Below are 57,671 nucleotides of genomic sequence, written 5' to 3'. Positions count from 1 at the left end.
TAAAGGAAATTGTAGATATGGGGATTAAAGCAGTACTTCTATTTGGGGTACCTGATCACAAAGATGCCCATGGTAGCGAGGCCTATCACGAAAATGGTATCGTACAAAGAGCTATTCGTGAAATCAAAAGAGTAAATAAAGAGCTGTTGGTAATCACAGATGTATGTATGTGCCAATATACAGATCATGGCCACTGCGGGATCATTGAAGATGCCTATGTAAACAATGATAAATCAGCAGAATATATCGCAAAGATTGCTCTTTCCCACGCTAAGGCGGGTGCTGATATGGTAGCACCATCAGACATGATGGATGGAAGAATTGGTGCGATCCGAGAGCTGTTGGATACAAATCATTATTCAGAGGTTTCCATTATGGCCTATAGTGCCAAATATGCTTCGGCTTTTTATGGGCCATTTCGAGCGGCAGCTAATTCAACACCCCAATTTGGAGACCGGAAAACCTATCAGATGGATCCTGGAAATAGTGATGAAGCATTGAGGGAAGTGGAGTTAGATATAGCCGAGGGTGCAGATCTGGTGATGGTCAAGCCTGCATTGGCTTATCTAGACATTGTTAGAAGAATTAAAGACACCTTTAATATACCGATTGTGGCTTATAATGTAAGTGGAGAATATGCCATGATTAAAGCAGCCGCTGAAAAAGGATGGGTGGATGAAAAGGCGATCGTATTGGAAAAGCTTACCTCTATCAAACGGGCTGGTGCAGATTTGATCATTACATACCACAGCAAAGATGCAGCAAAGTGGTTAAGGGGGTAAATAAATGAACTTGTTAAAATCGAAAGCCTTATTTGAAGAGGCAAAGCAATTTATCCCTGGAGGAGTAAATAGCCCTGTTAGAGCTTTCCGTTCTGTTTCGGTAAATCCCCCATTTATAGAGCGAGGCCAAGGCAGCAAGCTTTATGATGTGGATGGAAATACATATATTGACTATGTAGGATCTTGGGGACCATTGATTTTAGGACATACCCACCCTCAAGTGGTTGAAGCGCTAAAGATGGCCATTGAAAGAGGTACCAGTTATGGTGCGCCTACAGAGCTAGAGACAGAAGTGGCAAAGATTGTCTGTGAAGCAGTGCCTTCCGTAGAAATGGTACGAATGGTAAATTCCGGTACGGAAGCAACTATGAGTGCTTTAAGACTGGCTAGAGGATATACAGGCAAAAATATGATTGTAAAATTTGAAGGCAACTATCATGGACATTCTGACAGCCTGTTGATTAAAGCAGGTTCTGGGGCCCTTACCCATGGTGTACCAGACAGTCCAGGGGTGCCAGCAGATATTGCAAGAAATACAATTACAGCCCAGTATAATGATATAGAGGGCATGAAACAAATATTTGAAGTTCATGGACATGACATTGCAGGGGTGATTATTGAGCCTATTGCAGGAAATATGGGGGTCGTGCCAGCTACTCAAGAATATATGAATTTCCTTCGTGAGATCACGAAGGCCCATGAATCACTTCTGATATTTGATGAGGTAATGACTGGTTTTAGAGTGTCCTTTCATGGCGCTCAAAGCCTTTACAATATATGTCCAGATCTAACCTGTTTTGGCAAAATTATCGGTGGTGGGCTACCTGTGGGTGCCTATGGTGGCAAAAGAGAAATCATGGCACAGATGTCACCTGCAGGACCTATTTATCAAGCAGGAACCCTATCAGGAAATCCACTGGCAATGACTGCAGGCTTTACAACGTTGAAAATTCTAAGGGATCATCCAGAAATATATGTTGATTTAGAGGAAAAATCAAAGTTATTGGCAGAAGGACTTCAGAAGAATGCTGCACAGCTAGGTGTAAATGCCAGCTTTAATCGTGTGGGTTCTATGTTATGTATGTTCTTTACAGATCGTCAGGTAGTAGATTATGCTTCGGCTTTAGCCAGTGATACGAAGAAATTTGGTATTTATTTTGAGGAAATGCTCAAGGCTGGAGTCTATCTTGCGCCATCTCAATTTGAAGCTGCATTCGTTTCTGCTGCCCATAGTAAAGAGGATATTTTGTTTACCATTGAAGCAAGCTATCAAGCATTAAAGAAAGTAATATAGTTTACATAGGGAATGGATATTTATGTAAGGGCTGTTTCCCTATATGTAGTTGTAAGATAGATGAGAATGTACTATAATGAATAGGGAAAATTTGTTGCAAAGGAGAATAGAAATGAGTCTTTTTGATAATTGGAAGGAAATTGCTTTCGAACACAAAACACAAGAAGCTGAAATTGAGTTTTGGAAGGAATTCTGTGGTGCTGAAAAAAGCTTTTATGAGTACATTCTTGAGAACTACCAGAAAGTTACGGAAGAAACAGTAAAAGAGCTAACTGAGCGATTAGGGGTGTCCAATGAGTTTGTCATGGGATTCCTTGATGGAATCAATGACAGCTTAGTACATCGATTAAATTTAGAGGAAATTACTGAGGACAGTACTGTAAGACTAGAGATCGATTTTGAAAAGCTTTTCTATAATATGCACGAGGCAAAGGCAGATTACTTATATACGCTGCCTCAGTGGGAACCAATCCTAAGTGCAGAGAAAAGAAAAGAGCTTGAAAAAGCACAAAAAAGATCTAAAATTGTAGTGAAGGAAGATCGCATCGGTAGAAATGATCCATGCACATGTGGTAGTGGCAAAAAATATAAGAAGTGTTGTGGAAAGTAGATAATTATATAGGTAGATAAATAAGCCATCTTACTGGGTTGCCCATAGCAGCACAGAAGGATGGCTTTTTTATAGTATAAGGAAGTATACTTTCATATACTATAAAAAAGCAGGGGTGCAGGGGAAGTATTCCCATGCTGCAGTCAGAGGGGTGGTCAGGCTGCTTTGCAGCCGTCGAAGGGGAACTAGGTTCCCCTAGCGAAGCACACGTAGTGTGCCTTTTTATTAGCTAATGTTACAAAAACGTAAAGCTAAAAATATGAGAATTATATATATAATGGAAATAAGAATTATTAAAAAATTCAGAATTGATGGAGGATACCATGATAAAAAAAGTAATTGAAAACATTGAAAAAGTGATGGTTGGTAAGCAAGACAGCATTGAAAAAATGGTCATCGTTTTGCTTGTTGGAGGACATGTGCTGATAGAAGATGTCCCTGGTGTTGGAAAAACAACGATTGCCCAAGCCTTGGCAAAGTCAATGAACTGTAGTTTTTGTAGAATTCAATTTACGCCGGATTTGGTACCTTCTGATATTCTGGGGGTGTCCATATACAATCAAAAAGAAGGAAAGTTTGAATTTGTGAAAGGTCCGATTTATCACCAGATTATTTTAGCAGATGAAATCAATCGGACATCCCCGAAGACACAATCGAGCTTGTTGGAGGTTATGGAAGAGCATCAGATAACAATGGACGGCAAAACCTATAGGCTGGAAGATCCTTTTATGGTGATCGCAACCCAAAACCCCATTGAATATGAAGGAACTTTTCCTCTCCCTGAAGCGCAGTTGGATCGTTTTCTGATGAGAATTGCCTTAGGATATCCTTCTTTTAAAGAAGAGATAGAGATTATAAAAAGAAATGGGCGAGAATCCATGCTTGATGATCTGGATTCTGTGGTGACCATTGAAGAGCTACTGTCAGCTAGAGAAGCAATGCACAAGATATTTCTGAGTGAAGAATTAGAGGGGTATATTGTGGAGATTGTGAATGAAACCCGGCAACATCCAAGTGTTTTACTAGGATGTAGCCCAAGAGCTTCCATTGCTTTATACAAAACAGCCAAAGCTTATGCCTATATCAAGGGAAAAGAATTTGTTACTCCAGATGATATTAAATATTTGGCCAGTGATGTATTGAGTCATCGAATGATATTGAGACCAGAGGCCAAGTATAATGGACTTACCAATGAATTAGTCGTTCAAGAGATATTGAAAAAAGTGAGAATACCAGTGGTGAAGCATTATGCTTAGAAATGGGAAAATATTCATAGGATTGTTATTGATAAGCTTTGTATTTGCATTGTTGGCTGGAGGTATTCTTCCCTATTTAATACTTAAGATTTTACTGCTGATACTATTTTTTTCGTATATGAGTATTCGAATCAATAAAAAAAACTTAGCCTGTTTCTTCTATATTGACAAAAAAGAAGTGATGGTAGGAGATTCTCTGACCCTTGGATACAAGCTTAACAACACGAGTATTTTACCTGTAGCTTATGGAGAGATCGATTGTAAAATCGCGTCTAGACTAGGGAATACTACCATATCTGGGGAAATAAAAATGATCAATCCTTTAGAACTTGTCAATATACAAAGGCAAATACAATGTATCCATCGAGGCGTTTATCCCGTTGGTAGACTTCGGCTGAAAATAAGAGATATATTTCATCTTTTTGAAGAAACGATAGATTTTAATAATCAACTAGAGCTTAAGGTGTATCCTAGAATCTTTCAAATCAAGAGAATGACGATTCCAGCAGCAGAATTTTTTGGCAATGTTAGCGTATCTCAGAATACATACGAGGATTTTAGCAGCATAGAAAGTATTCGAAAATATGCGCCTGGGGATCCTGTAAAAAAGATTCATTGGAAGGCTTCTGCGAAATCCGGAGATCTTTACGTAAAAAACTATGAATTATCAGCCAATGCAAGCATTCTGTTTATCATCGACGGATATCATGGAAGTTATAGGAATGATGTGGATGGAAGGCTCGAAGAGAAAGTGATTGAAGTGGCTGGCTCGGTCATACGGCACTGTCTTTCTAAAAATTTGAATACATCTCTTGCCTGTACATGGAGAGAAAGAAATACCATTGGTGGAAAAGATGTTAGTAAATTTCAGTTATTTCTCACGGCACTTATGGATTTCATACCTGAAGGAAATTTACCTATTGAGAAGGTCTTAGAAAGAGAGAAGAATATGGTTCCATGGGGCACGACTTTGATTGTGCTGGCAGTATATTTGACAAAAGAGCTATGCGATGAAATCTTAAATTTAAGAAGAAAAAGAATTCATGTGATACTGATTTTAATAAAGTTAAAACAAGAAGACGCCATGGATATGTATGTGTATCATGGGGAGAGCTTGCTAAGGGAAAAAAAGGTTATTGTTCATAAAGTTTACCTCGATAGTGACATTAGAGAAATATTGGAGGATGAGCCATGCATCCAGTCAAGAAAAGCATAATCGATTTTATTTTGGGGGCTATGATAACGATAAGTATCAACTTGCTTGTCGAAGAGGCCTTAGGCTTTTCCATACCCATCCTAAGAATTATCTTCTTTCACCTTGGAATTTGGACTGGGATTTATTTTATTTTGAAATTTCCTCGTTGGGTGATACCGCCAATTGCTTTAGGGAGTATTTTTGCCATAGGTGTCTCTAATTATCAAGGAATATTACAAATTGAAAACCTATGGGATTTCGTAAAATGGGCGATAGCATTTATGAAAGGCGCTGAGGTATCAATCATATCAAGATATGATTTTTATCTGATTGTTTTGTTATTTACAATGGTTGACGCGATCACTGGCTTAATCTTGTTACGATTAAGAAGTACAGTGCTACTGTCTTTATGGAGTATATTTTTCATCATGGAATGGTATCGATATATTGATGGGGCCATTCGATACTTGAATATATTTATTTTTGGATTTATTTTGTTTTACATATACGAAAGTCATCAGCGGTATATAGAGAAAGTTGCTGAAAATCATCATGTTGGCACAGGAATTCCTTTTAGAAATATAGCAGCCTATGGCACCCTATCCTTGATGTTAATTATTGGCACAGCGAATCTCGTTTCAATCAAATTTGAACCCATATCCTTTCAGCGTATCAATGATACCATCGTAAGGATATTCCCGTCTTTTGCGGAGTGGAGAAGCGATGGAGAAGGCAAGGGTATTCATAGTGGATTTAAATTTGAAGAAACACCTTATCAAGCTAATAAGGAAAAGCTTGGGGGAGCTATTCAAGAAGACCGACGCACTGTTATGTATGTCTCGGCAGACCGTCAGCTATACCTTAGAGGACGTGTAAAAAGTCAGTATACAGGCAGTAATTGGTTGCCCCCTCAAGGAGAAGGGATTGAATTTCATGGGGATGATCAAAAACAGGTATATAGTGGGATTTCCTATGAAGAGTTAAAAGTAGAAGTTTATCCTACAAATATACAGACAAACACGATTTTCGCCCCCTATAAGCCTTTTCTAGTCAGTGTAGATGGATATAAGCCTTTTCTAGTCAGTGTAGATGGATATAAGGTTTTGAAAACAAAAGAAGATGAATTATATATTGTGAAGTCCATCTTTAAACCCAGCCCCCAGGCATATACCATTTATAGCAGAATTCCCATGATAAGGGAAGATGCAATTGGATTTGACACCAGATCATTGGGAGTGGAAATGGAGAATTATCTACAATTGCCTAGTAAACTATCTCCAAAAATAAAAGAATTGACGGAGAAGATTACGAATACGTATTCTACACCTTATGAGAAGATGAAAGGCATTGAGGCGTATTTACGCAAAACCTATCCCTATACATTAACGGTGGATACTGTTCCAGATCATAAAGATTTTGTAGAATATTTTCTATATGAAGAAAGAAAAGGATACTGCACATATTTTGCATCAGCAATGGCTGTGATGGGCAGAACTGTCGGGATACCTACTAGATATGTGGAAGGTTTTATCCTTCCCAGTGATAAAAATGAAGATGGATACTATGAAGTAACAGCAGACCGAGCCCATGCTTGGGTAGAAGCCTATTTTGATGGAATGGGGTGGATTACCTTCGAACCTACACCTGCCTACAACATTCAACGGATTGAAGTCCAGAATTCGCCCCAAAGGGCAGCAACCATCAATTCTATTGCTTCATCCCAAGAGCGAAACCCAAATTATTTGGCCTTTAAAAATCGACTGGATGAAGAGTTTGCTGGATTGAATTCTACCTTTGATAGTTCCAAGAACTATAGGCCAAAAGGCGTAAAATTATCAAAGGGGAGGCAAAGAATCATTCTAGAAATTATTGTTTTCTTGATAGTAAGCATGTTATTAAGAATAGGATTTTGCATTATCAGAATTCGAAAGCTTCGCTTAGCCATAGAAAACGCTGGAGCCATGGGGTACTATTATGAAGCCATTACATCACTTGCTAAATATCTACAACCAAATGAAGACGAAGTCTTGACACCCCGAGAACTTTTAAAATCCGTGGAAAAATATTTCTTTGCAGATCAAGATATAAGTGAAATTATTGAAATCATTGAAAAAGGGCTATATAGTGGTCAAAATTTATCACGACAGGAGTTGAAAGCAATGCAGATTTTTGAGAGGAACATGGAGCAAATTGTAAGAAAAAGGCTAGGTATATGGTTGTTTTTCTATCATAAATACATCAAAGGTAATCTGTATAGAATTGAATTAAGAAAAGCATTTCCACTGTAGCTAATTAACTATAAAACAGAAAAGAGCAGCCATAAGGCTGCTCTTGATTCATAGATTTATTTACATTGAGGACATAATCCATAAAAGTATAGCTGTTGTTTGAGAATAGAATAATTTGTGAAAGAATTAACTTTGTCTACAAGATCAGAAAAAATACCTTCTTCAATATCATCAACTTTATGGCATGCAGTACAGATGATATGGGGATGAGAATTTACGTTGGCATCATAACGAAAGCTAGATTCTCCAACATTCAGCTCTTGAACCAAACCTGCTTTTTTAAACACATCAAGGGATTTGTAGACGGTAGCAAGGCTCATGGTAGGATAAATAGGTTCAAGCTTCTTATAAATGACTTCAGCGCTAGGATGTTCCATCGTATTTATGAGTATGTCGTATATAGCGATACGCTGAGGTGTTACCTTCATACCGTGATCCCTTAGGGTTTTTGTAAATTCTTTCACGACAACACGCTCCATTCAATTACAATCTGTTCTGCTAGTTCGATTATATTACAAAATGGATTTATTTGTCAAATAGCAATATGAAATTTGGTGAAAATTTAAACAAATGATTATTTTTCTTTTATGAATATTCTTTAATAATGGGATAGATTGCGTTTGGGGTACATATGTTTTATGATATATCTAATATGAAACGATAATTGTTATAGAAAGAAAGGTGTTATATTTGAAAAAAGTTTCCCTTGTAAGATGTGAGGATTATGCATACGAGAAAGTAAAAGAAGCGATTCAGCAAAGTTTAAAGCACTTGGGTGGAATCGAAAAGTACATTCAGCCAGGAGACAAGGTATTGTTAAAGTTAAACCTATTGATGAAAAAAAGGCCTGAGGAGGCGACAACAACTCATCCTAGTTTTGCAAAGGCATTGGCTGAGATTCTTAGAGATTATGGCGCTGACGTGATCATAGGAGACAGTCCTGGGGGACCATTTAATGAAAGCGCCTTAAGAGGTGTATATAAAGCCTGTGGTATAGAAGAAATTGCAAAAGACGTTGGGGCTAAGTTGAATTATAATACCGGTGTAGTGGAGATAAAGAATGAAAATGGACTTTTATTAAAGAAGATCACAGCGATTGAGGTATTAAAGGAAGTTGATAAAGTTATATCTGTATCTAAATTAAAAACCCATGGGATGATGATGTTTACTGGAGCGGTAAAAAACATGTTTGGTATTGTTGCTGGATTGGAAAAGGCAGAATATCATGTGCGAATGCCTAATAATGTAGATTTTTCCAATGCCCTTGTCGATATCTGCTTAGCGAGCAAACCTATATTATCATTCATGGATGGAATCGTTGGCATGGAAGGTGCAGGTCCTAGCGCAGGGGAACCAAGAAAAATTGGTGCAGTGATTGCTTCTGAAAGTCCGTATCATTTAGATGTGGTAGCTACTTCGATGATTGGGTTAACACCTACAAAGGTACCGACAATCCAGCGATGTGTGGAGCGGGGATTATGTTTGGGAAACCTTCAAGACATTGAGTTAATTGGTGGAGTTATAGAAGAATTTATCATGAAAGATTTTAAAATTCCAGAGATTAGAGGACTAGATTTATTGGAAGGAAAGCTGCCTAAGTTTCTTCGCGATATTTTGAATGAACTTATGCAGCCAAAACCGATCTTTGCACATGATCGATGTGTAGGATGTAGTGATTGTGCTGAGAATTGTCCGCCTCGAGTCATCGAAATGAAGGATAAGAAGCCCAATGTCAGGCTGGATGAATGTATAAGATGTTTTTGCTGTCAAGAGCTTTGCCCGGTGAAAGCGGTAGAAATTCATCGACCGTTGCTTATGAAATTATTGGCTAGGCTGTAACAGGAGAGAATACTTCTCACTTTTTTAAATCATACTATCAGTATTCTATTGGATATGAGGTGGTATGATGAGAAAAGAAAGAAGAGTAAAGGAACCTATCGTTGCATTAATGAAGGATCGATATGAAGAGAGATCTATCATAAATGCTCTTGAACTATTGCCTATGGATCAGATCATTAAGGCAGGAGATGTGGTAGTAATCACACCCAACTGGGTAAAAGCAAAGTTCCCGTATACTGGAACTGTAGTTGGTCCCCATACCCTCCAAAAGCTTATTCAGTATATTAAGACAAAGAATCCTAAAAAAATTTATATCGCCACAGGATCTGGTGGTGATCCAACACCTAAGGTGATGAAAGCTGTTGGGTACGACCAAATTATTCAAGAGGAAGAGGTAGAATTTTTAGATCTAAATTATGGACCCTATACGGAATTGGATTTGGCCAATGGGACGGTATCATCTACGAAGATAAATAAATTGATTGAAGAGATGGATGTACTAATCTCATTTACCCAATTAAAGCATCATGAAGAGGCGACAGTAAGTGCAGGCATAAAGAATATAGCTTTGGGCTGGCCTCCCGCTGAGATACATGGATTTCCAAAAAAAGATTTAGGTATCCATGAGGATCTCCATGGTTTTATCGTTGCTATGGCGAAAAAAATACCTATAGACTTGACCATTATCAGTGCTGATAAAACAATGATTGGAACGGGTCCTTCTGATGGAAAGGCTGTGGACACACCTGGACTAATTATTGCAGGCACAGATCCCGTGGCTACTGATACCATTGGTGCAAGATTGCTAGGTTTTCTTCCTCAAGCTGTTCAATACATTTATACCCTATACAAGGAGGGCGTAGGAGCAGCACAACCAGAGAAGATGGTATTACGAGGTATTACTCTGGAAGAGGCTGAAAACATCTTTAGTCAAGCGGCTTATGATCAGAAGATTGCATTGGATAAAGAGAAAATAAAGGACATTCATGGCAATCGATAATTAAAGAATTGAGGTGCTGTATTTTGTTTTAAAAATACAAAACTTCTACAAAAGTCGATTTGATCCCCTGTAAAAACTTTTCTTTTAACTTTTTTATGATATAATAACAGAAATACTTAATGAACATGTTGGTTGAGGAGGCGGACGATGTGAAGGCGGAATTTATCAATCCTTTTATTAGTGCCAGTAAAGATATTTTAATACAGATGGCAGGTATTTCAAGTGAAATGGGAAAAATCTATGTAAAGGATTCACCATTTGCATCTCAAAATGTTGCGATCATCATTGGCTTAACAGGAGGAATTAAGGGACAAGTACTGATTAATATGGGTGAATCGATGGCACTAAAGATCGCTTCTAATATGATGGGCGGTATGCCAGTAGCTGCCTTAGATGAAATTGCCAGAAGTGCAATTTCAGAATTAGGCAATATGATTTTAGGAAATGCCGCTACTTTGCTTTATAATTTAGGAGTGACCATGGATATAACACCGCCTACTTTGTTGGTGGGGGAAAAAATTTCTTTATCAACTGCTCAGCTGAAAACCATATGTATACCCTTAGAGACAGAAATGGGTACCTTTGAAATTGACATTGCAGTAAAGGAGTAGAGAATAGGAAATGACGATCAATATTGTTTTATTTGAGCCTGAAATCCCGCCTAATACGGGGAATATTGCGAGAAGCTGTGCTGCTACAGGCAGTCGATTACATTTGATCAAGCCCTTAGGTTTTTCTGTAGAAGACAAGCAATTAAAGCGGGCAGGATTAGATTATTGGGACTTGTTAGACCTTCATATCTATGAGAATTTAAATGAGTTTTTTCAAAAGCATTCCCAAGGAAGGTTTTATTACGCTACAACCAAGGCCAAGAAATACTATACAGACATTGTGTTTCAAGATGAGGATTTTATTATCTTTGGGAAAGAGACGGCAGGTCTTCCACCAGAAATATTGGCGAACAATATGGAAACCTGCATAAAGATTCCAATGCTGCCCGTTGATAAAGCTCGTTCTCTCAATTTAGCGAATTCAGTGAATATTATTCTATTTGAAGCATTAAGGCAGCTTGGATTTGAAAATTTAGTATAAAAAGAATTTGTAACGTGAACCGTCATTGATAAAATGATGGTTTTTTTGCATTTGTAGCTTTTTAAATGCATAGGTTTAGTGATTTAACATAAATTTAAAAAAATTAACGATGAATTAACAAAAACATCAAAAAATAGTGTATGATATACAAGGATAAGTTTACTGGATTTTAAATTATTGGAGGGACAGCATGAAGATCATTTTTGAACTACTTGGAGGACTGGGTCTTTTTCTTTACGGCATGACCATCATGGGTGATGGGCTTGAAAAGGCTGCTGGAGATAAGATGAAAAAGATTATTGAAGTATTGACCAATAATCGAGCTGTGGCAGTTATAATAGGTGCCTTGGTGACGATGATTATTCAAAGCAGCAGTGCTACCACTGTCATGGTAGTGGGCTTTGTCAATGCAGGAATTATGACGTTAACTCAGGCTACGGGAATCATTATGGGTGCCAATATCGGTACGACCGTTACCGCCCAGATCGTTTCTTTGGATCTTAGCAAGATAGCACCTTTGGTTGTAGGTCTAGCCGTAGGGGTATGGTTATTTGCAGAGAATAAAAAAACAAAGAATATTGCAGAAATCTTTATAGGTTTTGGAATATTGTTTATTGGTATGGACTTTATGAAGCAGGCAGTGAAACCGTTGAAGGAATATGAAGGGTTCAAGATGATGATGTTAAGCTTTGGTAAAGGAACCTTCATGGACTCTTTATTAGCTGTTTTAACAGGTTTTGTGGTGACTGCCACGGTTCAAAGCAGCAGTGCGGTGACAGGAATTTTGATTGCTTTAGCAAGTGAAGGCTTTCTGCCAATCGAGGCATCTTTGCCTATTATTTTTGGAACCAACATAGGGACTTGTGTTACAGCAATGCTATCAAGTATAGGTGCTAACCGAACGGCAAAAAGAGCAGCATTTATCCATTTCATGTTTAACTTTATCGGAACAATCATTTTTATGATCTTCTTTAGGAGCTTAACCATCAAACTAGTACAAACCATCTCACCTGATAACGCAGCGAGACAGTTGGCCAATGCCCATACTTTCTTTAATATTGTAAACACATTGATGTTGTTTCCATTTGCTGGAATCTTGGTAAAGCTGGCGAATACCATTATTCCTGTAAAGGACTACGAAATAGAAGAGGTCAGGGGAATCAAACACTTAGATGATCGTATCCTGGAGACACCATCTATTGCTATTGTCCAAGTCATGAAGGAGACGCTGAATATGGGACAATTGGCATTGGAGAACTATAATAAATCTATAGATGCCTTTATTGAAAAAAATGAGAAGTACGTTCATGATGTATTCAAACAGGAAAAAATAATTAATCAAATGGAACAAGAAATCGCAGCATATTTAGTAAAGTTATCCAATACGCCATTATCTGCTGAGCAACATGAGACTGTAGATAGTTTGTTCAATACGATCAATGATATTGAGAGGGTAGGGGATCACAGTGACAATCTAGCGGAGTTATCCCTATACACCATAGAGCATGATATTAGTTTTTCAGATATTGGAATGGAAGAATTAAAAGAAATCCACAGCAAAGTGGTAGATGCATACACACGAGCCATAGATGCTTTAAAAACGGGTGACCTCCGTGGAGCAAATAAGGTGATTCAGATTGAGGGAGAAGTAGATGCTTTAGAAAAGAGTCTGAGAGCCCATCATATTCAACGCTTGAATAAGCAATTGTGCTCTCCTGAGTCCGGTGTGATTTTCTTGGATATGCTTAGCAATTTAGAAAGAATAGCGGATCATGCATCCAATATAGCCATGGCTGTTATCGATACAAGTCGAAGATAACATTTAGGAGATATCGTAATGATATCTCTTTTTACATGCAATTAACAAAATCAATAAAATGTTAAAAGATTTAACATAGGCTTAACAAAAAGCATAAAAAAATGTCGTATGATATACAAGGTAGTTATTGAATACGGGAGGTGCATGTACAAGCATACATTTAATATATTTTAGGTAAACTATTTTGAAGTGTGAATGATAATCATGGGAGGATGGAAAATGGGCATCGCATTTGGACTTATTGGTGGACTAGGTTTATTTTTGTATGGAATGCGTATTATGGGTGATGGTCTTGAGAAAGCAGCTGGGGAGAAACTGAAGAGGTTAGTTGAGGTTTTAACAAACAATCGAGTTATGGGCGTACTTGTAGGTACAATCGTAACAATGGTCATTCAAAGTAGTAGTGCTACAACGGTTATGGTTGTAGGTTTTGTAAATGCAGGCATTATGAAGCTGACCCAAGCGGTAGGAGTCATCATGGGTGCCAACATCGGTACAACGGTTACAGCCCAGTTAGTATCTTTCAAATTAACGGATTATGCACCAGTGGCAGTGGGAATTGGTGTTGCGATTTGGTTATTTACTTCAAATAAAAGAACAAAAAACATTGCAGAAATATTGATTGGATTTGGTATATTGTTTATCGGTATGGAAACTATGTCTGATTCCATGAAGCCGCTTCGTGAATTTGAGGGCTTCAAGACGTTATTGGCTAGTTTTGGAGGAGGCTCGATTACGGATACACTTCTTGGTATTTTGGCGGGCTTTGGTATTACGGCGATTATCCAGAGTAGTAGTGCATCCATTGGTATTTTGATTGCGTTGGCCAGCCAAGGATTACTTCCGATAGAATCAGCACTACCGATTTTATTTGGTGACAATATTGGAACTTGCGTGACGGCTATGTTGTCTAGTATAGGAGCAACAAAAACTGCGAAAAGAGCTGCATTCATACACTTTTTATTTAATGTTATCGGAACTATTATTTTCGTATTGTTATTGCAAGGACCAGTGCTTCATTTTGTTAAAAACATCTCGCCGGGGGATTCTGCAAGACAGATTGCAAATGCCCATACCATGTTTAACATTGGAAATATGCTCATACAGCTGCCATTTGCAGGGGTTCTAGTATTTATTGCAAGGAAAGCTATACCGGAAACAGCTGATGAACAAGATCAAGTCATGGGTGTGAAATATCTAGATGATCGTATTTTAGAAACACCATCTATTGCTTTGGGGCAGACTATTAAAGAAGTTCTTCATATGGGAAATTTGGCTTTAGATTCTTATCGAAAATCTATGGAAGCTTTTTTCAAAGCCGATGAAAAGATTGCCCATGAGGTATTTAATCTTGAAAGTGCGGTGAATAATTTAGAGAGAGAAATTGCTGCATATCTTGTAAAATTATCAAATACGTCCTTATCTGGAGAACAGCACGAGATTGTGGATGGTCTATTCAACACCATCAATGATATTGAGCGGGTAGGGGATCACGCAGATAATCTGGCTGAACTGGCAATCTATCGTATAGAAAATAAATTAGACTTTAGTGAGGGTGCTTTACAAGAATTACAGTTGATGAATGATCGTGTGATAAAATCCTATGAGCAGGCAATTCTTGCTTTAAAAACAGGGGATACGAACATTGCGAAGCGGGTTATTGAGCGAGAAGGTGAGATTGATCACATGGAGAAGTCTCTAAGAGCCAGCCATATTGCTCGCTTAAATAAACAACAATGCTCTCCAGGTGCAGGCGTAATATTCCTAGATGTGATTAGTAACCTTGAGAGAATCGGAGATCATGCAAAAAAAATCGCTTTTGCAGTAATTGATGCCACACAAAAATCATAATGAATGATAGAATGAAATAAGATGCTGTATTTACAGCATCTTATTTCATTCTAGTACATACATGGAAGGGAAAATATGGTTGTAAATTCGTATTTTTGGTAATACAATAATATGTAAGGCAAATGTAGAGCAAACTGGAAACTGAGGTGAACAGTAGATGATTAGAATTGTAACGGACAGTGTATCGGATATTCCAAAGGATTTAATCAATGACTTAGAAATTGAGGTTCTACCTTTAACTGTGAACTTTGAGAACAAATCATATAGAGATGGTATTGATTTATCTGCTGAAGAGTTTTTTACACAAATGGCCAAAAGCCCTAAATTACCAACAACATCCCAGGTTACACCTGGAGAGTTCCTCAATGTTTTTAAAGAGATGACAAGCCGTGGAGATGAAGTGATCGCCATATTGATGTCTTCGAAGCTGAGCGGCACATACAACTCTGCTATGACGGCGAAGAACATGCTGGGAGATGTAGAAATTGATATTATTGACTCCAAAGGTGTTACCCTAGGTTATGGACTCCTTGTCATTGAAGGGGCTAGAATGGCAAAAAGTGGTTATACTAGAAAAGAAATTATCGACCGGATTACATATATGCAAGAAAAGCTAGAATATAAATTTATTGTAGATACCCTCGAAAACCTATATAAGGGTGGGCGCTTAAATGCTGCAGAGGCTTTTATGGGAAAACTATTGAATATTAAACCCATATTGACGGTAAAGGATGGCGGTCTTGTTCTTGAGGACAAGGTAAGAGGAAGAAAAAAAGCAATGAAATGGTTGGTTGATTGGTTGAAGGACCACAATATTGATTTATCGAATCAGACCATAGGAGTAAATCACTCCAATGATGAAGCCTATGCCCTTGAATTAATAGATGTAATACGTGAGAATTTTGAAGTTAAGGAAATTATCTTATCTAAAACCGGCTGTGTTGTCAGTACCCATGCAGGACAAGGCGCGGTTGCTATGTATTTTTTGAATGAATATTCGAATCAGCAATAGAAGCAGTATATTGCTGAATGCGCAAAAGGAGGAATTTGAGTGAAGCCTATTAAAATAATCGGGGATAGTCTTTCAGATATTCCAAAAGATTTAGTGGTAAAATATAATATTTCTATACTTCCTTTGACCATCCGATTTGGTGATGAAGAATACAAGGATGGAATCGACTTAAACCCAACTCAGTTTTTTGAGAAACTTAAGATTTCAAGTGAAACTCCTAGCACATCTCAGGTACCCCCCCACGATTTTCTAGTAGAAATAGAGACGGCATTGAAAAATGGATATGAAGTCATTGTGATCAATGGGTCATCAGGCGTAAGCGGAACCCATCAATCCGCATTGATGGCAAAAATGCAGCTAGATTCAGATGATGTGACGGTGGTAGATACCCAGGCTCTTTCCTATGCTTGTGGAATGATTGTGGTTGAGGCAGCTAGAATGGCTCAAACTGGTAAAAGCAAAAAAGAAATATTGGACAGAATTGAGAATATGAAAAATCGTGCAGATCATCTCTTTTCTGTGGAAACCTTGGAATATCTAAAAAGAGGCGGGCGATTAAGCGCTGCCAAAGCAGCGATTGGAACAATTCTAAATGTAAAGCCTATCCTAACTATTGCTGATGGTAAGGTGGAGAATCTGGATAAAGTAAGGGGCAGCAAAAAAATTATTCCAAGAATGATTGAATTGGCGAAGGAAAGAGGTATAAGAAAAGGCTGTGAAATCATAGGGCTAGCTGCGGGGGATAATATGGAAGTTCTACAAATATTAAAAGAAGAGATTATAAGAGAATTTGAGCCGAAGGAACTGGTGACTACGAATATTGGCTGCACCATTGGTACTCATACGGGTCCGGACTTGTTGGCTTTATTCTATTTGAAAGGTTAGGAAGCAATGGATATGAATTGATTTCCATTGATTAAATTGCATAAAGAAAGAATCTATTGTAACTACTGTTTAAATTCAGAAAATTCAGCCGCAATAAATGTATTGTCAAACATTTAGCAAGTGTAATATAATGAAGATAGAATAAATCTATGAAAAATCTGGAATAGATAATGAAAATCAATATATTGAATCTGGCTGATGAATGCGGGAGAGAGCTTTAATAAGCCGCCGAAGGAACAAACCCAAAAAAATGCCGTTTTTTAGGTGAAATTCTCAGGCAAAAGGACCGTATTTTGACAGATCTCTGGAAAGCTTTTTCAAAAGCACCGAAGGGGCAATTCTATTTAGAAGAAACTCTCAGGTTTAAGACAGAGGAGTAGGGCAATGGATTATTTGCTGTGCTTCTCTGTTTTTTTCATACATAACGACTATTTTTAAAAAAACTAGGAGTAAAACGTTTTCCTGAAAATGAGAAAATTCGAGGTGGAAATTTGAAAAAAATAATTATTACAAATAATCCAAAAGTATATGAAAATTATTGCAACAAAATGGACATAATGTATTCTGAAACTTATACCTATCTAGATGTTTTATCAAAGGCAAGGGATAAGATTCATGAAGGTCATAATCTCTTGACGCATCCATTGTCAGGGAGTGTCAAACCAAATGAGACACCTTACAAATCGTTGGCGATATCTATCGAATGTGGAAGTTTAGACATGAATTCTCTGATGATTATCGAGGAAAGTATTGCTACAGCCAGAAAGTTTATTACGGGCAAAAAAACACCCCATTGGACAGAGCGAATCCTTGAGGATTTTCAGATGATAGATTACTATCTCATCAAGAGTGGCATTGAAAGTATGGATCAATTCCATGAATAAGATTTATATATTAAGGAGGTAATACTATGGAAAACATTTATGATGTAGTAGTTATTGGATCCGGACCAGCGGGCCTTTCGGCGGGATTATATGCTGCAAGAGCAAAAATGAAGACGTTGGTGCTAGAGAAAAATAAGGTAGGGGGACAAATTTCGACAACCAACGAGGTTGCGAACTATCCTGGTTCTATTCCAAACGCCACAGGTCCTAGTCTTGTTGCAAGAATGGTAGAGCAAGTAGAGGAATTTGGTGCAGAAAGAAAGAAGGATACGATCAAAGAAGTGGATTTTAGTGGCAAAATTAAAGTGATTAAAGGTGAAAAAGAAGAATATCATGCAAAAGCAGTTATCATTGCCAGTGGTGCAACACCTAAGCTAATTGGCTGTCCAGGAGAAGAAGAACTAACAGGAAAAGGCGTGTCCTATTGTGCGACGTGTGATGCAGATTTCTTCACTGATCTGGAAGTATTTGTAGTAGGTGGTGGAGATTCCGCTGTGGAAGAAGCTATGTATTTAACAAAGTTCGCAAGAAAAGTAACGATTGTTCATAGAAGAGATGAGTTAAGAGCAGCAAAATCTATTCAAGAAAAGGCGTTTAAAAATCCAAAGCTTGAATTTATGTGGAATACAGCCATCCAAGAGATCAAAGGGGATGGCGTGGTAGAGGCTGTTGCATTCAAAAACCTTGTGACAGGTGAAGTAAGTGAATACGTAGCCGACGAGAATGATGGTACTTTCGGTATTTTCCCATTCATTGGATACGATCCTTTAAGTCAGATTTATAAGGGTAAAGTAGATATGGATGCACAAGGCTATATCCCTACGGATGATAATATGAAGACAAATGTGCCAGGCGTGTTCGCGGCGGGAGATATTCGGGTGAAATCATTAAGACAAGTTGTTACTGCTGTAGCTGATGGAGCTATCGCTGCAGTTCAAGTAGAGAAATATATCGAGCATAATTTTGAAGAGTAATTTTCCGAGATTTCCTCACGATGTAAATGAAGTGGGGCTTTAAAGGAGGTGAAAAAGATGTTAGCTGTTGATAAGGATACTTTCCAACCTGAAGTTCTTGAAGCACAAGGTTTTGTATTGGTAGATTTTTGGAGTGACGGTTGTGAACCATGCAAGGCTTTAATGCCAGATGTGGAAGAATTAGCTGCAAAATACGAAGGCAAAGTAAAATTTGTTAAGTTGAATACAACTGCAGCACGAAGATTAGCCATTTCTCAAAAAGTACTTGGACTTCCTACAATTTCTCTTTATAAAGACGGAGAGAAGATTGAGGAAGTAACAAAAGATGATGCAACAAGAGGAAATATTGAGGCGATGATTCAAAAACATGTAGGTTAACCTGTTATTTATGCTGGTGAGTATACTCTCACCAGCGGCGGGTTATAAATATAAAGGGAGGTGAATTTTGTGCGCCTAGAACTAGGAAGAATCAAAATAACAGATGTTCAGTTTGGTGACACAACGAAGGTAGAAAATGGAACACTGTATGTAAACCAGCAGGAAATCGTTAACCTAATCATGGAAGACGAGCACATTAAGAGTGTGAAGGTAGAACTTGCAAAACCAGGTGAGGAAACAAGAATTACACCTGTTAAGGATGTTATCGAACCAAGGGTGAAGGTTGAAGGCCAAGGCGGTATTTTCCCAGGCGTGATTAACAAGGTTACTACAGTGGGTACAGGTCGCACCCATGTATTAAGCGGTGCTGCAGTGGTTACTTGCGGTAAGATCGTAGGCTTCCAGGAAGGTATCATTGATATGTCAGGTCCTGGAGCAGATTTTACACCATTCTCAAAAACGTACAATGTTTGCTTAGTGATTGAGCCAGTAGAGGGTTTGAAGCAACCTGACTATGAGGCTGCTGCAAGAATGGCAGGTTTAAAAGCAGCTACTTTCATCGGAAAAGCAGGAATGAATGTTCAGCCTGATGAAGTAGAAGTTTATGAGACAAAACCACTTCTAGAAAGTATTCAAGAGTATTCAAATCTTCCTAAGGTTGGTTATGTGTACATGCTTCAAACACAAGGCTTGCTTCATGACACCTATGTATATGGAGTAGATGCGAAGAAAATTGTTCCAACAATTCTGTACCCAACAGAGGTAATGGATGGAGCAATCTTAAGTGGTAACTGTGTTTCTGCATGTGATAAAAACACAACATATCATCACCAAAACAACCCAATTATTCATGATTTATATGCAAGACATGGTAAGGATATTAACTTTGTTGGTGTAATCATCACAAATGAAAACGTATATCTTGCAGATAAAGAAAGATCCTCTAACTGGACTGCAAAACTTTGTAAGTTCTTAGGGTTAGACGGAGCGATCATATCTCAAGAAGGTTTTGGTAACCCAGATACTGACCTGATCATGAACTGCAAAAAGATTGAAATGGAAGGTGTTAAGACGGTTATTGTTACAGATGAGTATGCAGGTAGAGACGGTGCATCCCAATCTCTTGCAGATTCAGATCCTAAAGCAGATGCCACTGTAACAGGCGGAAATGCAAATGAAGTTATCGTACTTCCACCAATGAAAAAAGTCATCGGTATGTTAGACTATACTGACAAGATTGCTGGTGGTTTTGATGGAAGTTTAAGACCGGATGGAAGCATTGAGGCTGAAATCCAGGTTATCACTGGTGCAACCAATGAGCTTGGTTTCAACAAGATGTCTGCTACAAGTTTCTAAGAAAGTTAATTTTTAAAATATAAAAGATGAGAGGATGGTAACCATGAATATGTTCGATGGCAAAAAAGTCATCATCATTGGTGACAGAGATGGTATACCAGGTCCTGCAATGGAAGAATGCCTAAAAGGAACAGGAGCTGAGGTAGTATTTTCTGCTACTGAGTGCTTTGTCTGAACGGCTGCAGGAGCAATGGACCTGGAGAATCAAAATAGGGTAAAAGCAATGACAGAGAAGTACGGTGCTGAAAACATTATCGTTCTTCTTGGTGCTGCTGAAGCAGAAGCTGCAGGCTTAGCTGCTGAAACAGTAACAAACGGAGACCCTACGTATGCAGGTTCATTGGCAGGAGTCCAGTTAGGACTTAGAGTATACCATGCGGTAGATGCAGAATTCAAAGAAGCTGTTGATCCAGCTGTATATGATGAGCAAATCGGTATGATGGAAATGGTTTTAGACGTTGATTCCATTATCGCTGAAATGTCATCTATGAGAGAACAATTCTGTAAATTCTAATAATAACCTAAAAATTTCCCGAAAAATAAGAGAGGGGGGAAAGTATGAGCAAGATTAGAGTTGTTCATTATATAAACCAATTCTTCGCTGGCATTGGTGGCGAGGAGAAGGCTGATATTAAGCCTGAAATAAGAGAAGGCGTAGTTGGACCTGGTGCTGCTCTAAATGCGGCTTTTGGTGGAGAAGCAGAGATTGTTGCGACTGTGATCTGTGGAGACTCTTATTTCAATGAAAATCTTGAAGAAGCTAAAACACAAATTCTTGACATGATAAAGCAGTACAATCCTGAGTTATTCATCGCTGGGCCAGCATTTAATGCAGGTAGATACGGTGTAGCTTGCGGTACAATCTCTAAGGTTGTAAAGGAAGAATTAAATATTCCTGTGGCTACTGCGATGTATATTGAAAATCCAGGTGCTGACATGTATAAGAAAGATTTATACATTGTTGAAACAGGAAATTCGGCTGCTGCGATGAGAACAGCTGCTCCAGCTTTAGCAAAACTTGCTCTTAAGCTAGTTAAAGGAGAAGAAATTAAAGCTCCTAATGTAGATGGCTATATTCCAAGAGGCGTAAGAAAAAATATTTTCTTGGAAGAGAGAGGTTCTAAGAGAGCTGTAGATATGATGTTGAAGAAGTTAAAAGGCGAAGAATATGTGACAGAATATCCTATGCCAGATTTCGATAACGTGACACCAAACCCAGCTGTAAAGGATATCTCTAAGGCAAAAATTGCCCTTGTTACTTCAGGTGGTATTGTACCAAAAGGAAATCCAAATCATATCGAATCTTCATCTGCATCTAAGTATGGTAAGTATGATATTGCTGATTTCACTGATTTAACTGAGGTAACTCATGAAACAGCTCACGGCGGATATGACCCAATTTATGCAAATGCAGACGCTGATAGAGTACTTCCTGTAGATGTTCTTAGAGACATGGAAAAAGAAGGTATCATTGGCGAATTGCACAGATATTTCTATACGACGGTAGGGAATGGTACATCTGTTGCAAACTCTAGACAATTTGCAGCGGAATTTGCAAAAGAGTTGTTGGCTGACGGTGTAACAGCAGTTATCCTAACATCCACCTGAGGCACTTGTACACGTTGCGGTGCAACGATGGTAAAAGAAATTGAAAGAGCAGGCATTCCTGTAGTACACATTTGTACAGTTGTTCCAATCTCATTAACAGTTGGAGCAAACAGAATCGTACCTGCTATTGCGATTCCTCACCCACTTGGAAATCCAGCATTGGAGCCAGCGGAGGAGAAAAAGCTTAGAAGAAAAATAGTTGAAAAAGCATTAAAGGCTCTTTCAACTGAAGTTGAAGGTCAGACAGTATTTGAAAACTAATAGATTTGCCAGCTGTTACCGCAGCTGGCAGCTGCTTAGACTAATGAATAAATGGGTGGTATATACATCACCCATTTATTGAAATTATATGTACAAGGTCGATGGAAGAGAACAAAAGATTCTCTACATTTTTTCAACTGAATTTGAGACAATATAGATTGCTAGTCTGTAGCTGCGAGCTGCGAGGGAACACCCATAGTAGCTTTGCTTTTAAAATACGCGGAGGTGAAAGGTATGAGTTATGCAGTAGTAAAGGGGACTGGATATGTTTTGGTACATACCCCTGATATGATTTATCATAATGGTACCACTCAAACAACTGAAAAATTAACGAATCCTGATTCTGAATATTTGAAAAAACTTCCTGAGCATGTTCGGTCATATGATAAAGTCGTTAATTATGCACCAAATCAGGTGTATATTGGAAATATCACACCGGATGATTTAAGACATTATGAAATGCCTTGGTTTGATAAGGATGTTGCTGGTGCAAATCGTTTTGGAAAATACGGCGAAATCATGCCTCAAGATGAATTTATTGCTTTATTAAAAGTCTCTGATGCCTTCGATTTGGTGAAACTAGATAAGAACTTCACAGCAACGGTGAAGGGTAAGATTAGTAATCATCCTTTGTTTAAGGAGGATGCGGCGAAGCTGAAAGAGGGGGAAGATCTAGAGGAAATTGAAAAGTATGTAAAAGAGCAGCATGCTGAAGGTCTGTATCAGGATGGAAAACTCATCGGTTGTGTAAAGAGAGCTCATGATATTGATCCAAACCTTAATGCCCATGTATTGTTCGAAAATCTAGTGGTGAAAGCATCTGGTCTTCTCGCATTTAAACACTTGGTAGATAAGAATAATATCAATGTAGGGGAAATCGATTATGTAATCGAGTGTTCTGAAGAGGCTTGCGGGGATATGAATCAAAGAGGTGGCGGAAACTTTGCAAAATCCATCGCGGAGGCAGCAGGGGCAGTAAATGCCACGGGTTCTGATACAAGGGGATTCTGTGCTGCACCAACTCATGCTTTGATTCAAGCTGCGTCTTTGGTTCAAGCGGGAACTTATGAAAATGTGGTGATCGTTGCAGGCGGTGCCACAGCGAAGCTGGGTATGAATGGGAAGGATCATGTGAAGAAGGGTATGCCTATTCTGGAGGATGTCCTTGGTGGATTTGCTGTATTGATTAGTAAGAATGATGGCGTAAGTCCAATATTAAGAACGGATCTGGTGGGAAGACATACGGTGGGAACTGGATCTTCACCTCAGGCGGTGATTACAGCTCTTGTAACCATGCCATTGGATAAGGGTGGATTAAAGATTACGGATATTGATAAATATTCTGTGGAAATGCAAAATCCTGATGTAACAAAACCAGCGGGAGCAGGGGATGTGCCGGAGGCAAACTATAAAATGATTGCTGCCCTAGGTGTGAAAAGGAATGAGCTGGAGAGAAGTGAACTGGGTACTTTTGTAGAAAAGCATGGTATGCCAGGCTGGGCACCAACCCAAGGCCATATTCCATCGGGGGTACCTTATCTTGGATTTGCCAGGGAGGATTTAATAACGGGTTCTTTAAATAGAGCCATGATCGTTGGAAAAGGAAGCTTATTCCTTGGCCGTATGACAAACCTATTTGATGGGGTTTCTATCGTAATGGAAAGAAACACAGGAAAAGTGGAAACGGCTGGCGCCGGTATATCTGAAGATGTTGTAAAGAGCATGATTGCAGAGGCTATGAGAGACTTCGCGTCACATCTACTAAAGGCATAGGGGTGATGAGAATGACTGAAAATAATGCAGTAAAGCAAATGATAGGGAAAGCGTTTATGGATATTGCCGATGCCATTCAAACGGGACAATTCGGCAACCGTGTAAAGGTAGGTCTGACGACCCTCGGCAGTGAGCATGGTGTAGAGAACCTTGTAAAAGGCGCAGAACTAGCTTCAAAGGGTGCAGATAACTTTGATATTGTACTCATCGGTCCTAAAGTAGATACAAGCTTAGAAATTGCAGAAGTAAATTCAGAAGATGAAATGCACAAAAAGATGGAAGAACTGTTGGACAGCCATTACATCCAAGCTTGTGTAACCATGCACTATAACTTCCCCATTGGTGTTTCTACCGTAGGTAAGGTCATTACACCGGGTATGGGAAGAGAAATGTTTTTAGCTACCACCACAGGCACTGCTTCTGCCCATCGGGTTGAAGCTATGGTCAAAAATGCCCTCTATGGGATCATCACTGCGAAAGCAATGGGGATTGAAGACCCAACCGTTGGCATACTAAACCTAGATGGCGCCCGCCAAGTAGAAAGGGCATTAAAAGAATTGAATGCCAATGGCTACAAGATCAATTTCTCAGAATCCATTCGTTCCGACGGAGGAGCGGTGATGAGAGGAAATGACTTATTAGCAGGAAGCGTAGATGTGATGGTAACCGATACGTTAACAGGTAACATTATGATGAAAGTATTTTCATCCTATACAACTGGCGGCAGCTACGAAGCCATGGGCTATGGTTATGGACCTGGAATTGGTGATGGATATGATCGAACCATTCTGATCCTATCCAGAGCATCGGGCGTTCCTGTAGTAGCCAATGCCATTAAGTACGCAGCAAAGCTTGCCCAAGGAAAGCTGCCAGTGGTTGCAAAGGCTGAGTTTACCAAGGCAAAAGCAGCCAAACTGGAAGACATATTAAAATCCCTGACAAAAGATACTAAAAAAGCACAGGTTGAAGCAGAAGAAGTGGCTGCGCCAGCAAAAGAAGTTGTAACGGGTTCCATATCGGGTATAGATATCATGGATTTAGAGGATGCAGTAAAAGCCCTGTGGAAAGCCGGTATTTATGCAGAAAGCGGCATGGGCTGCACAGGACCCATCGTTCTTGTCAGTGAAGATAAAATGCATCAGGCTGCAGAAGTATTGGGAAAAGCAGGTTTTGTGGCAAAAGAAGGCGATGTGTGTTAATCATAAAAACTCCAGCAAAAGCTGGAGTTTTTATAATAAGTATATGACATATTTTCATGCTTAGGTATATAAACATATAGTAGGCTTGTATGGAAATTTAAGGAAGGATTAAACAAAAAATATTTTTTTTATGAAGAGAAAGGATTTTTCCATATCTTTGTAGAATTCTTATTAGCTATATTGTCTAGGGGAAAAGACAAAGAAATGGACAAAAAATGAGGAGGAAGAGTACATGTTTAAAAAAAGTATGGCTTTATTACTAGTAATGATGCTGCTTGTAGGACTAATGGCAGGTTGTGGCCAAAAGGCTCCTGAACAACCAGCGCCAGCAGCACCTACTGAGGAGGAAAAGACAGATATTACAGTTGGTTTTGTTACAGATATCGGTGGTATCGATGACAGATCATTCAATCAAGGAACTTACGAAGGTATCAAAGAATATGCTGGAGAAAAAGGTTGGAAAGAAGGACAAGAATATAAATATATTCAATCAAACGAAGAAGCGGATTACATCCCTAATCTTAGCGCTTTTGGTGACGAGGCCTATAATCTTGTTATCGCAGCTGGATTCTTATTCGAAAATGCTATGAAGGAAGTAGCACCACAATATGCAGATACTAATTTTGCAATCATTGACGCAGTGATTGACGCCCCTAACGTTGCTTCAGTAGTTTTTGCTGAAGAGCAAGGTTCATTCCTTGTTGGAGTTGCAGCAGCAAAAGCAACAAAAACAAAGAAGGTTGGATTTGTGGGTGGAATGGACTTCCCATTGATTAGAAAGTTCCACGCAGGTTTCGTTGCTGGAGTTCACTCTGTAGATAAATCTATTCAAGTAGTAGACCAATATGCAGGTGACTTCGGTAATCCAGGAGCAGGACAACAAATCGCTTCTACAATGTATGCACAAGGTGTTGACGTGATCTATCATGCAGCTGGTGGAACTGGAAACGGTGTTATCAACGAAGCAAAGAACAGAGTTGAGAATGGCAAAGAAGTATGGGTAATTGGTGTTGATAAAGATCAATATGAAGACGGTAAATTAGCAAGTGGTAAGTCTGTTGTATTAACATCTATGATGAAGAGAGTAGACGTTGCTGCTTATAGCATGATCGAAGCCCAAGAAAAAGGCGAGTTCCCTGGTGGAAAAACAACAGCTTTAACATTAAAAGAAGATGGCGTTGGTATACCAGCTGAAAATCCAAACTTAGCAGCTGACATCGTTACTGAAATCAATTCTTACAAAGACAAGATCGTTGCAGGAGAGATCGTTGTGCCTACAACTATGGATGAATTAAAAGCTTTCGAAGCAAATCTTAAATAAATTTAAAGCAGCACACAATTTAGCAGTCTATGTAAAAAGGCCCATAGTATATGGGCTTTTTTTATAATACAAGAAAGCATACTTTTCTATACTATAAAATCTTTAACATTATGAAATAATATGGAAAGCCAATAGATTTTATTGTATGATTAGATAGTGGTAAATCTGAGTTAGAAGCGAGGGTCGTAATCATGGAATATATTATCGAAATGCTCAATATTAGAAAAGAATTTCCGGGAATCGTAGCGAATGATAATATAACTTTAAAGCTTAAAAAGGGTGAGATTCATGCATTGCTGGGAGAAAACGGTGCAGGAAAATCTACGCTAATGAGTGTATTGTTTGGCCTTTACCAACCGGACAAAGGTGAAATCAAAGTTAGAGGTAAAAGCGTTAACATTAGCAACCCTAATGTTGCCAATGAGCTTGGTATCGGGATGGTGCACCAGCATTTTAAGCTGGTTCACAATTTTACTGTTACTGAGAACATTATTCTAGGACAAGAGCCCACCAAAAGTGGGAAAATTGATATTGAAAAAGCTACAAAAGAGATCGAAAAGCTATCCAAGGAGTATGGCCTTGAAGTAGATCCATCATCAAAAATTGAAGATATCACCGTTGGGATGCAGCAAAGGGTTGAAATTTTAAAGATGCTTTATCGGAATGCAGAGATTTTAATATTTGATGAGCCTACTGCTGCCCTTACACCGCAAGAAATTACGGAGCTTATTCATATCATGAAAAGGCTCGTAGAAGAGGGTAAATCCATCATATTAATTACCCATAAATTGAAGGAAATCAAAGAAGTTGCAGATCAATGTACGATTATTAGAAGAGGAAAATACATTGATACGGTGGATGTAAAGACAACTACTGCTGATGTCATGGCATCCATGATGGTTGGAAGAGAAGTCAGTTTTAGCGTAGATAAAGAAGAGGCAGATCCTAAGGATACTGTGCTAAAGATTACTGATTTAATTGTTAAAGATTCGAGGGGACTGAAGGCTGTAAATGGATTGAACCTGGAAATCAGAAGAGGAGAGATTCTAGGAATCGCCGGGGTTGATGGAAATGGTCAAACGGAGCTATTGGAAGCAATTTCAGGATTGAGAGAAGCTGAGTCTGGAAGCATACAATTGTTGGGGAAAGATATAACGAAAATGCCAATACGGCAAAGAACAGAGATGGGAATTGGTCATATTCCCCAAGATAGGCATAAACATGGACTTATATTGGATTTTAAGTTGGCAGAAAATATGGTATTGCAAACATATTACAAACAACCCTATTCAAAAAATGGTATTTTAAATAGAAGCGCGATCAATGATAAAGCAGGAAAACTCATCGAAGAATTTGATGTAAGAAGTGGACAAGGGATTAACACGAAAACCAGGGCTATGTCTGGCGGAAATCAGCAGAAGGCCATTATAGCCAGAGAGGTAGACCGAAGTCCGGAACTCCTCATCGCAGGACAACCCACAAGAGGGTTGGATGTAGGTGCAATCGAATTTATTCATAAGAAATTAATTGAAGAGCGTGATAAGGGGAGAGCTGTTCTCCTGGTTTCTCTTGAACTAGACGAAGTAATGAATGTAAGTGATCGAATAGCAGTAATCTTTGAGGGCAGAATTGTTGGGACTGTCGATGCAAAAGAAGCGACGGAGCATCAACTTGGCCTTATGATGGCTGGCTGCGAAGATCCACGGAAGGATGGTGATCAATAATGATAAGGTTTTTGTCCAATGAAAAAAACCACACATTTTTAGTACCGTTGATATCTGTTCTTTTAGGATTTTTGGCCGGGGCAATCGTTATGATGATCACAGGAATTAATCCCATTGATGGATACAGAGCTCTTGTTAAAGGCGTATTGGGAAATCCAAGGAAGTTTGGTGAATGGGTTGTAACGGCAACACCTCTAATCCTTACGGGTTTAGCGATCGGCTTTGGATTTAGAACTGGACTTTTTAATATTGGTGCAGAAGGACAATTGATCGTAGGTTCTTTTGCTGCGGTAGCTGTAGGGATTCTGATTGAAGCACCTAGAATTATCCATCTTCCATTGGTTTTGATTGCTGCTGCTGCGGCAGGAAGTATTTGGGCATTTATTCCGGGTATTTTAAAGGCTAGATATCGGGTTCATGAGGTGGTTGTAACCATCATGTTGAATTATACAGCGCTGCATCTGGTTAACTATGCCATAAAGATGCTGCCAGGAAGCTCAAAAACGAGGACCTTGGACATACACATGTCAGCAACTTTGAACAATGCCTTCTTATCCGAAATCACTGGGCGTTCCAGACTTCACCTAGGGATATTTATTGCACTCATCATGGCAGTTATATTTTGGTATATTATTGAAAAAACTTCTTTTGGATATGAACTGCGTGCGGTAGGCTTTAATCCCGACGCATCTCAATATGCGGGTATGCGCGTAAATAGAAATATTGTTTATTCTATGATGATCTCAGGTGCCTTTGCTGGTTTGGCTGGTGCCATGATTTCTATTGGAACATTTAACTATGCCAGGGTAATTGGTGGTTTTGAAGGATATGGATTGGATGGAATTGCCGTAGCTCTTCTAGGTAGCAATAGTGGGCTAGGGATTGTGATTGCCGGGTTTTTATTTGGAGCGCTGAAGGCAGGCTCAAGTGCCATGGCGCTGGCCAGTGTTCCAAAAGAAATTGCTGAAATCATCATGGCTTTCATCGTTTTATTTGCAGCCATGAATTATGGAATTAAAACATTGTTACTCAGATTAGGAAAGGAGGGGAAATAAGATGGACATTATGCAGCTTATCAGTATCGTAATCCCCTTAACTTTGGCTTCTGCTACACCAATTATTTCTGCTTCCTTAGGCGGACTCTTCAGTGAACGGTCAGGGGTTGTAAATGTTGGACTTGAAGGACTCATGATGATCGGAGCCTTTGCGGCTGCCACCACTACCGTCTTAGTAGAAACTTCCATGGGACCGATGAGTCCTTGGATCGGAATTCTCACAGGCATTATTGCAGGCGGATTGTTAGCCATCGTCCATGCTTATGTGAGTATAAACCTTCGGGCAGATCAAGTAATCAGTGGTACGGCTATCAATCTCCTTGCAGGAGGCATTACAATTTACTTGGCGCAGATTATTTTCAAACAGCAAAGAACTGTTGCATTCTTATATGGTATCAAGAAGCAAGATATACCTGGATTATCGCAAATCCCCGTGTTGGGTAACTTGTTTTTTCGTCAAGTACATGTTACATCTTATTTAATTATTTTAACTGTATTCATTGTATGGTATATCGTTTATAAGACTCCTTTTGGATTAAGACTTAGGGCGGTTGGAGAACACCCTGGCGCTGCGGATTCCATGGGGATTAATGTGTATCGAATGAGGTATATAGGTGTTATTCTTTCCGGAATGCTTGCTGGGCTAGGTGGATCTATCATGGTGCTGACTCAAGATATCCAATATACCTATGCAACAATTCATGGTACGGGTTTTATCGCCTTAGCAGCATTGATATTTGGTAAATGGCATCCCATCGGTGTATTGCTTGCGGGGCTATTCTTCGGCTTCTCTCAAGCATTGGGTGTAGTAGCATATCAAATACCGCTTTTAAATAAACTGCCGCAAGAATTCTTCTGGGCATTCCCATATATACTCACCATCATAGCTTTAGTAATTTTTTCAGGAAAAGCAGTTGGTCCAAAGGCTGCCGGGCAGCCTTATGAAAAAGGAGAGAGATAAAGACAAGGCAAATGCCTTGTCTTTATCTTTAATGTGTAGAAAAACAATCTTGGAACAAGCTTTATTTAACAATCGTTTAATGGTATAATAATATAGAAAATCAGGATAAGTAGGATACTCTATAGTAGATGAAAAGAGAACATTTCGGTATAAGGTGGGTGATTACATGAAGATTGGGTTTCATTTAAACATTGAGCAGATTCAGAAGTTGGTGATGACGCCTGAGTTAAAGCAAGCCATTCAAATACTACAATTCAATACCCAGGAATTATCCCAGTTCATTGATGAGCAACTTTTAACAAATCCTCTCCTCGATATTGCATCACCTCAAGAGTCTGAAATGACGAAGAATACTTCGAAGGAAGAAGTAGATTGGAAGGAGTATTTCCGAGAGTACGACGATATTAGCTATAAGCAATCAAATTATAATAAGGATAAAGAAGAGGTATCTATAGAACAATTTTTATTTAATGATACAACCTTAACAGAGCACTTGATGTTTCAGCTTCAATTTTCTATTTTAAAGAAGAGACACTATAGTATTGGCAAGTTTATCATTGAAAGCCTTGATCGGAATGGATATTTGATGACGCCTTTATCTGAGATTGCAGAAGTTTTTCATGAGTCAGAGGAGACTGTTGAGAATGTGCTCGCTGTCATTCAAAGCTTTGATCCCTTTGGTATTGCTGCCCGTGATTTGAAGGAATGTCTATTGATTCAGATCAAACAGCAAGGTGTTGAAGATGAAAAAGTATTTGAGGTGGTGGCACATCATCTAGACGATATAGCCAATAATCGACTTGCTATTATCGCAAAAAATTTGAATATTACAACTGCTGTAGTTCAAGAAATTGCAGATTTTATCAAAACTCTAGAACCAAAGCCTGGAAGGGTATTTGGATCTGCGAATGATGTAAAATACATTACACCAGATGTTACGGTTGAAAAAATTGATGGTGAATATGTGGTGATCGTGAATGATACCTCGGCACCCAGACTCTTGATTAATCAGTTCTATCGAAGCATGCTTATGAATGAAGAAAAGGATTCTTCCACTTCAAAATTCATTACTGATAAGTTAAACTCCGCCATGTGGCTTGTGAAAAGCATTGAACAAAGAAGACAGACCATTTATAAGGTGGTAAAAGCTATCATAGACTATCAAATTGATTTCTTCGAAGGTGGGAAGAAGTGGCTGAGACCGTTGACGCTGAAACAGATTGCTGATGAGGTCGGCGTCCATGAATCGACGGTGAGCCGTGCAGTGAACGGGAAATACATGCAGAGTCCTAGAGGTGTATTTGAACTTAAGTTTTTTTTCAGTAGTGGTGTTTCCAATCAAGAAGGCGATGGATTGGCATCCGAAAGTATTAAAAGTATGATTCAGGAGATGATTGATAAGGAGAATCCTAAAAAACCTTTAAGTGATCAGTTGATTGCAGATTTATTGCAAAACAAAGGGATCAACATCTCAAGACGTACAGTTGCAAAGTATAGGGATGAAATGAATATACAAGCTTCGTCCAAGAGAAAACGTTTTTAAGTATGAATTTTCAAGGGGACCCACAGATTTAATATCCGCCGTTATCTTTTATGAAAATAAAAAATAATGGTGGATATTTTAATTTCCTATTGCATTTAAAAATGCCATATATTACAATGATGATGAGAATATTTTTTTGACCTATCTGGGACCCGAAATGACTATAGGGACCTAAAATGACCAACAAGTGATTTGGTAAAATTGATTCTATATCGATAGGGGGGGTAGAGTGAAAAAGGCACATAATAGCTTATTTGATATAGACACAATGATAGAGCTGCAAAAGAAGATAATTCCTGATCTCCATGAGATCCTTGTTGAACGTTATAATATATTAAGATTGATCCACTATTATCAGCCAATTGGAAGAAGGCAGCTTTCTAGTATTTTGGACATCGGAGAGCGGGTGATCCGTGGAGAAGTATCATTGTTGCGGGATCAAGGATTGATTGAAATTAATGCAGATGGAATGAAGATCACCAAGATTGGAGAGAATACCCTAGAGGGTTTGAACTTTTTCATCCATAGGTTTAAAGGATTACGAGACGTGGAAGAAGAAGTCGCCAAAAAGTTAAAAATCAAAAAGGTCATCGTTGTTCCCGGTATGATTCAAGACGAAGAAATCGCATTGAAAGAAGTAGGTAAGACGGCGGCTAACTATTTAAAGAATATGATCCAAGGAAAAATGATCATTGGAATTACTGGTGGAGGCACCATGGCGGCCTTAGCAGAAGAGATGACGAAGGAGCAGGGTAAGTCTTATGATGTGGTAGTTGTACCTGCCAGGGGTGGACTTGGAAAAGATGTAGATAAGCAGTCCAATACTATTGCAGCAAAAATAGCCAATAAATTGGGCGGGACCTACAAACTTTTCTATATGCCTGATAATATCGATAAAAATCTTTTACCTACCTTATCTGGTGACCCAATGATCAAGGAAGTAGTAGAGTATATTGAAAAAATTCAAATGCTCATCTTTGGGATAGGGCGAGCTGATAAAATGGCAATGCGCAGGGGACTAAATCCTATGGAAGTGCAAGGTCTGATAGAAAATGGCGCTGTTTCAGAAGCTTTTGGATATTATTTTAATAAAAATGGAGAAACTGTACGAGAAGTCAGTACCATTGGAATGAGTCTGGATAAATTTAAAAAATTAGAACATATCATCGGCGTTGCGGTAGGTGCTGATAAGGCCGAGGCTCTCGTGTCAATTAGCAACTTAAATCCAAGCCTTGTGATGGTAGTAGATGAAAATCTTGCAAACCAAATTCTAAAATAAATCAATATTTTAAAGGAGGAATTATCATGGGAGTAAAAGTTGGTATTAACGGTTTTGGTAGAATCGGAAGGAACGCATTTAAGATTGCTTTTGAAGGAAATAACGATTTTGAAATTGTAGCGATTAACGATTTAACAGACGCAGCAACACTAGCACATCTTTTAAAGTATGATAGCTGCTTCGGAAAATTCGAAGGAACTGTTGAAGCAAAAGAAGGGGCATTGATCGTAAATGGTAAGGAAGTAAAGATTCTTGCAGAAAGAGATCCAGCTAATTTACCATGGGGAGAACTAGGTGTAGATATCGTTGTAGAATCTACAGGTGTATTTACTTCAAAGGAAAAGGCGATTAAGCATATCGAAGCAGGGGCAAAGAAGGTAATCATCTCTGCACCAGCGAAAAACGAAGATATCACGATCGTTATGGGTGTTAATGAAAAGAACTATGACCCGCAAAATCATCATGTGGTATCCAATGCATCTTGTACAACAAATTGTTTAGCACCTTTTGCGAAGATCATTGATGAGAAATATGGCATCAAAAAAGGATTAATGACAACCGTACACTCCTATACCAACGATCAGAGAATCTTAGATTTACCTCACAGCGATCTTAGAAGAGCAAGAGCAGCTGCGGAATCTATCATTCCAACAACGACAGGGGCAGCTAAGGCTGTGGCGTTGGTATTACCACAATTAAAAGGTAAATTAAATGGATTTGCTATGAGAGTACCTACGCCAACGGTATCTGTGGTAGACATCGTATTTGAATTAGAAAAGTCAACAACTGCTGAAGAAGTAAATAAAGTGTTAAGAGAAGCTGCAGAGGGTGAACTAAAAGGAATTCTTGGTTTCAGTGACGAGCCTCTAGTATCTATCGATTATAGAAAAGATCCAAGATCCTCAATTATTGATGGATTATCTACGATGGTAATCGGTGACAACATGTTAAAAGTTATTTCCTGGTATGACAATGAGTGGGGTTATTCCAGCAGAGTGGTGGATCTGATCAACTATATGATCCAAAAAGGTCTTTAAGTAAAATGAATACCAGTCCACTGGATTGGTATTCATTTTAACATATCCTAACACTGAAACGATTGACGAGCAAGAAATAGTATGTTACATATAGTTAAGTAAGATATATTATTTTTAAAGATTAGGGGTGTAGGTATGCTAAATAAGAAGACAATAGAAAATGTTGAAGTCACAGGCAAGCGAGTATTGGTTCGATGTGATTTCAATGTGCCTATGGATGAAAACAAAAACATTACGGATGATATTCGTATCCGTGGTGCACTGCCTACCATTCAGTATTTGATGGAAAAAGGCGCAAGGGTAATTCTTATGTCCCACTTGGGAAGACCTAAAGGAGAATCTAACAAAAAATATAGCTTGGAGCCTGTGGCAAAAAGGCTGGCAGAGTTATTGAATAAAGGGATAATCTTTGCAGCTGATGACGTAGTAGTTGGCGAAAACGCAAAAAAGGCAGCTTCAGAAATGAAAAATGGAGAAGTACTTTTGTTGGAAAATGTACGCTTTAGAAAAGAAGAGGAAAAAAACAATCCTGATTTTTCAAAAGAGCTTGCTAGCCTAGGAGAATTATTCGTCAATGATGCCTTCGGTACAGCGCATAGAGCCCATTCATCCACAGCGGGGATTGCAGACTACCTTCCATGTGTGTCTGGCTACTTGATCGAAAAAGAGATCGAGATCATGGGAAAAGCCTTACATAATCCTGAGAGACCTTTTGTTGCAATTTTAGGCGGTGCAAAGGTTTCTGACAAAATAGGCGTCATCAAAAATTTACTCGAAAAAGTAGATGCTTTAATTATTGGTGGAGGTATGGCTTTTACCTTCTTGAAAGCAAAGGGGCTTGAGGTAGGGAAGTCACTGCTAGAAACTGATAAGATTGATTTGGCAAAAGAATTGATGGAAGATGCAAAAGCAAAAGGTGTAAAGCTGTTGTTGCCGGTAGACGTGGTAGTGGCTGCTGAATTCAAAGCAGATGCTGCCCATGAAACAGTAGATGTAGTCAATATTCCAGCGGACAAGATGGGATTAGATATTGGAATGGCAACGGTAAAGGTTTTTGCAGATGAGATCAAAGGCGCACAGACCGTAATCTGGAATGGCCCTATGGGTGTATTTGAAATGCCAGCTTTCGCGGTAGGAACGAAGGAAGTAGCAAAAGCTCTTGCAGAAAGCAAAGGAACAACGATCATTGGTGGTGGAGACAGTGCTGCTGCTGTTGAACAGTTAGGATTTGCTGATCAGATGACTCATATATCTACTGGCGGCGGTGCTTCTTTAGAGTTTTTAGAGGGTATCGAACTTCCAGGTATTGCAGTCATTCAGGATAAATAGGAGGCGGTGCTATGAGAATACCCATTATTGCAGGAAATTGGAAAATGCATAAAACTATCGATGAAGCGGTACAATTTGTAAGAGAAATTAAAGATAAGGTACAAGGAACCGATGTTGAAGTAGTAATCTGCGCACCTTTCACGCTACTACTGCCATTAAAAGAGGCAGCAGCAGGAACTAACATCAAGCTAGGCGCGCAAAATATGCATTGGGAGAATCAAGGTGCCTTTACAGGGGAGATATCTCCTTTGATGTTAAAGGATATAGGTATTGATTATTGCATCATTGGACACTCTGAGAGAAGACAATATTTTGGAGAAACTGATGAAACGGTCAATAAAAAAATTCACTCTGCCTTAAACCATGGGATTAAACCTATTTTCTGTGTAGGTGAAACCCTAGAGGAAAGAGAATCAGGAAAAACAGAGGAAATTGTAAAGAACCAGATCCAAAAAGGTTTAGTAAACGTAACGGATGAAGATGTAACCAAGATCGTTATTGCCTATGAGCCTGTTTGGGCCATCGGTACAGGAAGGACTGCAACGCCGGAGCAGGCCAATGAAGTAATTTATCAAATTAGAGAAACGATTAAAGAGCTATATGGAGAAGGCATCTATACAGAAATCCGTATCCAGTATGGTGGTAGCGTAAAGGGCTCTAATGCCGAAGAGATCATGAATCAAGAAGATATTGATGGTGCTTTGGTAGGGGGCGCAAGCTTGCTTCCAGATGAATTTGTACAAATTGTTAACTTCTAAATTGAAAGGAGAAGATACATATGTCAACAACAATTGTAGATGTATACGCTAGAGAGATATTGGATTCAAGAGGAAATCCTACAGTAGAGGTTGAAGTTTACTTGGAGGGCGGTGCCATGGGAAGAGCAATGGTACCATCAGGTGCGTCTACTGGTGCATTTGAAGCCGTAGAGTTAAGAGATGGAGACAAGGATCGTTATCTTGGCAAAGGCGTATTAAACGCAGTTGAAAATGTAAACGATATTATTGCTCCTGAAATCATCGGTATGGATGCTTTAGACCAAGTAGCTATTGACACAGAAATGATTGAACTGGATGGAACAGAGAACAAAGGAAAACTGGGAGCCAATGCAATTCTTGGTGTATCCATGGCTGTGGCAAGAGCTGCCGCTGAAGCGCTTGGATTACCATTGTTCCAATATCTTGGAGGCGTTAATGGAAAAACATTGCCTGTACCAATGATGAATATCTTAAATGGTGGGAAGCATGCAGATAATAATGTAGATATTCAAGAATTCATGGTAATGCCTGTAGGCGCTTCAAGCTTTAGAGAAGGTTTAAGAATGGGAGCAGAAATCTTCCATAACTTAAAGAAAGTACTTCAAGGTAAAGGTTTAAATACAGCGGTAGGCGATGAGGGTGGTTTTGCACCAAACTTAACATCCAATGAGGAAGCATTAGAAGTGATTATCGAAGCGATCCAGAAGGCTGGATATACGCCAGGCAAAGACGTAATGTTAGCTTTAGACGTAGCTGCAACTGAGTTGTTTGACAAGAATGAGAACAATTACAATTTGGCTGGCGAAGGTGTTGTAAAAACTTCTGAGCAAATGGTTGATTTCTATGAGCATCTTGTAAATAAGTTCCCAATCATTTCTATTGAAGATGGTTTGGATGAAGAAGATTGGGCAGGTTGGAAGCTTCTTACTGAGAGATTAGGTAAAAAGATTCAATTGGTTGGAGATGACCTGTTTGTAACAAATACATCCAGATTAGAGAGAGGTATAGAGTCTAAGACAGCCAATGCTATATTGATCAAATTGAATCAAATTGGTACGATTACTGAAACATTGGATGCCATCGAAATGGCAAAACGTGCAGGTTATACGGCTGTAATCTCCCATAGATCTGGTGAAACAGAAGACTCTACGATCGCTGATTTGGTTGTGGCAGTAAATGCAGGACAAATCAAAACGGGAGCTCCATCTAGAACAGACCGTGTTGCAAAGTACAATCAACTCTTAAGAATCGAAGAAATGCTGGATTTCACTTCAAAATATGCTGGTATGAAAGCGTTCTACAATTTAAGATAGAAGGTATAACCTGTAAAAAATTAAACAATAATATAAGGATAGAAGGCCTATCCTTATATTATTGTTGTTTTTTATTGCCAAGTAACTATATGCTATTGGAATTTATGAATCATGTGCGTCAATACTTATGAGGTATTTTAAGCAACATAAATTCGGCTCAAGAGAATTTTGTTGGTACCTACTGAGGAGGTCTCTGATAGCAACAAGTGAGCTTTTTTACAAAATGTTTGTAATGGATACAGAAAAGTGGATAAATGGGACCGGGGGATAATATTTATTGATTTTGAAAATCAGCTATGTTAAAATATGTATGTTAATTAGACAGAGGAGGTGGAAAAATGAGAATTTTACTAATGATCGTTCAAATAATTGCCAGTTTGATTCTAATCGGAAGTATTTTGCTTCAATCAGGAAAGAGCGCAGGATTATCAGGTGCGATTGCTGGTGGAGCGGAGCAACTTTGGGGCAAGCAAAAAGGTAGAGGTTATGAAGAGTTATTAAGTAAGGTTACAACAATTGGTGCAATCGTATTTATCATCAATTCAATTATACTAATCAGAATTTTCTAATAGGAAACACCAGAGTCTGTTGTAACAGGTTTGGAAAATAAAGGAGGCATCAAGGATGAATTATGCGTTATTAGCGCCTGTAGTTGGGGTAATCGCTCTGGCTTTCGCATATATGCTTACGGCGAAAATTAATCAAGTAAATGTCGGCACTGACAGAATGAAAGAAATTTCTTCTTATATCCATGAAGGTGCAATGGCGTTCTTAACTAGAGAATATAAAGCCCTTGTTATTTTTGCAGGGATTTTATTTGTTGTAATTGGTTTAGGTTTAAATAGCTGGTTGACTGCCATTTGTTTCCTTGTAGGGGCTTTCTTCTCAGCCCTTGCAGGATTCTTTGGAATGCAAGTTGCTACAAAGGCAAATGTTAGAACTGCCAATGCGGCAAGAGAAAATGGCATGAACAAAGCATTGAGTGTTGCCTTCAACGGTGGTGCCGTAATGGGTATGTGCGTTGTTGGTTTAGGTATTATCGGTGTAGGTGGTCTTTATTATTTAATTGGAGATCCTGGAATTATTACAGGATTTGGTTTAGGTGCTTCATCAATCGCTTTATTCGGCCGTGTAGGCGGTGGTATTTATACAAAGGCAGCAGACGTTGGTGCTGACTTGGTTGGTAAGGTAGAAGCAGGTATCCCAGAGGACGATCCAAGAAACCCAGCGGTTATTGCAGATAATGTTGGGGATAACGTTGGTGACGTTGCTGGTATGGGAGCGGACTTATTCGAATCATATGTAGGCTCTATTATTTCTGCAATTACTTTAGGTGTAGTAATCCCAAGCATAGATCCAGTAAGTGGAGCAATGTTCCCATTGGCATTGGCTTCCCTAGGTATTATCGCTTCTGTTATCGGTTCTCTTTTTGTTAGAGGAGACGAAAATACGAATCCACATAGCGCATTAAAGATGGGTACATATGTAGCCGGTGGTATCGTAATTGTAGGTGCATTTTTCTTAAGCAAAAGCTTATTTGGTAATTTAAATGCCTTCTGGGCAATTTTCTTTGGATTGGTTGTGGGTACGGCTATTGGTCAAATCACGGAGATATATACTTCTGGTGATTACAAGTCTGTTAAGAGAATCGCACAACAATCAGAAACAGGTCCAGCCACAACAATTATCAGTGGTTTAGCGGTAGGTATGTTCTCTACAGCTTGGCCGATCATGCTGATTTCTGTAGGAATCTTGGCAGCATATCATTTCTTTGGATTATATGGTATAGCATTAGCTGCAGTTGGTATGCTTTCTACAACGGGTATCACCGTAGCAGTAGATGCTTATGGTCCGATTGCTGACAATGCTGGTGGTATCGCAGAAATGTCAGAACTTCCTAAGTCAGTTCGCGCAATAACAGATAAACTGGATGCAGTAGGTAACACAACAGCTGCTATCGGTAAAGGTTTTGCTATCGGTTCAGCGGCTTTGACAGCGCTTGCATTATTTGCATCCTACTCACAGGTTGTACAGTTAGAAAAGATTGATATTCTAGATCCATTGGTTGTTGTTGGTTTATTAATTGGTGGTATGTTACCATTCCTATTCTCAGCTATGACAATGGAATCTGTAGGTAAAGCTGCTTTCCAAATGATCGAAGAAGTAAGAAGACAGTTCAAATCAATTCCTGGTCTGATGGAAGGTAAAGCAAAGCCAGACTATGCAAGATGTGTAGATATCAGTACAGCAGCAGCGTTAAAAGAAATGCTTGTTCCTGGTATCATGGCTGTATTGGCACCGGTGGCTACAGGATTGATCCTTGGAGCAGAAGCGCTAGGTGGTTTATTAGCGGGTTCCCTAGTATCTGGAGTATTGATGGCGATCATGATGGCCAACGCTGGTGGCGCATGGGATAATGCGAAAAAATATATTGAAGAAGGAAATCATGGTGGCAAGGGCAGCGAGCCTCATAAGGCTGCGGTTGTTGGAGATACAGTTGGAGATCCATTCAAAGATACATCTGGCCCTTCTATCAACATCTTGATCAAGCTGATGACAATTGTAGCTTTAGTATTTGCACCATTGTTCTTGAAGTTTGGTGGATTATTCTTCAAATAAGACAAGAAAGTCCTGTCTCGTATATGAGACAGGACTTTTATAATTTGTTTATAGATGGGCAGCTTTGTTCCAATAGCATGTCATCTATGTTATAATAGCATGTGACATGTTATTTTTTGTAAAAAAGGTGGAGAAATTTATGAAAATGATTATGAATATAACAACTTTGTATAGGGTAGAAATGTTGTTTTTCATGATATATTTAACATTAGTTAATGGATATGGAGTCATTGCAATGGGACTCGATAAGCACTATGCCAAGAAGCATAAAAGGAGAATAAGCGAAAAAAGCTTCTTTATAACGGCAGCTTTAGGCGGTGCGCTAGGTGTTTTATTGGGAATGAAGTTGTTTCGACATAAAACCCTACATAAGAGCTTTACCCTGGGTGTTCCTGCACTGTTTGTTTTAAATATGGCTGTTCTAATAACAATCTATTATTACGTTTTCCTATAAAAGTAGCATAGGAATTGATATTCCCTGGGAAATAGGCTGAATAGTCATTTTCCATGATGGGTATAAATGTAAAGGATCGTTAAAAGATGAAGTAGTATTCTAAAAACTTTGACTATCAATGAATATTATTGAGAAAATATTGAGCTAATAATATATCCAAAGAAATAATTACCTAGAATTGGGGTAAAATATAAACATGTATTTGGATATATTTAGGTATTTCATAGATTGGAGGAATGACATTGAGCATTCGAGAGAAAATATTAGAATTTATGCGGGAGAAGGCCTACAGTCCAATGTTAGATATGGAGTTGGCAAATGTATTTGAAATAGGGCCCGTGGATATTGCAGAGTTCTATTCCATATTAGAGGATATGGAACACCGAGGAGAGATTATTAAAACGAAGAAAAACAGATATGCAGCTCCAGAGCGTATGAATCTTATGGTAGGGAAGCTCCAGCAGCATGCCAAAGGCTTTGGTTTTTTACTTTCAGAGTTACCAGGATACTCTGATGTTTTTATTCCCGCCAATGATTTGAATGGAGCTATGCATAACGACCGGATTGTGGCCAGGGTTGTAAAGCGGAGCAATGATGGAAAGAAGTGTGAAGGTGAAGTCATTCGAATTATTGAAAGAGCAAATAAGGAAATTGTAGGAACCTTTGAAAGCAGTAAGAATTTTGGCTTTGTAGTGGCAGATGACCGCCGACTGAATATGGATATATACATACCCAAGAGTGAATTCAATGGCGCAAGGGATGGCTATAAGGTAGTTTGTGAAATTACTCGCTGGCCTGAAGCTAGGAGAAATCCGGAAGGCAAAGTGATTGAGGTCATCGGTCATAAGGATGACGTTGGAACGGATATTGTATCTATCATAAGAAAATATAAGCTACCCGAGGAGTTTCCTAAAAAAGTTGAGGATGAAGCAGAAGAGATACCAGAGACCATACCAGAGGAAGAGATTGCTAGAAGAAGAGATTTAAGAAATGAACAGATTGTTACCATTGACGGTGCCGATGCAAAAGACTTAGACGATGCTGTCTCTGTAAAAAAACTGCCAAATGGAAATTATCTTTTAGGGGTTCATATTGCAGACGTTACCTATTATGTGAAAGAGGGCAAGCCATTGGATAAAGAAGCTTTAAAGAGGGCTACCAGCGTCTATTTGGTAGACCGGGTTATTCCCATGCTTCCAAGGAAGCTTTCCAATGGCATGTGCAGCTTGAATCCGAGGGTAGATCGTCTTACATTATCTGTGAATATGGAGATTGATAAAAAAGGACATGTGGTTGAACACGAGATCTATGAGAGTGTTATCAAGACCTGTGAGCGAATGACCTATACAGATGTATCAGATATTTTGGAAAAGCAGGATGAGGAATTGCTAAAGCGGTACGATTATCTCATTGATAATTTCAAGCTGATGGAGGAATTATGCAAGATCCTGAGAAAGAGACGGGATGACAGAGGGAATATTGATTTTGATTTTGACGAGGCAAAGATCATTCTAGACGAAAACGGAAAACCTGTTGACATTAAAAGGGCAGAAAGAAGAATTGCCAATCGAATTATCGAGGAATTTATGCTGATCTGTAATGAAACAGTGGCGGAGCATTATTATTGGGCGAATATACCTTTTGTATATCGTATCCATGAAGAACCTGACATGGAGAAAATAGAAGCGTTCAATAAGTTTATTCATAATTTTGGTTATCATCTAAAGGGCGTGAACACGGAAGTACATCCGAAAGCGCTACAGGACCTTTTAAAGAAGGTAGAGGGGCAGAAGGAAGAAAGAATAATAAATACCCTAATGCTTCGCTCTTTAAAACAAGCAAAGTATTCGCCACAATGCAGTGGTCACTTTGGATTAGCAGCTCAATATTATTCTCACTTTACTTCTCCGATTCGAAGATATCCGGATTTGCAAATACATCGAATTATAAAGGAAAGCTTAGAGGGAAAAATTACGCAGAATAGAATAGAGCAGTTGAAGGGTATTGTTGCCAAGGCGGCTGAAAAATCTTCAGAACGTGAAAGAACGGCAGAAGAAGCTGAGAGAGAGACTGATGATCTCAAGAAAACCGAATATATGAGTTATCATATTGATGAAGAATTTGATGGTATCATTAGCAGTGTCACTTCCTTTGGTATGTTCATCGAGTTGGAGAACACGATAGAAGGTTTGGTACGGATTAGCTCTTTGGTAGATGATTATTATATCTATGATGCAGATCAGCATTTATTTAGGGGAGAAAGAACCAAGAAAACCTATCGCATTGGTGACGAAGTAAGGGTAAGGGTGACGAAGGCAGATGTAGCCCAAAAAGAAATAGATTTTCTACTGATTTAGTTGATGCAAAGGCACACGAAGGTGTGCCTTCCTTATGAAGAAAGATGAATTGTGGTTGGAATTTGAAGGAGGTTTTAGATATGTCTTATAAGTTGATTGTCAGTGATATGGATGGAACATTATTAAACAGCGCGGGTAAGATTTCTGGGGAGACAGAAAAAGTGCTGAAGGAACTCATGGCAAAGGGAATCCATGTGGCCGTAGCTACAGGGAGAATATTTACGTCAGCGAGAGTGTATGCAAAATACCTTGGGATAACAACTCCAATCATAGCTTGTAATGGTGCTATCGTTAGGAATTTGAGGGATGGTACGACGATCTATGAAAATCATATTATCCGGGAAGATTGTATGAAGATATTAGATATTTGTAAGAAGCACAACTTATACTTTCACTTTTATACAAATGATATCTTTTATACACAAAGTATGGAGTTCGCTTCCATTAAGTATTCTGAGTGGAATAAGACCCTTAAAGAAGATGAACAAATTGATATTCGGGTAGTAGAGGACCCTTACGCAGTGGTCCAAAATAGCGACGAAGAATTCTATAAATTTGTGTTCATTAATGAGGATAGAGAATTGCTTGAAAAGGTTAGAAAAGAGATTGAGGTCATACCTACCTTGGAGTGCAGCAAATCTTGGCATAATAACTTGGAAATCATGAATAGAGGGGTCAGCAAAGGAATTGCCGTTGAGCGTTTGGCAAAATCTCTTGGTGTGAAGCCAGAAGAAGTGATCTGCTTTGGTGATAATGAAAATGATATCAGTATGATCCAGTATGCTGGTCTAGGGGTTGCCATGGGTAATGCGGAGGATCATGTGAAGAACCATGCAAAGTATGTGACTGACTCCAATGATCAGGATGGGGTAGCAAAGGCGTTGAAAAAGTTTGTTTTATAGAGTTTAAATGTATGAATAGAATATAAGCAGCGCAAGGGAAAATACTGCGTATGGGTAACACTATAGGGGTTCCCCTATACAGCATTTCACCAGCAATGAATTTGTTTTTCAACATGAGGATAAAGTGCGTATCTACAGTAAATGATATGGTATAAAGAAACTGGTTGTAGAGAAAAGCAATGAAGAATATGCCATTTGACAGAATGGTGATTCTATGCTAATATATTTATCAGACCTTAATTGAGATTACCTTTTGAAGTGGGTGTTTGTATGGGTGAAGGAAAAGCAGTAGCCAATAATAAAAAAGCATATCATGATTATTTTATTGAGGAAACCTATGAAGCTGGGATTGTATTAACTGGTACAGAAGTAAAATCAATCCGCATGGGACGAATCAATTTAAAAGACAGCTATGCAGAAGTTAACAATGGAGAGATTTTCATCTACAATATGCACATCAGTCCTTATGAAAAGGGAAACATATTCAATGTTGATCCTGTAAGAAAGAGAAAACTGTTGATGCACAAAAAAGAAATATCAAAACTCCTAGGCTATATCACCCAGCAGGGGTATACCTTGATACCAACGAAGGTATATATTAATCAAAGAGGTCTTGTAAAACTACAACTGGCTGTTGCGAAAGGGAAAAAGCTTTATGACAAGCGAGATGATATCGCTAAAAAAGAAGCAAACCGACGTATTCAGCAGGAGTTAAGAGAAAGACAAAAGTCATATTAAAGTAGTGACTTCGTCCGATTGAAATTATTTATCTACTATGATTGCAAGGCAGATTGATCTGCTTTGACATATATATCATGGGGGCGTACAGGTTTCGACGGGGGTGTGGAGTCAGGAGTAGCGAGTGGAGGTTTTTCCTTGGGGTCCGCCTTAAAAAACTGGGGAATTAAAGATAAACGCAAACGAAAATTACGCTTTAGCAGCTTAATATAGCTGCTCGTCCTGCCTAGACTGCCTACGGTTTAGGGTCAGGGCGTCGACTAGTAGGGAACTACCGAGGGGGTGTCTCGACCCAAAGGTGGAACAATTGGGACTGGTTGATGGCAAAGCCTGTCATTGGGCGCTGCTGGAGACGAGATCTTAAAACAATGACTGCACTCGGAGAAGCTGTTGGCAAAGTGCTTTCGGACAGGGGTTCGATTCAAAAGAGTCGCCTTGTGGCGTGAGCTGCAAGTGAAAATCTGGCTTGATCGGTGAAACCGTAACGTAAAGACGACGGCAATACCGAGGAGTATGTGGAGTAATCCAACAGCTCTGTATCGACTCATAGGCATCCATAAGGATCTACTAGGATAGGAGTTATAAACGATACTAAAACTTCTATAACACGCCAGAGGACTTCAATAGAAGTTCAAGATATAGTCAGCACCGTTGGAAACAATGGAATGATGTGTCCCCTCGCCTCCACCAATAAAAAAATGGATTGTGTATTTCATAAATACACAATCCATTTTTTTTTATATTGCCATAAATCTATTATAAAAATCATCCTTTGCTCGGATTCGGTCAGGGGTATATCTCCCATTCCTTGGTGTTAATGACTTATATTCATTGAGAATCAGTTGAGCTCGTACTCTTTTTTGAGGAATTATCAGAAATGGTTCAATTTGCTCTAATAAAGAAATTGCATCATTATATTTTACCAGATATGTATAGGAGTCTTTGTGACAGTTTGGGTTATAATTTTTCTTTGACTTTACGTGTCCAACCTTACTTGTGTTTTTAATCCATTCAAGCAATTCCAGCGAAGTAGAAGCTATAGTAATACAAGGCGAAGGAAATTGATTTTTATGAAATTTTGTAAGCATAATACTTCCTTCTCCATCTATAATTCCTGCAATATAAGCTCTTTCTTCAAGCAACATAATAAATCCCCCCCTTTTAAACGGAACGAATGTTCTGAATTGATTATATCATAATTGACTTTAAACTCTTTAAACTAAGAAGGTAATTTTCATAAAAATAAAAGAAATAGCTTAGTCAGCCGAAATTTTCTTCCCCACTTGGTGGCAGAACGGGCTGGACGTAGCTAGGATGACTTTGCAGTATGTAACCTCTCCGGGGCAATTGCCGGAGTATAGCTTGCTGCATGGATTAGTACTGAAGAAGACTTATCTGAAGGATTTATAGAGAGGTACTACAAGTTGCTTGATACTGGATTGGAACATCTTGAAGTGGGTCTGCCCCTATAAACCTAGAATAGGAGGTAGCAAGTGGGGACGGTCCTTGTTTGCTAGATTGACAGGAGTATAAATTTGGAATAGACTGGGAGTGTGGAGGTGGGAAGATTGCCAAGACAAGCTAGAGAAAAAGGAGAATTTTCGACCTATCATATCATACAGCGAGGGAACGATAGAAAAGATATCTTTTCATCTGATCATGATAAAAACCGATATATAGAAACACTAGTGAAAATGAAGTACAAATATAATTTTATTATCTATGCCTATTGTCTTATGGATAGCGTGCCCAGCTAAGGCACACACAGCTAGCCGTGGAGAGAAATTGAAACGTCTAAGCCTGCGGATAAAATCCGGTATAGCCGGGTGAGCAAATTTCCAGGCCGTAACGAAAGTGAACACATATGTAGCCTCGTAAAGGCAGATCAACCGAAGGTCGAGCCTCTTGTTCATAGGTGAAGACAGCATTTCGACTACTTAACTATCCACATAGTAGCGGGACTTCGGCGGGGTATCAGTGATGGCATGGAAATAAAGTTGTGTGATGAAAATGGGGAAGTCCTACCTGTCCCGTATGAGAAATCTGCGGAAGCAAGGTAATCCATATAACGGTTGGATGATCGGAAATTGGACGAAAGACAGGAGGATGGCGGAATGGTCCGTAGTACTAAGGATCACCGATAAACAAAAATCGGTAGGAAGGAAGGGGCCAAATTAACAGCAATCTTTCAACGAAAAGGAGGCAGGGTAGTGAGGACAGGAGCTGCCATCAATCTGCAAGATTTAAGAAGAAAGATATACAAAACGGCGAAATCTGAAAAACAAAAACGCTTTTGGGGGCTATATTGCCATGTATGCAAGCCCGAGACCCTAAAACAGGCATATCGGGAAGCAAAAAGAAATAATGGAAGCCCAGGGATTGACTCCATTAGCTTTGAAGATATTGAAGCTAATGGAGTTAATAAGTTTATTGCAGAAATCGAGAAAGAACTAAAGACAGGAGAATACAGTCCGACAAGGACCAGAAAAGTTGAGATACCCAAGGGGGATGGTAAAGTCAGAGTACTGAAAATACCTACCATAAAAGACAGGGTAGTACAAGGAGCACTAAAACTTATACTGGAACCGATATTTGAAGCGGACTTTTCAGGGAAAAGCTATGGATACAGGCCGGGGAAAACCCAGCATGAAGCAGTAGTCAATGTCTCAAGAGGAATCAAGAGAGGATTTACGAAAATCATAGATGTAGACCTGAGAGCTTACTTTGATAATGTATCCCATGGTATATTGATGAAAAAGGTTGCAAGGCGAGTAAATGATGGAAAGATCATGAAACTGCTTAAACAGATATTGAAAGCAAGCGGAAAAAAGGGAGTACCGCAAGGTGGAGTGATATCACCATTGTTAAGCAATATCTATCTGAATGCGATAGATCATATGTTTGAAAAGGCAATCAAAGAAACACGACGAAAAGAATATGAACAACTAGACTATTGCAGATTTGCCGATGATCTAGTAATTGCTGTAAACGGACATGAAAGATTACAATGGCTAGTGGATAAAGCGGCAAGACGGTTGAAAGAGGAACTGGGAAATTTGAAAGTAAGCCTGAACACTGAGAAGACAAAGATTGTTAATATGGAAAAGGGAGACACCTTTGGATTTCTGGGATTTGAATATCGATTAATTAAAACTCACAACGGGAAAAGGATGGTTCAGATCCGACCGAAGAAGAAGCAGGTACAAAAATTCATTAATGAAGTAAAGACACACCTCAGAGAATTTCGATTTCTTAATGTACGAGAAATGATAAAACTACTGAATCCCAAAATAAGAGGATGGGTTAACTATTTCCGTATTGGACACTGCTCAAAGCTGTTCAACTTTATACGAAATTGGATAGAACGAAAAGTTAGACGATTTCAGGCAAAGAAACAAAAGCGAATGGGATATGGCTGGAAGAGATGGAGTAAGGACGTGATATATGAAGAGTGGGGTCTTTATGATGACTACAAAATCCGATATCATAGAATGAAAGCGAATCCAATACATTAGGAAACATAAACTGTTTTAAGAAGCTGTTAAGTGAGCCGTATGAAGGAAAACTTCACGTACGGTTCTAGAGGCGGGTGATGGAAACGCAGTATATACTGGCGCGCCATTGTTCGACCAAACACCATGTGCATCTTCTAATCAATGACAATGGTAATGATATATCTAAAATCATGAAAAGTATCAATGTAAGTTATGTGTTATATTTCAATCGAAAATATAAAAGATGTGGGCATTTCTTTCAGAATCGATTTAGAAGCGAACTAATTATAGATGATACACATTTATTAGAGGTAAGCAAATATATCCACAACAATCCTGTGAAGGCCAATATAGTAAAACGGCCAGAGGCCTATAGATGGAGCAGCTATGTAGATTATATAGGAAATATGACATCAGAATTCATTGATATAAGTAAAGTATTGAATGTTTTTTCTAATATAAGAAGTAAAGGGATTGAGGAATATCAGCATTATGTCAATAAGCTAGGGAACACAGTGGAGATTCTAGATATTAAAGATCATCATGACAGTGTAAAGGAAAACACTGTATTCATAGATTCTATTAACGACGCAAAAGAAACCTTATCATATATGCTAGCAGATAGAAGTCTTTCTATGGAAGTATGCATTTTAAATAAGGATATACGCAATGAAATGATAAGATACTTGCGAAAGAATTCAAGTTTAACACTAAAAGAAATGGGACAAGTTTTTGGAGGAATAAGTGAATCTAGAGTAAGTAGAATATTGAATGGTTAGGTTAGCAAGCAAGGACCATCCCGGCTTGCCACAAAATAACATTAAATAGTGATGAAAATAATATGGAGGAAGTCCAATTTTAATATTTCAATATTAATAAAGATACTTTATTTAACTAATGTATATAGGAGAGTGTGTACAATGGAAGTATTTAATTTTATTTCTGGACTTTGTTCAATTGTTGGCTTAGGGGTATCAATATTTGCAGCAAGTAAAGTAATAAAAATACATCAACAAATAAGTACAAAAGAAACTATCATTCACAAGAATAAAATGCGTGATGGTAATACAGTGATTGGAGGTGACTTTTACGGATCACAACATAAATAATAACAAAATGCGTGATGGTAACACTTTGATTTCTGGAGATGTTACAAATATAACTAACAGTATTATATATTTTGGAAATGAAATCAAGCATATAAATAATTATCGTTCTCAACTTATTATTAAGACAATAGAGAAATTAAAAAATCATTTTGTAGAGACATCACAATACAAAAGAGCTGTGGGTAAGCTAGAAAATAAAAATTCTATGATGTTGGTAGGGTGTTCAGGGATAGGGAAAACAGATACCTCAATTATGATTGCAAATTATTTTATTGAAAAATATGGTTATAAATTTAGATTTGTTCGCTGTCCTAAAGAAAATGATTTTCAAAATATTTGCAATTTAATAGCGCAAGACATTGATGAAAAAGAAATATTAATTTTTGATGATTTTTTAGGAAATACACAAATATGTAACTCTGAAAACTATTTTGATAAGTTAGAAGATTTTATTAAAAACATTGAGAATTATGATAACAAGAAGTTTGTTTTTAATTCACGTAAAACATTATTTGAGGCTGCTAAAGTACATAGCAAAAAAATAGGTACGTTGATAAAAGTAAATTTTGAAATAGAAGATTTAGAAATTTGGACAACTCCTGAAGATAAGTACAGAATTTTTCAAGTATATTGCTTTAAAAATGAAATCTTGGATAAAATAAAAAATTTATTTGTCGAAAAAATTTGGAATGATAAAACAGTAGAAAAAATTTTTGGACATAGAAATTTTACTCCTTTTATTATTGGGGTGGCTGCTAGCGATTGTCGTGACGCAGAAGCATCAGAATTTGAAAAAATTTTTTTAAAAAATTTAAATAATCCAGAAGATATATGGGAAAAGGAATACAATGCGTTAAATGATGCTTCTCGTGAATATATTAATATACTGTACTCTTTATCAGATAGCTTTATTGAACAAAGTATTGTCGATGAGTGTTATGAAAACTATATAAAACAATTAAACAAGTCACCAGATGTCTCATTATCGGAAATTCATAATCGTATCAAAGCATTAATACATTATGATAATGATAAAATTGAATTTATCCATCCATCGTTACTAGATTATTTGAAAAATAAGATTTCAATAGCCAGTGTAAATAATATTATTAGTACTGCCGTTTATTTTGAACAAATAGAAAGATTGAATAAATCCTATATTAGAAAGATTATAATGCAACCTGATTTCTTCAAATTACATGTATTACCGATTACATACAACCTCAATGATAAAACCCCTATAAGCTTTGCAAACTCAATATTAATACAGTACTTAAAATACTTGTTTGAATTCGAGATTGAAGACAAAGATTATCAACCAATTGTTATTGCAGTTTTGAAGCAAGTTTTAGAATTTGGTCCAGTTTTATTTTTTTATAATTCAAGCAATATATTAAATGTTTTTAAACTAAATTATGATTTCAGTGAAATATTGAGTAATAATGAATTTGTAAAACTTTTGTTTCAATATGCGAACACAGATAATATCTGGAACTTAGTTGAACTAACTATAAATGAAGATGAAAATGGATTTGATTTTAAAAAAATGGATAGTTTTATTCAACATCAAGTTGAGTATTCTTTAAGAGATATTGGAGTGGAACTATTAGATTGCTGGATAGAAGATAATATGGAGGATTATATAAGAGATGAATTAGAAGAATACGACACAGGTGAGGAGTTTTATTATGACGATGTTGCTCAAGCAGTATTAGAACGTATGCTAGGTGATGTCGATGTTGAATTAGGAAAAGAGAAAATTATAGAAGCTATAAGAGAATACCGTATTTATAATATAAATGTGGAAAATATGGATGATTTAGAACCAAGCGATTATATATACGATACTATTGAAGAGGCAGTAATAGAGTTTAATAATAGATAATCAATATATTTCGGCTTATTTGCATTGTAATTTTATTTTGGTGAAGTAGATTTTTGAGCTTAATTCTAAATCTAAATTATTGTTGATGGATACTTAACCTACCATTAGGTTTATATTAATGAAGGAAAAATAATTACTGAGGAATTTATAGATGAATAAGAGAATGTGCACTATTTAGTATAAACCCATACTTTTTTATCACTAATAGAACAATCTAGCATAAATGATTAATACTAAATTGTATTAAAATCTGAGTTATTAGACAATTAAACCCGCCTACGCAAAAATCCGCATTTTATGCGGCTTTTTTGCGTAGGTGGGTTTTGTAGGGTGAGGGTGGCTCCACCAAGTGAAACAGAGAGGTGAATATAAAATATTATTTAGGTCTTCGTTGCAATGATTTTTTTGATAATTCATTGATGTCGAAATTAAAGAAACAAAAAGCAAAGGAGTTTTTAAATACATAGGGAAATAGATAAAGATGGCCCTAGGTTAAATATATCTGTTACATACTATATTTTCTTTTATATTTTATAGTTGAAGTTGGATGGTATGGAATCTTGATTTATGATATAATTTCAATTGGTAAAAGATATACTTTCGTGAGAAATTATTAAATTTTAACTATTTTAAATTATTAGTTTACGAAATGAGAGGTTGAGAATGGGTTTAATAGAGCAGGGTATAAATAAAAAAATAATTAGTGTTGATGAAGAGTGTAGATATATTACATACTTGTATGAAAATAAGCGAAGAAACTTTACAAATCCTGAGGAATTAGTACAGGCAGAAACTTATTTAAAGCTTATTTTTATATATAATTATAATCCTAAAAGAATCAAGCAGTTTGTTCCAGTTACTATGGGAGCAACAGTTAAGGAAGCAGATATTATTGTTTATAATGATGATGCTTGTAGTCAACCACATATTATTATCGAATGTAAAAAAGAAGAGGCTTCTGAGCTGGAGTTTTCTCAAGCCGTAAATCAAGCTTTTGCGTATGCTTATGCACTAGCAGGAACTTCAAAATATATATGGGTAACATCTAAAATAAAAAATGAATATTATCAGATAGATAAAGATAAAGATGTTAGAAATTCTGAAGCAGATATTCCCCAATTTGGTGTTACAGAATTGGCAGAGTTTAAGTATGCTAAAGGTGGAGGTACTCATAAAGGGCAGAAGCTGTTCGATCTAGAAATTGTATCGGAAGATGAGCTTACAAAACGTTTTAGACTTGCGCATCAGGCTCTTTGGGGGGGGGGAGAGCTAAACCCTTCAGAAGCTTTTGATGAACTGGATAAATTAATTTTTTGTAAAATATGGGATGAGCGTAAAGCTAGAAAGAAAGGTGATCCATATGATTTTCAAATATTCAAAAAAGGCTCTGAAGAAAAAACAAATTCTAGTTTGCTAGATCGAATAAAGGCGATTTATGAAGAGGGTAGAAAAAAAGATCCAGAGGTTTTTAGAGATGGAATCAGATTATCATCAGCTAAATGTAGGACCGTTGTAGGATATTTAGAAAATATTAACCTTAGCAAAACAGATTTAGATTGTAAAGGAAGAGCATTTGAAACCTTCTTAGGATCTTTTTTTAGGGGTGATTTTGGACAATTTTTCACACCACGCCCGGTTGTTAAGTTTATAGTTGATGTTTTAAATATAACTCATAATTCAAAGGTTCTAGATACATCCTGTGGGAGTGGCGGGTTCCTACTCCATGCATTAAATAAGGTGAGAGAAGAAGCCGACTTATATTATCCAGATGAAATTGGCGATGATAATAAACCAGAAGGTAGAAATCACTTTGCTCATTGGCACAATTTCGCTAAAAATAATCTTTTTGGTATAGAAATAAATGAACAAATTGCTCGTACTGCAAAAATGAATATGATAATTCATGATGACGGTCATACTAATGTTGTTACTGCAGATGGGCTAATATCTGATGTTGATTTACAAAATAAAACTAATAATAGAGATTTCCAATACAATAGTTTTGACTTTATACTAACTAACCCACCATTCGGATCAATTATTAAACAAACTGAGCGTGCATACATACACCAGTATGGCTTTGCTATGAAGGAAGTTGACTGGCTAAATCCAAATAGTAAGTCATCTCTACGTGAGAGCCAGAGTACAGAGGTTCTTTTTATTGAACAAAGCTATAACTATTTACGTGAAGGTGGATATTTAGCAATCGTAGTGCCAGATGGATTGTTAACTAATTCAAGTATGCAATATGTACGTGATGCAATAGAGGAAATGTACCGTATTGTTGCTGTTGTTTCTTTACCACAAGCTGCATTTATATCAACAGGAGCAGGTGTAAAGAGTTCAGTACTTTTTTTAAAAAAGCACTATTATGAGACAACTCAAAGAATAAAAATACAAAAAGAAAAATTAAAAGATAGTATAAAACAAAATAGAAAATTTTATCAAAAATTAAGGGAACTAGAGACTGAAAAGAAAATGCACATAGCAGAGCTAAGAGATTTTAAAAATCCAGAAGGATTGAAAGGGACAGAGTTAAAAAAGTCTCAGGCTTATAGTGAATGGAAGAATGGAATTACTGAGTATTTTAATGAAAAAATATGTGACCTTAAAGAATCTCTAACTGAGGAATATTTTGAAAGTAAACAGAAAGTAATTGACGATTATTCGATTTTTATGGCAATAGCAGAGGAGATTGGTTATGATGCAGCTGGGAAACCTACGCCAGTAAATGAATTAGTTGATATAGGCAAAGAATTATCAAGATTTATTAGATCTATTGAGGAGGGTATTGAATGAGTTTTATTCTTTCACCTCATGTAGACAAAAACAAAATCTTCATAATTAGAAGAAATGAGTTGGAAGGGCGCCTTGATAGTGAGTATTATAGGCCCTCTAATTATGAAGATTTATATAAACTACAACACTCACCGTATGATTATAAAAAATTAACTAAAATCTGTGATAGAATAGTTGATGGTCCGTTTGGCAGTGCTATAAAAGCGTCAGATTATGTTGAAAAAGGGATTCCATTTATTCGAGTGGGGGATGTAACTAATGGTGATGGAGCTTTAAAGACTGATAATTTTGTATTTATAAGTGAGGATGCTCATAACAAGATTAGAAGATCAAAAGTAGAGCCCGGAGATATTGTTATAGCAAAGACTGGCGCTACAATGGGGGCTGCGTGTGTAATACCAAACAATATAATTGAGGCAAATATTAGAGGTGATTTGGCAGCTCTTACAGTCAATGCGAATGAGTGTCTTCCAGAATATGTAGCAACATATATTAATACAAAAATAGGACAACGGTTATTTTGGAGGCTAGATTCAGGTGGTACTAGGGGAAGAGTTGTAATTAGTAACTTGAGAAAATATCCAATTATTACTCCACCTATTTCAGTGCAAAGAAAAATTGTAGAAAAGATGAATGCAGCTTTTGAGGCTAAAAGAAAAAAAAACGAGGAAGCAAATAGGCTAACCATAAGCATTGATGAATACTTACAAGAAGAGCTAGAAATAAAGCTTCCTGAAACAGATAATAGCCTTGAGTCTAGAATTTTTAAAACAACAGTTGCAGGAATATCAGGAAATAGATTTGATCCATTTTACAATCAAGTTTATTTTCAAGATGTTGAAAAAGAGATTAAAAACGGTAAGTATTCAACTATAAAACTAAAGAATTTGTGTTCTATGATTAGAGGAGTAACATATTCAAGTAATGATGAAATCTTTGATAACAGTGGAATTGGTATTTTAAGAGCAAACAATATTGATCTTTATACTAATGAGTTAGACTTAAATGATGTTAGATATATAAGGGAAGACTTTAATATTTCTGAAACGCAAAAGCTTAAAAAAGATGATATTTTGATGAGTGCAGCAAGCGGGAGCAAGGAACATGTTGGAAAGGTAGCTTTTATTGAAGATGACCTCGAATATTATTTTGGTGGGTTTATGATGGTACTCAGAGTATATCCTAATTCAATAAATTCGAAGTACTTATTTAGTTTTCTTCAATCTAAAGTTTATCGATCATTCCTTTTTCGTGTGCTTGGAGGTACAAATATAAATAATTTAAATTTTTCAACGATCAGGAACTTCCCTATACCAGTGCCTGACCATATAAAACAAAGTAGTATTGTTGAGAAGTTTGATAATATAAGAACAAAATCCGCAAAGCTAAGGAAAGAAGCTCAAGAGGAATTTGAAAAACAAAAAAATGAAGTTGAAAATATGATTGTAGGGGTAATAGAATGAAATTGCTAGGAATATTGGACAAGGCTTTTGATAATTTTATTTCTCTTCGTGGCTATGCTAAAATGGGAGATTTAGAGAGAGTATCGCAAGCTGATGAGAGTTATCAGAGAGATTTAATAAAAGAGCATAGACGGGAAATGTTTGAATTTTTAAGCAGTGGAGAATTCTTGTTTTTTCCAGAGGTAATTCTTGGAGCTGTCTTAGAACCTGACAGTGGAGATATGACAAAAGTTGATCACTTATATAAATCATTTTTTGAAGAAAGCAATTTTAATGAAACTTTTGATCAATTTAAATTACAGTATACTGTTAGTAAAAGTAAGGGATTAAGCACAGACGCTGGGGAAAGATATGACTTTTTTAGAAGAACAACGCTCGATATTTCTGAAAAAACCATTCTTAAGCCAGGCTTTAGGATGTTTAATCGGATTGACGGGAATCATCGTTTAAGTGCGACTAAAGAAGATAAGAGGTTTGAAAATTACAATGTTCCATACTGTCTTATACTTTTTAGGAATGAGTCGGAAGCGAAAAAGTTTAGTAGAGCGTTATTTCATAATATTAATTATAAGCATATTCCACTTACCAAAGAACAAAACTTAAAGTTAATTTTAGAAGATACGTATCTATTTCCTGACGAGAAGTTAAAATCAGATGTATCGTTTGGGTGGGAATATTATTTTGCACGTAAGCTATTTGGAAATATAGATTTTTCAATACTTTTTAATCTGAAAAAGTCTGTTGAAAAGGCAGAGCGCACATTCTTCTTAAATTTATATAAATTTCTTCTTAAGAATCAAATAGTTCAGTACGATAATGTAGCAATAAATATTGTAAAATCAGCATTCTCCGCAATTAATGCTATATATGCAAACAATTTTCAACTTAAGGAATGTTCAAACAGTAGAGTTTTAGAAGCATTTATTTATTACTACATCAAGGATGAAAGATTGGTTCAGCCTTTCAAAAACTGGGTTGTAGATAACCATATATATACAATTGATGAAACTGAAGTCTCAAACGGCTACTGTATAAATGAGTTTGTTACTGTATTTGATAAAATTATGGAAAGCAGAAAAAGAACAATTTTTATCTCAATGCAATTTAGTGGGGATACTTGGCAAAATTATGAAGCAATCAAGAACGCTGTTGATGATGTTAATAATGAATTAAGACTAGAGCTTAAATTAAGAGAAATACGAATCGATCAGTTCGATACAGGCTATTCATATAAAATAGCGGATGAAATATTAAGTCTTGTAGAAGGTTGTGGGTTCCTCATTGCGGATTTAAGTTTAGGAAACAAAAATGTTTATCATGAAATTGGATATTTGATGGGCTTGAATCAAGGATATGAAAGAGGTCATGATAATTTTATACTCGTACATAACAAAGGAATTCCAGGAGCAGCATTTGAAAAAGACGTAGGCTTTAATATTAAAGATTTCAAAGTTTTAACTGTTAGTAGTACAAATGAATTAAGAAATCAGCTAAAAGTACAAATAAAACGATATTATGGTTTATTGTAGACTGATGTAAAGTAATTACAAGTGATATTGGGGGATCAATCCATTGCTCCAATTTTGAATATAAAATCGTGGATTTATTCAGTTACGCATCGCCTCCACCAATTAAATCCATGAATCTAAGAAAGCCTGTGACTTAAAGCATAAAGTTGCCAGATTGGCAACTTTATGCTTTATTTTTATTTTGGCAAGCTTATGCTTTATTACGCTTGTATCATATGACCTTTACCCAATTTGATGGACACACATCAAAGCTAGTATAATAAAAGTAAGATGGAGGTGTCCTTATGGGTAAGAAAAAAACTTATGATCAAGATTTTAAGATTGAAACAATTCGCTTAGTTAAAGAACAAGGTCGCAGCGTTAAAAGTGTAGCTAATGACCTTGGTGTTCATGAAATTACTATATACAAGTGGCTACGTCAGCATAATGAAGAAGGCGATAGAGCCTTCGGCGATGCTAACAGTTTAACTCCTCAAGAGAAAGAACTTCGTGCTCTGAAGAAAGAGAATGATGATCTTAAGGAGGAAATAGCTATCTTAAAAAAGGCGGCAGCCATCTTTGCGAAGCACTCGAAATAAGGTTTCAATTCATTCATAATCACCGCTTCGAATTTCGTGTGGAAAAGATGTGCAAAATCCTTAAGGTA

At 37.6% G+C, this 57,671-nt stretch carries 50 protein-coding genes, 1 other RNA gene and 1 riboswitch (1 of these 52 running past the window's edge); of the genes, 49 read left to right on the top strand and 2 right to left on the bottom strand.

Annotation, left to right across the window (positions count from 1 at the left end; genetic code table 11):
* From hemB to HNQ80_RS03265, 6 genes are all read left to right on the top strand, one after another.
* Positions 1 to 782 carry the 3' portion of a porphobilinogen synthase gene (gene hemB / locus HNQ80_RS03290; protein WP_184308170.1) on the top strand. 190 nt of this gene lie to the left of the window's left edge, so only the last 782 of its 972 coding nucleotides appear in the window; its start codon lies beyond the left edge, outside the window; the stop codon is at positions 780 to 782.
* Between the two features lie 4 nt (positions 783 to 786).
* The gene (gene hemL, locus HNQ80_RS03285; protein WP_184308168.1) at positions 787 to 2,076 is read left to right on the top strand and encodes a glutamate-1-semialdehyde 2,1-aminomutase; all 1,290 of its coding nucleotides are present in this window, start codon (positions 787 to 789) and stop codon (positions 2,074 to 2,076) included.
* A 112-nt stretch (positions 2,077 to 2,188) separates the two neighbouring features.
* Positions 2,189 to 2,686 carry an SEC-C metal-binding domain-containing protein gene (locus tag HNQ80_RS03280; RefSeq protein WP_184308166.1) on the top strand — a complete coding sequence of 166 codons (498 nt, stop codon included), beginning with the start codon at positions 2,189 to 2,191 and terminating at the stop codon, positions 2,684 to 2,686.
* Positions 2,687 to 3,009: 323 nt separating this feature from the next.
* Positions 3,010 to 3,942 carry an AAA family ATPase gene (locus tag HNQ80_RS03275; RefSeq protein ID WP_243182958.1) on the top strand — a complete coding sequence of 311 codons (933 nt, stop codon included), beginning with the start codon at positions 3,010 to 3,012 and terminating at the stop codon, positions 3,940 to 3,942.
* Positions 3,935 to 5,158 (top strand): DUF58 domain-containing protein, encoded by a 1,224-nt coding sequence (locus HNQ80_RS03270; RefSeq protein ID WP_184308162.1) that lies wholly within the window; start codon positions 3,935 to 3,937, stop codon positions 5,156 to 5,158. Before HNQ80_RS03275 ends, HNQ80_RS03270 begins: the two co-directional genes overlap by 8 nt.
* A complete protein-coding gene (locus HNQ80_RS03265) occupies positions 5,134 to 7,425 on the top strand; it encodes a transglutaminase family protein (protein WP_184308160.1) in 2,292 nt (763 codons plus the stop codon). The genes HNQ80_RS03270 and HNQ80_RS03265 overlap by 25 nt, the downstream gene beginning before the upstream one ends.
* 56 nt (positions 7,426 to 7,481) lie before the next feature.
* Here the strand turns inward: HNQ80_RS03265 and HNQ80_RS03260 are convergent, their stop codons facing one another.
* Complete coding sequence (locus HNQ80_RS03260; RefSeq protein ID WP_330602744.1) at positions 7,482 to 7,889, bottom strand: transcriptional regulator PerR; 408 nt, start codon at positions 7,887 to 7,889, stop codon at positions 7,482 to 7,484.
* 226 nt (positions 7,890 to 8,115) lie between these two features.
* On the opposite strand from HNQ80_RS03260, the gene HNQ80_RS03255 reads away from it, so the two are divergent.
* From HNQ80_RS03255 to ssrA, 33 genes are all read left to right on the top strand, one after another.
* Positions 8,116 to 9,264, top strand: coding sequence for a DUF362 domain-containing protein (locus HNQ80_RS03255; RefSeq protein WP_207726834.1), 1,149 nt, complete (start codon positions 8,116 to 8,118; stop codon positions 9,262 to 9,264).
* Between the two features lie 67 nt (positions 9,265 to 9,331).
* Entirely contained in the window at positions 9,332 to 10,264 is a 933-nt protein-coding gene (locus tag HNQ80_RS03250; RefSeq protein WP_184308155.1) for a DUF362 domain-containing protein, read from the top strand.
* Between the two features lie 149 nt (positions 10,265 to 10,413).
* The gene (locus HNQ80_RS03245) at positions 10,414 to 10,875 is read left to right on the top strand and encodes a chemotaxis protein CheX (protein WP_184308153.1); all 462 of its coding nucleotides are present in this window, start codon (positions 10,414 to 10,416) and stop codon (positions 10,873 to 10,875) included.
* A gap of 10 nt (positions 10,876 to 10,885) precedes the next feature.
* Positions 10,886 to 11,356: a tRNA (uridine(34)/cytosine(34)/5-carboxymethylaminomethyluridine(34)-2'-O)-methyltransferase TrmL gene (gene trmL / locus HNQ80_RS03240; RefSeq protein WP_184308151.1), complete on the top strand. Its 471-nt coding sequence runs from the start codon at positions 10,886 to 10,888 to the stop codon at positions 11,354 to 11,356.
* A gap of 190 nt (positions 11,357 to 11,546) precedes the next feature.
* Positions 11,547 to 13,175, top strand: coding sequence for a Na/Pi cotransporter family protein (locus HNQ80_RS03235; RefSeq protein ID WP_184308149.1), 1,629 nt, complete (start codon positions 11,547 to 11,549; stop codon positions 13,173 to 13,175).
* A gap of 219 nt (positions 13,176 to 13,394) precedes the next feature.
* Entirely contained in the window at positions 13,395 to 15,026 is a 1,632-nt protein-coding gene (locus tag HNQ80_RS03230) for a Na/Pi cotransporter family protein (protein ID WP_184308147.1), read from the top strand.
* Between the two features lie 157 nt (positions 15,027 to 15,183).
* Complete coding sequence (locus HNQ80_RS03225; RefSeq protein ID WP_184308145.1) at positions 15,184 to 16,038, top strand: DegV family protein; 855 nt, start codon at positions 15,184 to 15,186, stop codon at positions 16,036 to 16,038.
* A 39-nt stretch (positions 16,039 to 16,077) separates the two neighbouring features.
* A complete protein-coding gene (locus HNQ80_RS03220) occupies positions 16,078 to 16,923 on the top strand; it encodes a DegV family protein (RefSeq protein ID WP_184308139.1) in 846 nt (281 codons plus the stop codon).
* Positions 16,924 to 17,118: 195 nt separating this feature from the next.
* Positions 17,119 to 17,222, top strand: a riboswitch (glycine riboswitch).
* Positions 17,223 to 17,414: 192 nt separating this feature from the next.
* A complete protein-coding gene (locus HNQ80_RS03215) occupies positions 17,415 to 17,807 on the top strand; it encodes a GrdX family protein (RefSeq protein ID WP_184308136.1) in 393 nt (130 codons plus the stop codon).
* Between the two features lie 26 nt (positions 17,808 to 17,833).
* Positions 17,834 to 18,781, top strand: a complete 948-nt coding sequence (trxB, locus tag HNQ80_RS03210; protein WP_184308135.1) for a thioredoxin-disulfide reductase — start codon at positions 17,834 to 17,836, stop codon at positions 18,779 to 18,781.
* 57 nt (positions 18,782 to 18,838) lie between these two features.
* A complete protein-coding gene (gene trxA, locus HNQ80_RS03205) occupies positions 18,839 to 19,159 on the top strand; it encodes a thioredoxin TrxA (RefSeq protein ID WP_184308134.1) in 321 nt (106 codons plus the stop codon).
* A 69-nt stretch (positions 19,160 to 19,228) separates the two neighbouring features.
* Positions 19,229 to 20,515, top strand: coding sequence for a glycine/sarcosine/betaine reductase component B subunit (locus tag HNQ80_RS03200; RefSeq protein ID WP_184308133.1), 1,287 nt, complete (start codon positions 19,229 to 19,231; stop codon positions 20,513 to 20,515).
* Between the two features lie 43 nt (positions 20,516 to 20,558).
* Entirely contained in the window at positions 20,559 to 21,029 is a 471-nt protein-coding gene (grdA, locus tag HNQ80_RS03195) for a glycine/sarcosine/betaine reductase complex selenoprotein A (protein ID WP_184308132.1), read from the top strand.
* A gap of 44 nt (positions 21,030 to 21,073) precedes the next feature.
* Positions 21,074 to 22,384: a glycine reductase complex selenoprotein B gene (grdB, locus tag HNQ80_RS03190; protein ID WP_184308131.1), complete on the top strand. Its 1,311-nt coding sequence runs from the start codon at positions 21,074 to 21,076 to the stop codon at positions 22,382 to 22,384.
* A 234-nt stretch (positions 22,385 to 22,618) separates the two neighbouring features.
* Positions 22,619 to 24,157 carry a glycine/sarcosine/betaine reductase complex component C subunit beta gene (gene grdC / locus HNQ80_RS03185; RefSeq protein ID WP_184308129.1) on the top strand — a complete coding sequence of 513 codons (1,539 nt, stop codon included), beginning with the start codon at positions 22,619 to 22,621 and terminating at the stop codon, positions 24,155 to 24,157.
* Positions 24,158 to 24,168: 11 nt separating this feature from the next.
* Positions 24,169 to 25,356 carry a glycine/sarcosine/betaine reductase complex component C subunit alpha gene (gene grdD / locus HNQ80_RS03180; protein ID WP_184308126.1) on the top strand — a complete coding sequence of 396 codons (1,188 nt, stop codon included), beginning with the start codon at positions 24,169 to 24,171 and terminating at the stop codon, positions 25,354 to 25,356.
* A gap of 232 nt (positions 25,357 to 25,588) precedes the next feature.
* Complete coding sequence (locus tag HNQ80_RS03175) at positions 25,589 to 26,677, top strand: BMP family lipoprotein (protein WP_184308124.1); 1,089 nt, start codon at positions 25,589 to 25,591, stop codon at positions 26,675 to 26,677.
* 191 nt (positions 26,678 to 26,868) lie between these two features.
* Positions 26,869 to 28,401, top strand: a complete 1,533-nt coding sequence (locus HNQ80_RS03170; protein ID WP_184308122.1) for an ABC transporter ATP-binding protein — start codon at positions 26,869 to 26,871, stop codon at positions 28,399 to 28,401.
* Positions 28,401 to 29,456, top strand: coding sequence for an ABC transporter permease (locus HNQ80_RS03165; RefSeq protein WP_184308120.1), 1,056 nt, complete (start codon positions 28,401 to 28,403; stop codon positions 29,454 to 29,456). Before HNQ80_RS03170 ends, HNQ80_RS03165 begins: the two co-directional genes overlap by 1 nt.
* Position 29,457: 1 nt before the next feature.
* Complete coding sequence (locus HNQ80_RS03160) at positions 29,458 to 30,417, top strand: ABC transporter permease (protein WP_184308118.1); 960 nt, start codon at positions 29,458 to 29,460, stop codon at positions 30,415 to 30,417.
* Positions 30,418 to 30,583: 166 nt separating this feature from the next.
* Positions 30,584 to 31,960, top strand: a complete 1,377-nt coding sequence (rpoN, locus tag HNQ80_RS03155; protein WP_184308116.1) for an RNA polymerase factor sigma-54 — start codon at positions 30,584 to 30,586, stop codon at positions 31,958 to 31,960.
* Positions 31,961 to 32,189: 229 nt separating this feature from the next.
* Positions 32,190 to 33,239: a sugar-binding transcriptional regulator gene (locus tag HNQ80_RS03150; protein ID WP_330602742.1), complete on the top strand. Its 1,050-nt coding sequence runs from the start codon at positions 32,190 to 32,192 to the stop codon at positions 33,237 to 33,239.
* A 26-nt stretch (positions 33,240 to 33,265) separates the two neighbouring features.
* Positions 33,266 to 34,276, top strand: coding sequence for a type I glyceraldehyde-3-phosphate dehydrogenase (gap, locus tag HNQ80_RS03145; RefSeq protein WP_184308114.1), 1,011 nt, complete (start codon positions 33,266 to 33,268; stop codon positions 34,274 to 34,276).
* A gap of 135 nt (positions 34,277 to 34,411) precedes the next feature.
* Positions 34,412 to 35,605 carry a phosphoglycerate kinase gene (locus HNQ80_RS03140; RefSeq protein WP_184308112.1) on the top strand — a complete coding sequence of 398 codons (1,194 nt, stop codon included), beginning with the start codon at positions 34,412 to 34,414 and terminating at the stop codon, positions 35,603 to 35,605.
* An 11-nt stretch (positions 35,606 to 35,616) separates the two neighbouring features.
* Positions 35,617 to 36,363 (top strand): triose-phosphate isomerase, encoded by a 747-nt coding sequence (gene tpiA / locus HNQ80_RS03135; protein ID WP_184308110.1) that lies wholly within the window; start codon positions 35,617 to 35,619, stop codon positions 36,361 to 36,363.
* 20 nt (positions 36,364 to 36,383) lie between these two features.
* Positions 36,384 to 37,676 carry a phosphopyruvate hydratase gene (gene eno / locus HNQ80_RS03130; RefSeq protein WP_184308108.1) on the top strand — a complete coding sequence of 431 codons (1,293 nt, stop codon included), beginning with the start codon at positions 36,384 to 36,386 and terminating at the stop codon, positions 37,674 to 37,676.
* A 338-nt stretch (positions 37,677 to 38,014) separates the two neighbouring features.
* Positions 38,015 to 38,245 (top strand): preprotein translocase subunit SecG, encoded by a 231-nt coding sequence (secG, locus tag HNQ80_RS03125; RefSeq protein WP_184308105.1) that lies wholly within the window; start codon positions 38,015 to 38,017, stop codon positions 38,243 to 38,245.
* Between the two features lie 55 nt (positions 38,246 to 38,300).
* A complete protein-coding gene (locus HNQ80_RS03120) occupies positions 38,301 to 40,295 on the top strand; it encodes a sodium-translocating pyrophosphatase (protein ID WP_184308103.1) in 1,995 nt (664 codons plus the stop codon).
* A gap of 139 nt (positions 40,296 to 40,434) precedes the next feature.
* A complete protein-coding gene (locus HNQ80_RS03115) occupies positions 40,435 to 40,749 on the top strand; it encodes a DUF1294 domain-containing protein (RefSeq protein WP_243182956.1) in 315 nt (104 codons plus the stop codon).
* Between the two features lie 236 nt (positions 40,750 to 40,985).
* Entirely contained in the window at positions 40,986 to 43,106 is a 2,121-nt protein-coding gene (gene rnr, locus HNQ80_RS03110) for a ribonuclease R (RefSeq protein WP_334297381.1), read from the top strand.
* A gap of 80 nt (positions 43,107 to 43,186) precedes the next feature.
* Entirely contained in the window at positions 43,187 to 44,008 is an 822-nt protein-coding gene (locus HNQ80_RS03105; RefSeq protein ID WP_184308099.1) for a Cof-type HAD-IIB family hydrolase, read from the top strand.
* A 270-nt stretch (positions 44,009 to 44,278) separates the two neighbouring features.
* Entirely contained in the window at positions 44,279 to 44,746 is a 468-nt protein-coding gene (smpB, locus tag HNQ80_RS03100) for an SsrA-binding protein SmpB (protein ID WP_184308097.1), read from the top strand.
* An 87-nt stretch (positions 44,747 to 44,833) separates the two neighbouring features.
* Positions 44,834 to 45,170: a transfer-messenger RNA gene (gene ssrA, locus HNQ80_RS03095) on the top strand.
* A 313-nt stretch (positions 45,171 to 45,483) separates the two neighbouring features.
* On the opposite strand, the gene HNQ80_RS03090 is transcribed toward ssrA, so the two are convergent.
* Positions 45,484 to 45,891, bottom strand: a complete 408-nt coding sequence (locus tag HNQ80_RS03090; RefSeq protein ID WP_184308095.1) for an LAGLIDADG family homing endonuclease — start codon at positions 45,889 to 45,891, stop codon at positions 45,484 to 45,486.
* 423 nt (positions 45,892 to 46,314) lie between these two features.
* On the opposite strand from HNQ80_RS03090, the gene HNQ80_RS03085 reads away from it, so the two are divergent.
* The 10 genes from HNQ80_RS03085 (at position 46,315) to HNQ80_RS03045 (ending at position 57,603) form a co-directional block, all read left to right on the top strand.
* On the top strand, positions 46,315 to 46,503 hold the full coding sequence (locus HNQ80_RS03085) for a transposase (protein ID WP_184308093.1): 189 nt from the start codon (positions 46,315 to 46,317) through the stop codon (positions 46,501 to 46,503).
* 247 nt (positions 46,504 to 46,750) lie between these two features.
* On the top strand, positions 46,751 to 46,924 hold the full coding sequence (locus HNQ80_RS25560; RefSeq protein WP_207726833.1) for a hypothetical protein: 174 nt from the start codon (positions 46,751 to 46,753) through the stop codon (positions 46,922 to 46,924).
* Positions 46,925 to 46,956: 32 nt separating this feature from the next.
* Entirely contained in the window at positions 46,957 to 48,261 is a 1,305-nt protein-coding gene (gene ltrA / locus HNQ80_RS03080; protein ID WP_184308091.1) for a group II intron reverse transcriptase/maturase, read from the top strand.
* Positions 48,262 to 48,338: 77 nt separating this feature from the next.
* Positions 48,339 to 49,019, top strand: coding sequence for a transposase (locus HNQ80_RS03075; RefSeq protein ID WP_184308090.1), 681 nt, complete (start codon positions 48,339 to 48,341; stop codon positions 49,017 to 49,019).
* Positions 49,020 to 49,160: 141 nt separating this feature from the next.
* Positions 49,161 to 49,349, top strand: coding sequence for a hypothetical protein (locus HNQ80_RS03070; RefSeq protein ID WP_184308089.1), 189 nt, complete (start codon positions 49,161 to 49,163; stop codon positions 49,347 to 49,349).
* A gap of 7 nt (positions 49,350 to 49,356) precedes the next feature.
* Complete coding sequence (locus HNQ80_RS03065) at positions 49,357 to 51,234, top strand: nSTAND3 domain-containing NTPase (RefSeq protein ID WP_207726832.1); 1,878 nt, start codon at positions 49,357 to 49,359, stop codon at positions 51,232 to 51,234.
* Between the two features lie 663 nt (positions 51,235 to 51,897).
* Positions 51,898 to 54,033: a restriction endonuclease subunit M gene (locus HNQ80_RS03060; RefSeq protein WP_184308086.1), complete on the top strand. Its 2,136-nt coding sequence runs from the start codon at positions 51,898 to 51,900 to the stop codon at positions 54,031 to 54,033.
* Positions 54,030 to 55,496: a restriction endonuclease subunit S gene (locus tag HNQ80_RS03055; protein ID WP_184308084.1), complete on the top strand. Its 1,467-nt coding sequence runs from the start codon at positions 54,030 to 54,032 to the stop codon at positions 55,494 to 55,496. Before HNQ80_RS03060 ends, HNQ80_RS03055 begins: the two co-directional genes overlap by 4 nt.
* Positions 55,493 to 57,025, top strand: coding sequence for a hypothetical protein (locus HNQ80_RS03050; RefSeq protein WP_184308082.1), 1,533 nt, complete (start codon positions 55,493 to 55,495; stop codon positions 57,023 to 57,025). Before HNQ80_RS03055 ends, HNQ80_RS03050 begins: the two co-directional genes overlap by 4 nt.
* A gap of 284 nt (positions 57,026 to 57,309) precedes the next feature.
* A complete protein-coding gene (locus tag HNQ80_RS03045) occupies positions 57,310 to 57,603 on the top strand; it encodes a transposase (RefSeq protein ID WP_184308078.1) in 294 nt (97 codons plus the stop codon).
* Positions 57,604 to 57,671: the final 68 nt, after the last annotated feature.

This window comes from Anaerosolibacter carboniphilus (assembly GCF_014205875.1).
GTDB classification, from domain to species: Bacteria; Bacillota; Clostridia; order Peptostreptococcales; family Thermotaleaceae; genus Anaerosolibacter; species Anaerosolibacter carboniphilus.
Note: the sequence above shows the minus strand (reverse complement) of the source record. Positions and strands in the feature narration are given on the sequence as shown.

Bases quoted from the DNA above. Each gene is read 5' to 3' on its own strand.
- hemL (WP_184308168.1), top strand. From the start codon at position 787: ATGAACTTGTTAAAATCGAAAGCCTTATTTGAAGAGGCAAAGCAATTT.
- HNQ80_RS03280 (WP_184308166.1), top strand. From the start codon at position 2,189: ATGAGTCTTTTTGATAATTGGAAGGAAATTGCTTTCGAACACAAAACA.
- HNQ80_RS03275 (WP_243182958.1), top strand. From the start codon at position 3,010: ATGATAAAAAAAGTAATTGAAAACATTGAAAAAGTGATGGTTGGTAAG.
- HNQ80_RS03270 (WP_184308162.1), top strand. From the start codon at position 3,935: ATGCTTAGAAATGGGAAAATATTCATAGGATTGTTATTGATAAGCTTT.
- HNQ80_RS03265 (WP_184308160.1), top strand. From the start codon at position 5,134: ATGCATCCAGTCAAGAAAAGCATAATCGATTTTATTTTGGGGGCTATG.
- HNQ80_RS03250 (WP_184308155.1), top strand. From the start codon at position 9,332: ATGAGAAAAGAAAGAAGAGTAAAGGAACCTATCGTTGCATTAATGAAG.
- trmL (WP_184308151.1), top strand. From the start codon at position 10,886: ATGACGATCAATATTGTTTTATTTGAGCCTGAAATCCCGCCTAATACG.
- HNQ80_RS03235 (WP_184308149.1), top strand. From the start codon at position 11,547: ATGAAGATCATTTTTGAACTACTTGGAGGACTGGGTCTTTTTCTTTAC.
- HNQ80_RS03230 (WP_184308147.1), top strand. From the start codon at position 13,395: ATGGGCATCGCATTTGGACTTATTGGTGGACTAGGTTTATTTTTGTAT.
- HNQ80_RS03225 (WP_184308145.1), top strand. From the start codon at position 15,184: ATGATTAGAATTGTAACGGACAGTGTATCGGATATTCCAAAGGATTTA.
- trxB (WP_184308135.1), top strand. From the start codon at position 17,834: ATGGAAAACATTTATGATGTAGTAGTTATTGGATCCGGACCAGCGGGC.
- trxA (WP_184308134.1), top strand. From the start codon at position 18,839: ATGTTAGCTGTTGATAAGGATACTTTCCAACCTGAAGTTCTTGAAGCA.
- grdC (WP_184308129.1), top strand. From the start codon at position 22,619: ATGAGTTATGCAGTAGTAAAGGGGACTGGATATGTTTTGGTACATACC.
- grdD (WP_184308126.1), top strand. From the start codon at position 24,169: ATGACTGAAAATAATGCAGTAAAGCAAATGATAGGGAAAGCGTTTATG.
- HNQ80_RS03175 (WP_184308124.1), top strand. From the start codon at position 25,589: ATGTTTAAAAAAAGTATGGCTTTATTACTAGTAATGATGCTGCTTGTA.
- HNQ80_RS03170 (WP_184308122.1), top strand. From the start codon at position 26,869: ATGGAATATATTATCGAAATGCTCAATATTAGAAAAGAATTTCCGGGA.
- HNQ80_RS03165 (WP_184308120.1), top strand. From the start codon at position 28,401: ATGATAAGGTTTTTGTCCAATGAAAAAAACCACACATTTTTAGTACCG.
- HNQ80_RS03160 (WP_184308118.1), top strand. From the start codon at position 29,458: ATGGACATTATGCAGCTTATCAGTATCGTAATCCCCTTAACTTTGGCT.
- rpoN (WP_184308116.1), top strand. From the start codon at position 30,584: ATGAAGATTGGGTTTCATTTAAACATTGAGCAGATTCAGAAGTTGGTG.
- gap (WP_184308114.1), top strand. From the start codon at position 33,266: ATGGGAGTAAAAGTTGGTATTAACGGTTTTGGTAGAATCGGAAGGAAC.
- HNQ80_RS03140 (WP_184308112.1), top strand. From the start codon at position 34,412: ATGCTAAATAAGAAGACAATAGAAAATGTTGAAGTCACAGGCAAGCGA.
- tpiA (WP_184308110.1), top strand. From the start codon at position 35,617: ATGAGAATACCCATTATTGCAGGAAATTGGAAAATGCATAAAACTATC.
- eno (WP_184308108.1), top strand. From the start codon at position 36,384: ATGTCAACAACAATTGTAGATGTATACGCTAGAGAGATATTGGATTCA.
- secG (WP_184308105.1), top strand. From the start codon at position 38,015: ATGAGAATTTTACTAATGATCGTTCAAATAATTGCCAGTTTGATTCTA.
- HNQ80_RS03120 (WP_184308103.1), top strand. From the start codon at position 38,301: ATGAATTATGCGTTATTAGCGCCTGTAGTTGGGGTAATCGCTCTGGCT.
- HNQ80_RS03115 (WP_243182956.1), top strand. From the start codon at position 40,435: ATGAAAATGATTATGAATATAACAACTTTGTATAGGGTAGAAATGTTG.
- rnr (WP_334297381.1), top strand. From the start codon at position 40,986: ATGACATTGAGCATTCGAGAGAAAATATTAGAATTTATGCGGGAGAAG.
- HNQ80_RS03105 (WP_184308099.1), top strand. From the start codon at position 43,187: ATGTCTTATAAGTTGATTGTCAGTGATATGGATGGAACATTATTAAAC.
- smpB (WP_184308097.1), top strand. From the start codon at position 44,279: ATGGGTGAAGGAAAAGCAGTAGCCAATAATAAAAAAGCATATCATGAT.
- HNQ80_RS03090 (WP_184308095.1), bottom strand. From the start codon at position 45,891: ATGTTGCTTGAAGAAAGAGCTTATATTGCAGGAATTATAGATGGAGAA.
- HNQ80_RS25560 (WP_207726833.1), top strand. From the start codon at position 46,751: ATGAAAATGGGGAAGTCCTACCTGTCCCGTATGAGAAATCTGCGGAAG.
- HNQ80_RS03075 (WP_184308090.1), top strand. From the start codon at position 48,339: ATGGAAACGCAGTATATACTGGCGCGCCATTGTTCGACCAAACACCAT.
- HNQ80_RS03070 (WP_184308089.1), top strand. From the start codon at position 49,161: ATGGAAGTATTTAATTTTATTTCTGGACTTTGTTCAATTGTTGGCTTA.
- HNQ80_RS03065 (WP_207726832.1), top strand. From the start codon at position 49,357: ATGCGTGATGGTAACACTTTGATTTCTGGAGATGTTACAAATATAACT.
- HNQ80_RS03060 (WP_184308086.1), top strand. From the start codon at position 51,898: ATGGGTTTAATAGAGCAGGGTATAAATAAAAAAATAATTAGTGTTGAT.
- HNQ80_RS03055 (WP_184308084.1), top strand. From the start codon at position 54,030: ATGAGTTTTATTCTTTCACCTCATGTAGACAAAAACAAAATCTTCATA.
- HNQ80_RS03050 (WP_184308082.1), top strand. From the start codon at position 55,493: ATGAAATTGCTAGGAATATTGGACAAGGCTTTTGATAATTTTATTTCT.
- HNQ80_RS03045 (WP_184308078.1), top strand. From the start codon at position 57,310: ATGGGTAAGAAAAAAACTTATGATCAAGATTTTAAGATTGAAACAATT.